We start from the raw sequence: 57671 nt of genomic DNA, 5'->3' as shown, positions 1-57671 counted from the left end.
TTTCTACATCCACTAATAATTTTGGTCTTTTCCATTCATTAGAGTATTTACTCATTCTTTCTTCATCTATAATATCTGCATGATTTAAAAACAAATCTTCAAACACAGCTTTATAGTGATTGAAATCATCAATATTATCCTCTTTAGAAATTCTGTAATTCCACTCTATTCCACTGGTTAGTGCAGACCTAGAAATATTAGATGATCCTACAAATAACTCTCCATCATCTTCATATTCAAACATATATGCCTTTGGGTGAAAGGATCTACTCTCAATATTATAAAATCTCAAATCCACTTTATCTCCAAATATGCTCTTTAACAAATATAGAGCCTGAGGTTGCGTTATGTTGAGATATTTACCAGTAAGTATTCTTATAGGTACATTTCTATCTGCCAAAGCTTTTAAATCTTTCTCCAAAAGCCTTACCCCTGACTCCATAAGAAATGCCACTATTATATCTACTCTTTTTGCTTTATTTAAAGCTGCCTTTAAACTGTTTAACAGATAATCTTTATCTCCCGTTATGCAATTAGTTTTGTTGTTTTCTATTTCTTTGATAGCTAGATTGTCCACAGCTATTTCATTTAATTGCTCATTTTTACTTTTCACATTTTCTCACCTGCCAATACATTATAATTACTAGAATTATTTTAACAGATAGATTTAATTACTTATTTATAACCAGATTATTACATATTCCTAACATTCTATAAATTTATCTATATTATAATAAATGCTTAGGAGTATCAGAAATTGAATTTGATACTTTTAATTTTTCAGTTTTTCTTATTCGATCAGCAAATTCTTCGATTTTATTTGTTAGCCATAAGAATGCTGTAGTACCTTCTGAGTAATCTGCTTCTGCATACATATTAATTCTTCCATCCATTCTCATTTTCTCTACTTGACGTAGAGCTTTTCTATCTGCCTTTGGGTAAACCGCAAAAGTAGCTCCTCCATTCTTATTTACTACTGAAAAAGCCGGAATATCACTAGGACCGTCTGCAATATAAATCATATTTTTAAAATGTACTCTTCTTAATTCTTCAGAAATTTTTGTATTAACTTCTACTCCATTTCGTTGACGAACTCCTTTGTTAATTTCAAAAAGAGCTCTAGTCTTTGATGTATTATCAATTGTATAACCTATTTCACTAATAACATGTTTACCGTCAGAATCAATATCCTCAATAAATTCACATCCCCAAATAGCTTCAACAAATGGATTCACCGAAGATCCCTTTATAACTTCTGTCATTCCAGTGCTGATTATGTAATGTTCTACTTTGATATCATAATCCTTATATCTTGCATTTTCTGAGATTAATTTTTGTGTCTTTTGGAATATATCTGGTATCCCATCATAAAAACAAAGTTCTTTCCCATATTCACGCAAAGCGGCATTATTTAACTCTTTAAATTTACCTTCACGTGTATAACGAATAAATTGATTTAAATAAATAGTATCTGGATTGACTTGAACTCCTTGTTCATCCATATACTTTTGGGGAAGTGCATTTACCTCTTTCCAAAATCCCCCTGAATCAACGCCATATTTCCTGAAAATTGGATCTTGCATATACCCATTAACCAATGTTTTATCAAAATCCCAAATCACAGCAATAATATTAGCCATTATATTCTTCCCTCCCTATATATATTTTTTTGCATAATCTCAAATATATAAATTGAAAACTTATTTATAGAATTTATCACTTTTTTGTTATCATATCTTAACAACTCTACAGCTACTCACATTATATTTACATCTCCACTCTCTATAAAAATAGGTTAATATTTTTCATCTGCCTTATACTTAAATAAAAAATCATTAATTACCTACATCCCAAACATTCTCTTTATCTTCCCCATAAATCCACCTTCACTTTTCTCTCCCTGAAATTCCTCTTTTGCTGCAGCCACCATATCTTCTACCTTATAATCATTTTTATATTCTCTATTGCTGTTTATTTTTGCTTTTAGTAAATCTTCTATAATTACATTATTATTTTCACTATAAGTAACCTTAAGAATATCTCTAGCTCTAGTCATTCCCACATAGAGAAGCTTCTTGGATTCATCAATACTATCTAACAATCTATTATTGATGCCGCAGATATACACATATTTAAAATCTAAACCTTTCACGCTGTGAATAGTTGAAATATTCACTTTTCCCATATCCATTCTAAACTTTGATTTGGTATTCCCACTTTTACTCATAATAAAATAAGGTATACCTTTATTAGAAAAAGTACTTTCCAATATATCTATGTAATTTGTACCTTTATGACTTTTATGTACATAAGCTACGCAAATATCAGAATAATCAACTCCTGATTGTTTCAGTCTTAAAATTTCATCTGTTATTTTAGAGATCTCATCCTGAAAATTATTACAATTTATAAGTTCTGGATAATCTCCCCGCCTTAGACTTGTATCCGGCTTAATAGTAAAATTATTGTCCTCTTCATCCACCTTTTCCTGAACCATTCCCTCAGTTAGAAAAGTATAGGCGAAATCCAATATTTCCTTTGTATTTCTATAGTTTTCACGCATTATGGTGGTTCTTCCTGCTGCTTTTATCCCTACAGATTTGAGAGTATATTTTCTATTATAAAGATTCTGTGCTCCATCTGAAGCAAGCATTAAGTGACTGTGTTCAGGATTTCTAAGTGTTTTTACTATAAATTTCAGCCATTCTTTTTCTAGATCTTGTCCCTCATCTATAAAAATAGCATCATATTTATTTATATTAGCAAGCATAGCCTCTGATATTTTGGCTATATTTTCATTTATATCTTTATCCTTATATACTCCACTCTTTAGTCCTAAAGATTTAAATACTTCATTTATCCATCCATGAAAATGACTAATTTCAATATTTTCTATCTTGTTTTCTATAATGGAATTTCTTAAAAAACTTGCAAGAGTTTTATTATAGCAAAGTACTAATATGTTCCAGTCTTTATGAATATCCGCTAAATACCTTGCCCTGCATATTAATATAACTGTCTTTCCACTGCCGGCTACCCCTCTAATCACCCTATGACCATAGCCTAAACTTTTAGCATAGGTTTCTTGATTCAGATTCATTACTTTGAAAATAGCCTCATTGTCCATAGACAACTTTACTTCCTTAAATAAATTTCCTCTTATTCTATCCATTATGTCTTCGGGTATTCTATTAAAATTAAATTTAGCCGGTATCATATCCTGAAGTTTCTGCTTAAGCTTTTCTCCATAAAAGTTTTCTTCAAATTCTTTTAAATCTTCTTGGTATATTACAGCCTTTTCATCTATAGTGTTAGCAAATGGGCTGGCTAAAAAACTTTTTCTGCTTATCTTTGTAAAAACTACTCCGTATCCAAAAGTGAATGATAAATTATTTTTATAAGCTCCAGTCTGCAATAGAGCTTTATCTTTTTTTAATTCATTTACTATATTTAATATGTATTCTCTTGCTTGTCTTAATGGATTTGCTTTCGTACCTAATGTACTTAATGTATATGTATTGGAATTTGCACTTTCAATGGAATTTAATGACCAATCCTTTACTTCCAGCACCACAATTCCTAAATCCGGACCTAAAACTATAAAATCAGGGTATCTTTCATTAACTCTTATGTCATACCACACTATATAATCTTCTGGAAGATTATTTTGTAATATCTTAAATACTCTCTTTTCTCCTGCAGTAGCAGTTTCCAAGCTGCTTATACTTTCTGGAATAATTTTTGCCATAGTATCACTTCCTCATCCCGTATAATGAATATTCTTTTGTTTTATATATTCCACTACATAAAACTTAGTTTATTTCTCCTTATTAATATTATTACGTAAACTCAATACCAATAGCATACTTTACCTTTATTTAATAATATAAATTATATACTATGATAAAAAAAATAATACTAAAGGTAAGCAATCCCCAATCAATTATAAGTGCCCAAATTGATAAAGCTTTTTTTCTATCATTTTTAGTTAGATCAATAATTGCTAAAACTGTTGAAGTTATTAAGCAGGTAATAATTGTAACTCCAATAACTGAAGAAAATTCTGTATTATTCATATTACCTATTCCAGATAATATTGCAAATACTAAAAAAAATATAGATAAAACGAAAGATGCAACACTAATTGAAGAGTACTTTAATGTTTTTTTATAATTAATTTCTTGTTTCATATTAGATTCTCCTCGTCTTTTTAATATAATTATTTAGCATTTAATGAATAGTCTAAAATAAGCTTAGTTTCAAAATTATTTTTTTCTGCCTTATCATAAGTTAACATTACTGATTTTTTACTAGATTCCCATCTTATAACATAAGTTATATCTTTATCTTTGGATTCATTAAATTTATCTTTTGGTGTTAAAAATACATTTTGAAAAGTAGGTTGCCCATGATATTGTATTAACTTATCCCTTATAGTTTTAAATTCATCAGTTAAATTATCCTCATAGTCAAATTCAGATAAAGTTCCTATTAATTGATTATTATTATCAAAGTTATATATCGTTTTAGCCTTAAAGTTAAAAATACTATCAGGATATTTATAAATACCATTAGCTTTTTTATCTTCAAAAATATTATCTTTATTTTTTATAATACTTTTATTAGTTCCATATCCCACAAATAAAGGACCCATAATCTTTATTTCATCTTTTAACATGCCAAATTGTGGATAGGAATTAGCATGTTCTTTTTTTAATTTTTCTAACAATGCACTACTGTAATTATAGAATCCATATGCAAGTACTTTTTCTTCTTCCGTTTTAGGTTCAGTTAATGTTTCAATACTAACTTCGGTTATATCTTTTGTATTAGATTTATTATTATCTAAATCTGTGTTTTTCACTAAAGATACTACAGTCTCATTGCTATTTACACTTAAATTAGATATTCCAATTTTAACACCAATACCAAGTAAAAAAAATGATACTAATAATATAATCATATTTACAATATTAAAAGCTTTCTTTAATTTCATCACTCTGATTAATGCTATAATTAGAGTGATTACAATACCAATAAATCCTGCAAAATAAAATATCATAGTAATATACTCACTTCCTTTCACTAAATATAAAATTTATAAATTATTTTTAAGATTATCAAAAACACCAAAATTTAATTTATACTGCATATGTGGATACCAGGCATAAGTTATCATTCTAGCTATGATTCTTTTAAATTCAATTTCAGTATGTCCTGAGCTAACTTCATCTAAAATCCCCATAAGCCAGTACATTTTATAGCTTGCAACAACTTTATTTTCATCCAGTAATCTTGAAAAAATTCTTGAATCTATTTCTTTATTACTAGGAATAACTGTTTCTATATCTTTATTCAATATTAAATCTTTTACGTCTATCATGATTTAACTAAGTTCACTTCCTTAGTAAGATTTTGTTAACTGCATAACCCACCTCACCACATATTTCTCTATATCCCTATTATAATGTAAAATTCACATTATTTTAACATTTTTTTTGATATTTATAATTAAAATTTTCTATAACTATACAATAATATTTATATTTCTATAATTTATAAGTTAATTAGTTAAATTTAAATACATTTTTTATTTGTACTTAAATATTTTTATAAATATTTCAATATAAAATTAGATAAATAAATAATTAGTCTAAAACACAATAATAAAGTCATATTAACAGTTATAGTAAATATTTTGATATAAAGCAAAATATGATAAAATATGATAGAAAAGCACATATGCAATGTATAAAAAACGGGGGACAGGTTAATGAGATATATGTTGAAAAAGGCTGCTGAAAAACCATTTCTGTATAGTATAAATAATATAGTCACATTAGTTAACAAGGATTTTCTAAATCTTACTGGCTTTTCTGAACATGAGTTCATAGGAAAATCACTTATGGAAGTAAGTTATATGTTGAAAATTGATTCTCAAGTTTATCTTGAAAATATTGAAAGTGAATACAGCTGTTATATGTTCACTAAGGAAAATGAGGCAAGAGAGGTTACTATATCTTGCAAAAGATTAAAATCACAAAATGAAAAAAAATATTTTATTAAAGAAAAGCCAAACATTAGTGTTAAAGAAAGGTTTGATTTTATTGAACAGCTTTATACAGACAGAAAAACTGGTGTTGCAATCAGAAGTGTTCCTGATTTAATTCTTCTGAAAGTAAATCAGAATTATATGGATTTTCTTGAGGAACCTTTTAATAAAATAGAAAACATAATTGGGAAAAAGCAAGAAAAAATAATAAACGAATATAAAAGCAGCACTGCAGAAGGATTATATAATACTGTTATTAGTACTGGCAAGCCATATTATGTGAAGGAATTTCAATACAATTCTTGTAAAAGAGAAACAACATATTGGGATTTATCAATAGTGCCTATATATGTGCAAGGAAAAATTAAATATCTAATTGAAACTATCTTAAATGTAACAGAAAAAGTTTTAAGTAGAAAGTCTATTGAAAAACAAGCGGATGTTATTAAGCAGCAAGAGGAAAAATTGAAAGTAATCACTGAAAACATGTCTGATGCTTTAGTAGTTTTCGATAAAGATAGCAAATTTACTGAGTTTAACAAGTTTATAAGAAACACTTTTTTCTTTAAAATTTCCGCATTGAAAAATATAGAGGACGGATTTGAAAAATTTAAATGTTATGATGAAGATGGAAACCTGATTTTAAAAGAAAATTCAATTACTGAAAGGGTATTCCAAGGGGAAAAGATTTCAGAATATAAAATGACTGTAAAAGTTAATAATACTTTAATGTACATTGTGGTAAGCGGTGCTCCAATTTATAACAGCAAAGGTGATTTTATTGAAGGAATATTAATTGCACGAGATGTTACTAACGAAGTAAAATCTGAAGAAACTTTGTTGATAAAAACCAAATTGGATTTATTGGACAATATAATAAGAAATATTGATATTGGTGTTGCACAGTATTCATATCCAGAATTTAAAATTATCGATATGAACAATAAGGCTTATAATGATTTAAAGCAGATTAACCCGGAAGCAGGATCATTATCATCCCTTAAAGGGAAAAATTACTGTGACATGTATAAAATTAACGAAAAAGTTAAGGCCACTGAAATTATTGAAAATTTAATAGAGAAGAAAAATGGCTCCTATTTTAGTTATAGAAAATTTATTATGGCAGGAAAAGAAAAATTTGTGAAGTTAATTCACCAACCTCTGTTTGGATTAAATAATCAAATTGTAGAAATGACTGTTATCGCAATAGATATTACGGATGAAGTAAAGGCTAAAAATAAAATGAAAGAAGCCCTTAAAATGCAGGAAGAAATATTTACTAATGTATCACACGAACTTAAGACTCCTTTGAATGTAATTTTTAGTACAAACCAATTAATGGAATTTTACTTAAAGAATAATCTATTTGAGGCTAATATAGAAAAGGTAGCTAGAAGTATTAATAGCATTAAACAAAATTGTTACAGGTTTACAAAACTAATTAATAATATAGTAGATCTATCCAAAATAGAAACTGGATTTTTCAAATTAGATTTATCTAATGAAAATATAGTAGAGATTACTGAAGATATCGTACAATCAGTAGCAGAATATGTTAAGAGTAAGGGACTATACATTGTTTTTGATACAGATATAGAAGAAAAAATTATTGCCTGTGACCCAGAAAAGATTGAGAGAATTATTCTTAACCTTATATCTAATGCAATTAAGTTTTCAAATCCAGAGGGTAAAATATTTGTAAACATACTTGATAAAGCTGATACTGTTGAAATATCAGTAAAAGATACTGGTATCGGAATTGACAAGAAATACTTGAATAATATTTTTGGAAGATTTCAACAGGTTGACAAGTCCCTTACTCGCAATGCTGAAGGATGCGGCATTGGATTATCTCTAGTAAAATCAATTGTTGAAATGCATGGCGGTAAAATAACTGTTGATAGCAAGGTTGGTGTAGGCAGTGTATTTAAGATCGAACTTCCTGCAAGAACTGCAGAAAATGTGAAAGTTATTAAGCAAACCAAGATTATGAACAATAAAATTGATATGATAAACGTTGAATTTTCTGATATCTATTCAATATAGACAGATCTCTAAGCATCAGGTGGAGTTTTTGTTTATGGCCTCTGATGCTTACTAACAGATTTCTAAGTATCGGTTTGTGACACTTAGAAATCGTTGTCCTTTAGGGTAAATCTTTTTTTATATTTGCAAAATATATAGCTCATAGTTTTCCTCCAATAATTTCTAGTTTTTAAAAATATTATTAAATTTTTCATTGACCAATCCTTAAAAATTGGTAATATTTTTTATGATATTTTAACAATGTATAATTAATTGTTAATTTTTAATTTTTTAGTTTGACACACCTATCTATGTATTCTATAATTTAATTACCTACCGGAAAAATAGTAAAAATAAGGAAGCGAAGTTTAGCATGGTAAATATCATTAAAACTGCAATTATAACTATAGTAATATCATTTATTTCTGGGTTATTGTTAGATTATTATAAAAATGTAGCTCCTAGAATAATCTGCAATGTTGGAAAGGGTACATCCCTAGAAGTGAATGGGAAAAAAATCTTTGCATACATTATTAATGTTATTAATGTATCAAATAAAACAATTCATGATTTAACTCTGAACATACAAAGTCCGCATAGTAATTTAAAGGTTACAGATGCAAAAATAACAAAGGGTTTAAAATTTGATTCTTCAATAGAGGATAACATTTTGGATATTTCTATACCCTTTTTAAGTAAGAATGATAAATTTTCGGTTACAGTATATGTAGAAAATCAATATACAGTTAACAATAACAATAAGCCTGTTGTTGTAATAAGATCCCCTGAAAATTTTAAAAGGATAGATTCTGCTAGACAAAATGGAATCCTTGCAATATTATTTAATATACCAAAAAGTATAAAGCAGGGAATCTCAAAAACAATTGAAAACCCTGAAGAAAAAACTCCTAATAAAAAAGATGACTTTACAACAGTGATAGATAAATCATCTTGTTCTGATAGATCAGATAGAGGAAATAAAGAAATACTTTATAGAAATAATAAGCTTAGTAACAGCAAAAAGACAATGATAGTTATATTACCAGTTATTTTAGTTGTACTGATTGGTTTTTTTGGAATATCTTATTTTAAAGGAATGACTAACAATACACCAGCTTCCACTGTAAACACTGCAATTCCTGGCCAGTCCACGGATGCAGCAGGATCATCGGCAAAGACAACTGTAAATAAAAGTGCAGCAGAATCAGATGGATATAAAGGTACAAATGCAGCAGCTGCAAACTCAACCAGAAGTACAGGTACAAATGCAGCAATAAGAGGAACAACTGGAAATAAATCTGCAAATGCAGCAACTAGATCATCCGCTGAAAATCAGGGTGCAAATGCAGCATATGGAGCATCATCTGAAAATAAAGGCACAAATACATCAACTGAAACATCATCTGGGAATACAAATACAAATACATCAACTAGATCCTCAGCTGAAAATACAGTTACAAATACAGCAACTGGAACATCATCTGAAAGTAAAGGTTCAAATACATCATCTGGAGCGTCATCTGGAGCATCATCTGAAAATAAAAATGCTAATTCAGCAGCTAAAACATCAACTGGAAATACAGCTAACTAAGGTATTAATATATTTTCAAACATATTTTCTAATAAATCTAGGTATATAGCTATATATAAAAATATAATTATTTAATTAGATCTTATTCACTATACATTAGCTAATCTGAAAAGTACTTCTAAAGAATAAGAGCTTAAAATTCTCTATCTATAAGAATTTTAAGCTCTTATTTGCTAAGTAATAATTATTAATTATTCAAAAAAATCTCCTTTGCAACTGAAACAGCATTTAGTACTCTTGGAAAACCAACATAGGGAATACACTGTATAAACACTTCTATAATTTCTTTCTCTGATATTCCTACATTTAGTGCTCCTCTAATGTGAACCTTCAGCTGATTTTCACAGCCACCCAAAGTAATTAATGAAGACAAAGTAACAAGTTCTCTTTGCTTTAAGTCAAAGGTTGGTCTAGTATAAATATCTCCAAAAGCAAATTCAATGATATATTTTCCAAGGTCTGGAGCGATATCTTTAAGAGACTCTATTACTTCCGTTCCTCCTTTTCCATCAACCTCTTTGAGCTTATTTACTCCTTTTTCATATCTATTTTCCATAATTGAATTCCTCCTATTTTTTTGATAATATTATCATATATGCTGGAGTTAACTCCATGTCAAGAGGTGATTATATTGAATTATTACATTGGGTAGTTTTCTAAAAAAGTTGGTCTAAGTATTGATACATTGAGGTATTATGAAAAGCTTGGACTCATCTATCCTGAAAGAGATAGTATCAACAAGAGAATATATTCTGAAAAGGATATAACCTGGATCAGTTTTATAATTCGTTTAAAAGAAACAAATATGCCCATTAAACAAATACAGTATTATTCTAAGCTGCGTTATCAAGGAGACAGCACAGTGAAAAAACGTTTGGAGCTTTTAGAAGAGCAAATGGATAGATTAAATATTGAGAAAAGAAAAATAGAAGAAAATATAATACATTTAGGCAAAAAAATTAATACTTATAAGAAAATGATTGATAAACAAAATGATTAGTATCTCTCCATATTAGATTTTATGATTTTTTATGAAATCTAATATGGAGAAATAATTGGCTTAAAATAAATAGATCCTATATACTTTTTACATAATCCAAATCTTCAATCATTGCTGCTGAATTCTTATTCCTCTAACATCACCGTTATCATCTTTATCCAGTGAAAATTTAAATTTTGCATTATTGTCTATGTAATTTGGATCGTTTTTATCTGTTACCTTGTATGTATTAGTTTTGGTATATTCTATAAAATTATTTGACTTTAAGGTCTTAACTAATATAGGTATGTTATTTCCATTTGCAACTCCTGCAGCAGCCCATATAGAAGCTCCATTTAGCACTACGTTATCATACACTGAAAATTGCATTTTTTTAGTAATAAATGAACTGTTTTTTACTCCTTCACTTATGTACCAATTAGAGAAAGACCTTGCAATATGTGGGCTTAATAAAGCTGCTCCTATAATACATATAATACAAATTATTTTAAATTTTTTTATGATAATACATCTCCCTATTTTAATAGCTTCTATATTACTTTCTTTCATTTAAGGAGGAAACCCTATAAAAGCTCTGATTTTATAAGGTTTCCTCACAATTAAATGAATTAAATTTTTTACTATTTTTCTTCAACTATTACTGTAGCATTATATAAAATAACTCTCTTACCATTCAAGTCAAACTTAACTTTGTTTCCTGCTTCAGTATCTTCAATATCCATTTTTCCCTCATAGGTTTTTAAAACTGTGCCATCCTTTGCATATACTGTTACCTTTCTGTTTAGTCCACCTGTCCATTCTGATTGAGTATCCTTAATTGACCTTTTTGTTGATTCAGTACATCCTGTTAAAATAAACGCAAATACCAGCATTGTTGAAAATGTTAATATAATAAGTTTCTTTTTCATTTATAGATTTCTCCTTAGATATATTTATAATATTAGCTTAATAGTACTTAAAAATATCTAAGAATACAATATATAATTCGAATTATTTAATTGATGCTTCATATATTTCTTTAATTGACTTTGATAACATTCCATTAAATTCTTCCTCAGTTTGCTGAGCAGTTAATCCCTGGGATAAAGCCCTTGAGAAACTGGCGATTAATCCATGATTAGCTGCCAATTTTTTATTTGCTTCAGCCTGACCGTAACCACCAGACAAAGCTACAACTCTCACAACATGGGAATCCTCCATGAGATCACTATAGAAATTATCCTCTGTTGGTATTGAAAGTTTAAGCATAACCTTTATCTCCTTATCAAGGCTTGTTAACTGTTCCAAAATTTCAAGTTTTAAAAGTCTCTCTGATTCTTTCTTATCAGTACTGTAAATATCAACCTCTGGTTCAATAATTGGAACTAAACCAAACTTAGCAATTTGTTTAGCAATTTCGAATTGCTGCTCTACCACTTTTTTAATTCCATTAGGATTGGCTTCTTTAATAACTGAGCGCATTTTTGTTCCAAAAATGTTTTTTTCTACAGCCTGCTTTAAAAGTTGGTTCAAATCAGTTATTGGTTTCATGAGCTGAACACCATCTTCAATTTCAGTAAGTCCTTTATCCACCTTTAAAAAGGGTACAATATTCTTTTGCTCCCAAAGATAGTCAGCAGTATATTGACCATCAATGGTGCGATACATTGTATTTTCAAATAAGATAGCACCCAAAATATACTGTGAAGTAAATGCAGGACTCTTTATAATTCGTGTTCTCATTTCGTGTACTAAATCAAACATTTCTTCATCATTAGAATAACTGCTTTCTGCAATACCATACTGTAGTAATGCCTTTGGAGTACTGCCGCCGCTTTGATCCAGTGCGGCAATAAATCCCTTACCTGTGTGCATTTGATTCAATTGATTTTCATTCATTTTATTCCCTCCCTTTTTCGTTTCAGATTGGATAATTACATTCTATACTATTTTATTATATTACAAATTAGATATTTAATATTTTTTTCACTTCACTTACATCTTTTATAATACCATCCACATCTTTTCTGCAATTTTTACTGTATTCAAGGACTAAATGAGCACTTGGAGTGTACTTTTTATAAATTTCAAAAAAATTATCTATACTTAGCTTTCCGTCTCTGATTCGATTATGATTATCTTCTACACCATCATTATTATGGAGATGATATGCCACAATCTTATCTTTTAATTCACTTATAACGTGATTTAAATTCCAGTTGTTTGCAAAGGCATGACCAATATCAATTAATATTTTATTATCAATAGCTTTTGCCATTTCAATAAATTGTTCTTCATCAAAGAGCATATTATTATGTGAAAGCACACCAGCATTTTCTACAACAATATCTATTCCATAGGCTTTAGATAATTCATTTAATTCCAGTAAGTTTTCTGCTGAATTGCTTATCATTTCTGTTCTGTTTTCAGGCTTTACTCTACAGTTATTGTGATGGTAAACAATATATTTACTTTTTAACTGCTTTGAAATTTCAAGAGTATTTATGAAATATTCCTTTGAGGTTTCATATTCCATAGAGCCTTTTTCCTTGGAGTGTTCTGTGTGATAATAGGGTCCATGTAATGAGCTATTATAATTTTTAAACTTATCCAAGTTTTTGTCAATTGTATCTATAAATTGTCTGTCCTGCCACTCTGGGAAAAGTTCTATACCTATATTCTTATCATTGATTCTATCAAGCAATGGGAAAATATCTTCTAGTTCACTAGGCGTATATAAATTTGTACTAATATAAATATTCATAATCACAACTCCTTTGGATATCCAATTGACATAGTAGTATTTCTATCAAATAAATGTATTTTCGTAAAATCTGGTGCAAAATACACTATATTATTAGCCTTCAAATCATTTTCATCAGACATGGCAATAATTTCATTACCTTCCACCTCAAAATATATGCCAAATCTATTACCATAGTCCTCAATATATTTTACAAATCCCTTAAAGGCATTTTCCATTGGTACTTTACTTAATTTAATATGTTCAGGTCTTATTCCAAAAGATAATTTTGTACATCCACTATCAGCTAATTTATTTACCCACATTTCTGGTAAAATTAAGTTTTGCCTGCCTACAGTCATTGTACCCTTTGAATAATCTGCATCAAAAATATTAGTTGATGGGGAACCTATAAATTTTGCTGTAAACACGTTAGCTGGTTTATTATATACATTATGTGGAGTATCAATCATTTGTATAGTGCCTTCATTCATTAACGCTACTCTGTCACCTATGGTCATCGCTTCTACCTGATCATGGGTTACATAAACAAAAGTTTGATGATACATTTCATGAATCTTAACTAATTCTTTTCTAGCATGACCTCTAAGCTGTGCATCAAGATTGGAAAGTGGTTCATCTAACAGGAAAAAATCACTTCGCTTTACTATTGCACGGGCAAGAGCAACTCTTTGACGCTGACCACCTGATAAATCCTTAGGTTTTCGATTTTCTAAACCATTTAGTTGAAGCATATCTAATGCTGATTTTAATCTTTTTTCAATTTCTTCCTTTGGTACTTTATGTACCTTCAATCCATAGGTTATATTATCTGCCACTGTCATATGGGGAAAAAGAGCGTAGTTTTGGAATACCATGGCTATATTTCTATCGCCGCTTTGTACATCATTAACGCAGCTTCCATTCATGTACAATTTTCCAGAAGTTATATCTTCCAAACCTGCAATAATTCTAAGTGTTGTAGATTTACCACATCCTGATGGACCTAGTAGTATTAATCTTTCCCCTTCTTTTATTGTCAAGTTTAAATTATTTACTACTTTAGTTTTACCATAGGACTTACATATATTTTCAAAAATGATTTCTTTCATAACTGTCCTCCTATCCCTTTATTCCTGATGATGCAAAAGTATTAATAATGTACTTCTGGAATATAATATATAGTACCAAGGGTATTATCATAGTTACTACAGACACAGCCATGGCAATAGTAAAGTCTGTTCCCCCTTCTGAGCTAATAAATAATTGAAGTGCTAAGGGAAGTGTGAAATTTTCCTTTGACTTTAAAATTAGCACTGGCCAAACATATTCATTCCATGAGTTAATAAAAAACATAATTCCTGTAGAAATAATAGCTGGTTTTACAAGTGGCACTACAATATCCTTCATAATTTTTAAGTGATTAACCTTCTCTAATTTAGCTACCTCAATTAAGGAACGAGGAATAGTTCTCATAGACTGTCTGATTAGGAAAATACCTGTGGCATCACTTAGTTGTGGTAAAATAACACCTAATAGATTATCGTTAAAACCTAATTTCGAAATGGTTAGATAGTTTGGTATCATTGTTACCGTAAATGGTATAAATATAGTACTGATTAGAATAAAATATATAATATTTTTGTACTTGAAATCAAAATACACAAAGGCATAAGCTGCAAATACAGCTGTTATAGTTTTAAATAATGTAACGCAGCCAGCAATAAAAAAGGTATTACCTGTAATCTGTAAAAAAGGCAATCTGGTGAATACTTCTATATAATTATTTATAGTTGGCTTAACTGGTATAATTGCAAGTACATTGCTGTATGCTTCATTGAATGATTTAAAGGAACTTGAAATTGCAAATACTATTGGGAAAAGAGATACAAATACAAATAGTATTAAGATAATGTGCCACTTAAATTCTGACGTAAATTTAATTTTCATAGTATACTCTCCTCTCTACATACTTAAATTCCAAAATAAGCAGTGCCACAAATAGCACCATTGTTACAATAGCAAAAGCAGACGCATTACCTGTTCTATATAAAACAAAAGCCTCTTGATATGCATTGTAAATTGCATTGGAACTTGCATTATTGGGTCCACCTTGTGTGACAACTTTAATTGGTGTAAATACATATTGCAATCCTTGTACAATTGTCATAACAAACACATAAACTCCTGTTGCACTACTCATAGGAAGTACAATATCTAGAAATATCTTATGCATTGGTACCTTATCCAGCTTTGCAGCTTCAATCACCTCACTGGATATTCCTGAAACTCCTGCAAGTACAACAATGAAGTTATAACCAAATATCTTCCAGGTAGTTATTAAACTTAGCACTACAATAACAAGGCCATCTGTTTTACTCCATATAGGAAGTGTTAAGCCAAACAGCTTTGCAATAACTGCTGCCGGACCAGAAATAGGATTTAGAATCCACAAATATAAAATTGAGCCTACTACTAAGGAAATAACACTAGGTAAAAAAATTACACTTTTGTAAAAGCCCTTACCCCTTTTTATTACATCGGAAAGAATAAAGGATAGTATATAGGGTGCTGCACAATTCAATATTAATAAAATAATTATGTAAAATACCGTATTACTCATTACTTTATAGGTAAGCGGGTCTTTAAACAAATCTATATAATTACCAAAGCCTACAAATGTCTTTGTTGGCTTAATCATATTCCAAGAAAAAAAGCTTAAATAAATTGTTCTAATAAGTGGCCAAAACATAAATACTGCAAAGGCTAATAATGATGGTAAAATAAATATATAAGCAATCATTTTTTCACGGCTGCTATAATTTATTCTCATTCCTTTATTCTTCATTTTAATCCTCCTTAAAATATGTAAAAGACAGAGGAAACCTCTGACTTTTATCAATTTATTGCTAACTATTTTTTAATTTGTAACTATTTCTTTAATAGTGCATTGATTTTATCTTGTGCAGATTTCAAACCATCTCTAGCAGATACACTACCACCTAAGATTTTATCTCTTGTATCCAATAATATTTGTTCTGCTTGAAGTCCAGCATCACCAGGAAATGATGTCCATGGTACAACTCCATCCATTTGTGTAGTTGCTGCCTCCATCATTTTGTTTTGCTCCAAGAAACTCTTTAAACCATTTTCTGCTGTTGCTACATCTTTTCTTGGTGGAACATATCCAGTACCCTTTGTCCACTCAGCCATAGATTCTACACTGTATAAGTACTTTTCAAACTCCCAAGCAGCCTTTTGTTCTTTATCTGTTTTTGCAGTTATAGCTAGGAAACAACCACCTGCTGGCAACCTCTTTTGTTTACCTGCCCATGCAGGAGAGTTAATTGCTGCTACATTAAAGGTTGCACCTTTTTGCACATTTGCTCTTTGAGCAATTGTTGTATACAGCATACCTACGTTACCATCAATAAAAGATTTAACACCTTCGTTCCAAGATATATGAAGTGCTGATTTTGTTTTTACAACCATATCGGCATAAGCTTCATAAGCCTTAATACCTTCTTCAGAAGCAAAGCTTGCTTTACCATCTGTAATCATTCTGGCACCATTACTCTCTAATAATGCTTGAGTTGCCCAGTTATCCGCAGGTTCCTGCATGTAGAAACCGTATTTACCTGTTTTTTCTTTAATTGTGTTTGAAAAAGCTACTACATCTTCCCAGGTCTTTGGTCCATTTTCATCTAAGCCTGCTTGTTTTAAAATATCTTTATTTATGTAAAGAACTGGTGTACTAAGGGAATATGGAATACCTACTTGACTGTTTTTACTGTTCTTCGCAAGATTTAATACGTTTGGAAGAAAATTATCCTTTAAAAAATTCTTATCCTCTGGGTAATATTTATCTATAACTTTTTGTGGCTCTGTATAACTAAAATTATTTGAGAAATAGTCCAGAAATGCCCAGCCAACTTGCACTAATGCTGGAGATTTTCCAGTAGCAGCTTCTGCTTGAAAATTTTGCAATAAACCTTTATACATATCTGGGTTATATTTAGCAACTACTTCAACATCCTTACTTTGTGCATTAAAATCTTTTACTAGTTTATCTACACTTTGCCCTCCTTGGGTTTCAGCATTAACATGCCAGTATTCAATCTTTACTTTTTCACCTGGTTTTGTGCTAGATGCTGCATTTCCACACCCACTAAGTGTTACTGCAATAAGCGTTACTAGCGAAACAACTTTTAAAATACCTTTTTTCATTTTGCATTCCCCCTATTAAATCTCATTATTTTTTTAATATATTATAAAAACTCCTTGCTGCTAATAATAAAACAACAAAAATTGGAGATTCAAAAAACTACAGATCACCCTCTTTCTTTTAACTCTGTTTGTAATTAATACACTTTACAATCATGTTTTGTTTTAGAGGATGATTAACGGTTTTCTCAAATCTCCACCACTAATCATTCAAACTTATTAAATTAATCCTATGTTAAATTTCACTTTTTATATCAATATCCCACAAGTCACTTTTACTGCATGATATGCCATCTGCATCAGATTTTAACATATCTAACATTTGCTTTTTATTACTTATCAGACCACCTAAAACTATAGGTTTATCTATTTCATTTTTTATAATTTTAACAATAGGATATACAAAAGCTGGCATTACTTCCACTACATCAGGATCATTTTCTCTTATACTTTCTATAGAATTCTTTAATGAGCTGGAATCAATAAGAAATATTCTCTGAATTGTAGTCAAGCCTTTCTTTTTAGCAGCTCTTAGCATAGTACTTTTAGTTGAAACAATTCCAGCAGGATTTATGTATTCTTTAATAAAATTTATGGCTTCTTTGTCATTAGATAGCCCCTTTATTAAATCTGTATGCAATAATATAGGTTTTTTCTTATTATACATCTTAAAATCCTGTCCCATTAACTCATTTAATTTCCCATTCATTAATATTATAGCTGAAACTTTAGAATCTACAGCAAGTTGTAAAGTTTCATGATGAGCTGCAGCAATTAAGGGATTAACTCTTAATTTCTCTTTTATATTCAAATTTACTCCACCTTTGGACTGAGACTTTATATTTTAATTATAATGTGACTATGTTAATTCTACATTACACTCATCTTAAATTTAAGTTAATTGTATAACACCTCAGAAATTATTCCAATTTATGGAGCAATTTCTGAGGTGTTAGTATAACTATTTATATAATACATTATTCAACTTTTTATTCATTTTTCTATATTTATATATTCCTAAAACTATAGGTATAATACTTAACACACCACAAATTATCCCAAGAATATATGTAAAAGCATCATCAAATAACTTTATCAGTGAAATAGCTATAATTATTAGACTGATGCCCGTTCTTATATATGCCAGTAAAGTTCTTTCATTTGCTAATGCTGTCCTGTCGGCGGCTAAGAAATCCCTCAATATCATTTCATTTTTATCGAAATTATAAACTGTACCTTCATTTTTATCATCTATTTTACTCATAATTTCCCCAATTTCTAAAATCAGATACGATTACTAATACTAATAATCTTTTTCTTTATAAAAATCAGGATTTTTCACCTCAGCTTTTTTTATTATATTTTTATTTTATCACAGAAAAAAACTTCATTACAATCTATATATTTTTTCAAAATATAATGTGAAAACTATGATATAATTAAGTACATATACTTTTGCTGTGTAAATTTTCTAATTCATATCAATTGCTGGAAAGTAGGTTTTTTTATGAAGATACTTTTGGTTTCAGATATTGAGTCTAAATATATTTGGGATTTTTTCTGTAAAGATACCTTTAAAGATATAGAGCTTATTATATCCTGTGGTGATTTAAAAGCAGATTATCTAAGCTATTTGGCTACTATGATTCATGTACCTGTGCTTTATGTTCACGGTAATCATGACCATTATTATATTGAAAAGCCACCGGAAGGCTGCACCTGTATAGATGACAAGCTTATTGTATATAAAGGTATAAGAATTTTAGGCCTTGGCGGCAGCATGAAGTATAAGAGCGGTCCATTTCTATACACAGAAAGCCAGATGAGTAAACGGATACAAAAGCTTAAGCTTAAACTCTTTCTAAAAAAAGGCTTTGATATCCTTGTATCCCATGCTCCTGCAAGCGGTATCAACGATGATAACGATTTATGTCATGAAGGCTATGTTAATTTTAATAATCTTTTAGACAAGTATTCTCCAAAATACTTCTTCCATGGTCATGTGCATATGAATTATGGTAAAAAGCCTAGAACAACAATATACAATAATACCACAATTATTAATGCTTATGATTATTACATTTTAGAATATAAATAAGGCATCTTGAAAGAAATATCAAATTCACTGATTATTTCTTTCAAGACGCCTGAATATTTGAATTCTTAAATCTCTCATTAAAAAGAAAAACAATCGAGATAATCATCCATTATTATCAACATTAACACAATTTATTTATCCACATATTCCTCTGCTTCAACATTATCCACAAACCAATTCATATTGAGAATTTCATAAGGAGTAGCCTGCTGATCTTCATCAATTCTCAGTTTCCCACTGTTATCACAAATTGGTCCTGTAAATGGATTAAATTCATTTGATACAATCATTTTTTTCATGGCTTCAATAAGCTTTTGCACTGATATTGGAACATATTTCTTAGAATAATATATATCCACAACCCCTTCTGACATACCATACCAAAAATTAATTAGTTTAGAATTGGCATTAAACATATCCACAATGGTCTTAAAGCTGTCATTCAATATATTATTTAAAATTTTTTCATAGTATACTCCCCAATTCCAAATAGGTGCCGCAAGATATTTATCCGGTTCTTTACTTCCCTTGTCAAAACTGCAGAGCATGGAGTATACCCCAAATCTTTCAGTTTCAGCTCTTGCCACCTTAAGATTTCTATTAGAAATAACATCGCAGTTCTTATTGAGAAGCGTTGTTTCAACGTTGGTAAACTTATCATGACTATTCCATTCTCTAGTCCATGCAACCTTTACTTCAGCATAGGGGTTTACCAGCTTAGCTCCTAGTGCAAAGGAATTAATTGCAGAAATCACCTCTGAAGTAGGACTTGTTGCAGAATATCCTATTATATTTGTCTTTGTCATAGCCCCTGCTATCATGCCAGTTAAAAATCTTGCTTCATAAACTCTCCCAAAATAACAACTCATATGCTTATAAGGTGTATCATCCGAGCAGTTAAAAAACTTAATATCCGGATATTCCATAGCACATTTCAAAGTGGCATTCCTAAATATAGGACTAGTAGTAAAAATAACATTATTCCCCTCTTCCGCAAGGGATTTTATATATTCATAATCAAAGGCATTCTCAGGTACTTCTTGAATATACTTTGTGGTAATCTGATCAGAAAGTATATTTTCTACATATTTCCTGCCAAGCTCATGCCCGTAAGTCCAGCCTGAGGTTTTAATGCTTCTGGCATAGACAAAAGCCACCTTTAATTTTTTAGGTAAACTTATAAAGCTGGATATGCCCGATAGTCTTTTAGCTGAATCCTTTTGAGAATTTGTCTGAATTTCTATACTCTTATCTTTAAAATGAGTCAATTCCTTCATAAGCTGCTTTAGCCTATTAGAAACTTTTCCATCACTTAGAGAATCATTTATGCCATATAGGGAAATATACTCCAAGAAAGCATCCCCTGTAGTTATGGGAAGCTTATCCCCGCCCATCTTAAGATATATATCCCTAAAGGTGTCATATTTAAATTTTTTAAAATGTTCGTATTTATCCTCTTCCAGGTAAAGCTTTGGATTATATGCATCCAGCATATTTGAAAGCTTATTAAAACTATGTTTTTTCGTAAACCATATGGAATTGATCCTTGTTTTATTATAAAAATCCAGGAATTCATAATATATAGTATTGGTTAAATCATCTTTATTTTTCTTTGGTACAAGCCTTATTACCTCTGCCCTGATAGAAAATGCCTTTAAAAATTTTAGTACGCTTACCCTTTTATTTCCCTCAATTACATAGAAATAATTAAGGTATTCGTATACCTTTATTGGCTGATTTATGCCTTCCTCCAAGTGACTTTCATATAAAGCTATCCACTTATTCCTAAATTCCGATTCATTTTCAATTATTGGCATGAAGCCTTTTGAGAAAGCAGTACTTCTAGAACGGGAGTAGGTTCCAACTATTTTTTTTAAAGGAATTTCAAGAATGCCTAAATTCACATTGGCAACGATTTCTTCACTTTTTAATATTTCATCAAGGCATGGCATTGGGCTTTGTAATTCTTTTTTGCCTCTCTTTACTGCCTCTCTATATTCTTCCTGCGCATTTAATTCCATATTCTCACACCTCCCATATAATCCATGGCAAAAATATATATTAATTATTTTATTGTATGATTAAATCAAAAGCTGTAAACTAATTTCCACTATACTATTTATGGTATCTAAAATGTGAAATTTTCATAGTGTATAATGTATTTTTTGTGAAATACTCATTACATAAAATTATAATCTAAAGGCAAGAAATTATATATAGATTTATAAATTTTTCTGAGAATATTTAGCTGCTTCTTCTATGCCGATAAGGAATTTAAATTCATAATAGTTTATATATTTTCTTACCTAAAATTCACCATTATTCTTCATTTCCTTTATAATTCCGTCTACATGTATATCTACTGTATTTAAAAATGGAATATTTAAATCCCCATCTTTTAATATTATTGGTATTTCAGTACAGCCTAAAATCACTCCATCAATGAACTCCTCTTTTATCATTCTGGTGATTATATTTAGAAAGCCTTCTCTGGTCCTTTTATTGATGATTCCATTTTCCAACTCAGTGAATATTCTTTGCTGAATATATTCCCTTTCAGCCTTTCTTGGCACTGTAATATCTATTGCACTTTTCAGGAAACTATCCTTGTAAAAAGGTTCTTCCATAGTAGTAATTGTTCCTAAAAGTCCTAAATTCTTAAGTTTTAATGCTTTAGCTCTTTCACGGGTTTCTTCCACAATACTCAATACAGGCATTGGTGCAAATTTCTTTACCTTCTGAAAAACTATATGAGGTGTATTTGAAGATATTACTCCAATATTAGCCCCTGCTATATATAAATTGTTAAGTGACTCTACCAACATATCTACAAGCTTATACCATTGCCTTGCAGCTATAAAATTCAAAACTTCCTGCATATCTATACTGTCTATAATTATTTTAGGATAACTTCCATCTGATTTTAACTTTTTATATTTATATATTAAACTTTTATAATAATCAACTGTGGATTCCGGTCCAATTCCACCAACAATTCCAATTTTCATCTTTTTCACCGTCCTAATTCTCACTATAACCTAGACATCCTGAAAAATATTATTTTATATATTTATATTTTATGTGAGAACTGAACACTAAGTACTTAAATTATGGCTTCAATTTAAAAGTAATTCATGAAAATTTTTATAACAAAATGTACTTGTATCCGTATTACAATAATTGATTACTAGAATAAATCATCTAATTTTTGAACGCTAAAAAACCCCTTAAAGAAATAATCTTTAAGGGGTAAAATATCTACTAATTAAAGAACAGTGATATTTTCAGCTTGAGGTCCTTTTGGTCCTTCAACTACATCATAAGCAACTTTTTGACCTTCTTCAAGTGACTTATAACCTTCTGCTTTTATTTGTGAAAAGTGTGCAAAAACATCTTTTCCGTCTTCTCCTGTAATAAAACCAAATCCTTTTTGTGCATTAAACCATTTTACTGTACCATTCATTCGATGTGTACCTCCGAAATTTTATTTTCTTAAACTCTTTGTAATAATACACCAACAAAATTTCGATATCAACATACTATAATTCTATAATACTAATTGAAACTATTTGTGTTACATTAATTACGATTCATTTAAGCTTTACTTCATTATAACATCATATATTTTACATGTCAAGTAAAAATATAAACTTTTTTACATAAATAAATTTACCAGCTCTTCTTCAGATAAAGCTGCAATTCCATCACTACTAGAAAGTTCATCTCCAAGCAAACTGTCTATAAGTTTCTTTTTTTCCTGCTGTAATGTTATAATCTTTTCCTCTATAGTTCCTTTAGCCACAAGCTTTATTACTTCCACCACATTTTTCTGTCCAATTCTATGGGCTCTATCTGTAGCCTGCTCTTCCACTGCTGGATTCCACCATGGATCAAAATGGATTACCACATCTGCGGAAGTAAGATTTAGCCCTGTGCCTCCTGCTTTTAAACTTATAAGAAAAACAGAATTTTTACCTTTATTAAATTCCTCTACAATCTTCATTCTGTTTTGTGAGGATATGGAGCCATCTAAGTAGCTATAATCTATTCCCTCCATATTTATTCTTTTACCTATATTCTTAAGCACAGAAGTAAACTGGGAAAACACCAGTATTCTATGTCCTTCTTCTAAGCTTTGAGTTAAAAGCTCTATTAGTGCTTCTATTTTAGCACTGCCTCCTATATAATCTTCCATTGCTATAGAGGGATCAAGACATAACTGTCTCAGTTTTGTAATATATGCAAGAATCTCTATTTTACTGTTTTTGAATTCATCTTCCTCTACCTTCTTTTTAATAAGCTCCACTGCATGCTTTGCATAGGTTCCATATACCTTTTTCTGTTTATCCTCAAAATTAACCATCATAGTTTTTTCTATTTTATCTGGCAATTCTTTTATCACATCTTTTTTTCTTCTCCTTAGAATAAAAGGATTTATAAGTCTGTTAAGATCTTCAATAACCTCTGGTTCTTCCTTAAGTTTTTTATAATACCTTACACTAAATCTCTTTTCATCATATAGATATCCAGGCATTACAAAATCAAATATAGACCATAATTCCATAACAGAATTTTCTATAGGTGTTCCTGATAAAGCAAATCTTGTTTTTGCATTTATCTTTTTTACAGTTAAAGCATTTTGAGAATGAGGATTTTTTATATATTGAGCTTCATCCAAAAAGCAGTAATCAAATTCCACCTTTTTATAATTTTCCAGGTCCCTTTTCAAAAGGTTATATGTAGTTATAACAGCATCATATTTATCTATATTTTTGATTAACTCCTCTCTCTCCTTTTTATTACCGTTAACTGCTGCTGCCTTCATATTGGGAGCAAATTTTTCAAATTCATTGGTCCAGTTGTATACCAGGGAAGTAGGCACTACAATTAAAGATTTACTTCCTTTATTCGACAATAAAAAAGCAATGGCCTGAAAGGTTTTTCCAAGTCCCATTTCATCTCCCAGTATGCCTCCAAAGCCCAGATAATCTAAGGTTTTAAACCAATTATATCCTACACGTTGATATTCTCTTAAGCTTCCCATTAAATTCTTTGGTTCTTTAAAAGCAAGACTTTCAATTTTCTTTAGCTTATTTCTCACCTTTTTAAGTTCTGGCTTACCCTTAATATATCTAATTTTATTTTCTTCCATATATTTATCTAAATAAATACTCTTATTTTTAGGTATTTCAATATGATTATCCTTTATATTTTTATTTGAAACTACATCTAAAAGCTTTAAAAATTTTTTAAGCTCTAATTCCTCTAAATCAAGATATTCTCCACTCTTAAGCTTATAATATTTAAGATTATCTCTAAAAGCTCTCAGTATTGAAGCAGTTTCTGATGCTGGTATATCACTTAATTTAAAATCCATTTCAAAATAATCATATTTTCCAGTTCTAATATCTCCACTGATGTTTTTAGTGTTAATAGATTTAATACCCTTAAAATTTTCAGAATAGAATACCTCTCCTATTTTCTGGAGCCTTTCTACTTCACTTTTGAAAAATTTAAATATGTAGTCCTCTCCCCATATAAGATAGAATTTATTATTTACTTCCTCAAAGCCCATACTCCTAAGTAGTCCCATAATTTCCGCTTCTTTTTTTGAATCTCTATATATGACTTTTTCTGTACAATCCTCAAATATATTAAATTCAAAGGCCCCATATTTAACTTTCAAAGTAAGTGAAATATCCTTACCATCTTTATCAAAATAAAATTTAGGTTCACATTTTTCCTTTACTATTTTATCTCTTATGGACTGGGATAAACTAATTTCCTCTGACAAAAAATTCAAATTTGGAATCAAATTTCTAAGTATTGCATTTTCTTTTGAACCAGAAAGTCTCACCGCCTTAGCCTCATTAAACACAGTAAGATAAGAACTTATTTTACTGCAGTATTCAAAGCTTGGCAGATATATAGATGTTCCATAAAAAAACACATTATCTCTACTTCCCAGTACAACGGGCATGCCCCCTGGCAATTTAAGTACATAATCTTCCTTTACCATCTTCAAATCAAAGCTTATAGGCGGAGGACTTTCTAATATTTCAGTTTCAAAGCATCTATACAGAAAGCCTTCATTTAGATATACTCTATGTTTTTTTACTGCCTGAAAGAATTCCCTTACTAAATAATCTGGTATATGTATGTATTTACCATCTATATTTGATTTTCTCATTTTACTGGAACGTCCAATTGCTCCATTTATACTTATAAGCATCTGGATGAAGTCAATTAACCCTTTATCCTTTGTGCTGAATTTATTTTCTGACATACTGAGGGTAAAGTTTTTCCCATAGTTTATGGGTATATTATTATAAATAGCTAATAAAAATTGACTTATATCCTTTAACACATAAAGATTATTTGAACTCATAGAAGTAATCCCTATTTTAAATTCTGCAGAAATGCTATGATTCCATTGATCTCTATTGATATAAATTTCTATTTTTATTTCTTTTTTGCCCTTTTCATTGCCTAAAAGTATATCTAAAGTATCCACACTGCTATTAGCTTTAAATAATTTTTCAGTTTTTGGTTCATTTAAAAGAGGATGCTTTATCAGTTCATCCACCGCTTTATAAAAAGTAGCTACTAAGTGTTTACAGCAATAATTGTTCCTGTGTTCATTATTTTCATAATCTTTGCAGCTGCAATAAGTTGATATAATATTTTTATTTACAGCATCCATCTCAATATGCGTTTTATATTCACTAAAAAGATTTTCTGAAATTACATTACCTTTTATATGAATGTATTCTTCTTCGCTATTAATCTCTATGGAGGAAATCAAATCATTATCTATGATTCTTAACCCCTTAGAGTGATTTTTTCCACTAATCTGTTCATTAAATGTTTGTAGTAATAAATTTCTATCCATTGTATCACCTTAGTAATTTATTTGCTGATTCTATCGGCTATGCAAGAAGCTGCGTAGGAATAAGGCTTAATCTGATATTTATATCCCGTTCCTGTAATCCACCCAGTAATCTCGCTGATCAATTCAAATGTTTTACCATTTTTATTAGTTCCAATATCCACATGAATTTCTATATCTTCCTTTATATTAGCTTTCTCAAAGCTTTTAGACAGTTTTGAGGCAAGCTCTAAGCTAAGTGCAGTTTCATAATATATCTTTTGTCTAACATTAGTTATTTTAGGAACATACTTTATTTCATAAAAGAAAATACCGCCTCGGCCAATCCTATGAACTGCCACAACTACCACTACTTTAGTCAAACTTCTATTCTGAGAATCTGTTCCAACAGTGATTTTGTATTTATAATTCTTGTCGCTTAATATGAAACCTTTTATGCAATTTACCATTTCATTAACAGAAACATTACCAAAGGTCTTGCTATACATTACTGTATACCCCCTAAAACATATTTTTTAGAAATTTCTCCATATTAATTTTTGCAACAAATTATTAAATAATCTTTTAATAAATATACTATGAATTATTGGTATATTTGTTTCATTCACTTATAACTAGATACTCTAAGCATATTCTAATAGATAACTATCAGTATCTTTCACTTACTATTTGTTTTCATACGCCTTATTTCTATTTTTTATCTATAATATTTATTATACTTTTTTAAATATTTACTGCCTATAGTCTAAATTATACCATTAATTTAATGGATACTAATAAAAATTAACTGAAAAATCAGCTATCTCAAAAGGAATAAATATTTATTAAATTTGAGAACTGCCTCACTTAATTATTAAAAATCAGGCTTTTTACATATTCTTAATAATATAATATGTAAAAAGCTGTGTCACAATGCATATATACATTGTGACACAGCCCCTATAATACTATTTTACAGCCTTTCTGTACTCCATAGGTGCACAGCCCTTTAAATCTTTAAATACCCGATTAAAGCTTTTAACACTATTAAAACCTGACTTGTATGCCACTTCTATAATAGAGTCCTCTCTATCCATTAAATACCATTCAGCTTTGGTTATTCTAAAATTATTGAGATAATCTAAAAAAGTCATACCAGCATTCTCTTTAAAAAATCTTGTGAAGTAATATTTACTGAAGCCTGATACTTTTGCAATTTGATCTAGATCAATATGATTTTCATAATTTTTCTCCACATACTGAAATACTCTGTCAAGTTTTTGCAATTTCTCTCTTTGTCGGCTTTCCTCTTCTAATGAATACTCAATTTTAGGCATATATCTAAGTAATATACCTGCCAAATCATATAATCGTGCCTTTAAGATAAGCTTATAACCTTCTTTAGCTTCACTGTTTTCATCAATAAGTTCCCTTATTTGTTTTTCCATTAAAGCATGAATTTCACTTTCCTTTGTAAAGTACTGAGATTTAATAAACATTAATTTTATAGCCCTTGTGTCCTTTGTCCCAGAAAGAAAATTGTCATATATAGACATTCTAAATTGTATAACCGCTCTTTTACTAAATTCCATTTGCTTGAAGAAATAATGTACTTCTCCTGAACCTATAATAAGTATATCTCCAACTTTAAGTTTATATATATGGCTGCCTACCCCAACTTTAATGCTGCCTTCTACAATATATATAATTTCAATATCTTCATGCCAATGATGGGGCGTACTCATATACCCATCATTGAAAAACAATCTAAAAGGAAAATCCGGTTCTAATACAGTCTTTTCAAGGCTTCCCTGCATATGTCTCTGTCCCCCTAAAAAATTCATTAATTTAACAAAAACATTACAGTTTTATTCTAATTCTTTTTTTGGCAGATTCATAGATGCTGCATATCATTTTTTGAGTTTTTATTGCAATTAAGCTACACTAATTTCTTAAGATACTCTATTCCCAAGGATAACCCTTCTTTTACCTTTTCTTCACTGCCCTCATAAAGTGGATCTTCGTGTTCAATACTTATAACATCATCGTAACCTATTTCTCTTAATTCATTTATAAAACTTTTCCAATCAATCTGTCCAAGACCTGGCATTCTATATCTCCAGTAGCCAGAATCCTCAAAGCTGAGATTTAGCTGCTTATTATACATCCCATATGCTTTTAATCTGTCTTCAAACACTTCAGCATCCTTTGCATGAGTATGGAATATTCTATCTTTGAATTCTTTAATGGGACTTATATAATCCATAAGCATTGAATGCAGATGAGACGGATCATAATTTAAACCGAAGTTCTCATTTGGAACTCTCTTGAAAATTTCTCTCCAAAGTTCAGGTGAATAAGATATGGTTCCTGGTATTCCTTTAATTTGCCAGCCAGGCATTGCGCAGTTTTCAATTATTACCTTTATTCCCCTATCCTCAGCGTACTTAACTAAATCACTAAACACTACCTGAAACTCATCAAGGTTCTCCTCTATAGTCTTATCTATATTCCTTCCAATAAAAGTTCCCACTGCTGGAACTTCAAGCAGCACTGCAGCATCAACACATTTTTTGAAATGATTATTTATCTTAGTTCTTTTATTTATGTCATGATCTAAATTGTTATCATAGTAAGCTAGTGAAGAGATTGTCAGCGCATATTCTTTAAAATATTCCTTGATTTCCTCAGCTTCCTTTTCAGTAAAATTATCTACGTCTATGTCGCAGCTTGAATAGTCTCTACTGTTAGATGCCGGCCAGCTGGCAACTTCCAGTGACTTAAATCCCTGTTCACTTGCCCATTTTGCTTTCTCCTTAAGTGGTATACTTCCAAGACTTACCGTTAATAAACCTATATACATATTAAAACACTTCCCCTATTAATTTTTTTAAATTTTCATAACCTATCTTTAAACTTTCAAGAGAATCTCTAGTAAAATACTCCTGCTCAACTACAAGTCATTTTATCCTTTGTTTATCTGATTCCTTTATTTATTTTTAATTATTCAGGTAAATTGGTTCTCCCCTTTTAGCTGATTCGTATATTGCTTCCAGTATTTGAGTAACTACCAATGCCTGTTCTGGTTTTACTACAGGCTCTTTATTTTCTAAAATACATTGAACCCACTGCCTTGCCTCCAGTTCCGCAGGATCTTCTGAATCACCATCATAGAATGCAACTCCCCCTGCATTTAGATCAACCTTTGTTTCATACAATCTGCTGAACTTCTCTCCATTTATTCTAAGACCATCTGCCATATCTGCTCCGCCTTCTGTTCCACAAAGAGATGTTTGAGCCTCTCCAACATCCAGGCTGTTTATTGCCCAACTGGATTCTAGAACTATAGTTGCTCCATTTTCCATAGTTATGAATCCAAAGGCTGAATCCTCTACGGTAAATTTATCAGGATCCCAGGGACCCCATGCATTTGCTGCATTCTCTTTATTTCCAAGCTTATGATATATATTACCCACTACATATTTAGGTTTATAGTTATCCATCATCCATAAGGTTAAATCAAGGGCATGAGTTCCTATATCTATCAATGGGCCTCCACCCTGTTCAAATTCATTGAGAAACACCCCCCAAGTTGGAACTGCCCTCCTTCTTATGGCATGTGCCTTTGCATAATATATTTCTCCTAATTCCCCATTTTCACAAACCCCATGAAGGTATTTTGAATCTCCTCTAAAACGATTTTGATAGCCTATAGTAAGCTTCTTACCTGTATACTTTGCAGCCTCAAGCATCTTTTTTGCCTCTTCTGTAGTTTTTGCCATTGGCTTCTCGCACATTACATGCTTTCCAGCCTCCAGTGCATCCACAGTTATAAAACTATGAGATCTGTTAGGTGTACATACATGAATAACATCAATACTTTTATCCTTTAACAGTTCCTTATAATCTTCATAAACTTTAGCACCTTCTGTACCAAACTCTTTTGCTGCTTTTTCCGCTTTTTCTTTTTTAATATCACAAAACGCCACCATTTCAGCCTGTGATATCTTTGCTAGACTTGGCATATGCTTACCATTTGCAATGCCTCCACAGCCTATAATTCCAATTTTTAGTTTTTGTTCCTTACTTATATTCCCCATAGTATTTCCTGACTTTTAATTCCACTAAGTTTAAAACTAAAAATCAGTTTTTCACTTCCTTTCCCTATTTGATGTATCTAAAAAATAAATAACTAGTCAATCGTATACTATCTTTAACTTGCCATTTATTTTCATATGCTAATACATGAATAAATCCTATAAAAATCAAAAGCTTTAAAACTTTAATTTATCATTAACGTTTACATATATAATTATATAATAGAAATTTTTTAATTACTCCTCATGAATTGCTCACTTATTCTCAAATATTGTTATTTTCAACTATCTAAAAACGAATAAAAGCGGCATTGCAAAAACTTCAATGCCGCTTAAAATTATTAATTTTCAGCTTTTCACTGTAATTACTGCTGTATATGGCTTGTAAATGAAATTAGAAGAAATTTTTATTCTGCCTTTTTAATATAAATTTCTGTTTCACTTCCCACTACAAACTCCGCTGTTCCTTCAACTATTTTAAATTCAATCGCCTTACCATTTGCCAAGATCTCTATAGGTTTAATATTATTTATTTTAAACTTAAATCTATGATAATTATCTCTATAGGCTCTATAAGCTTTATTTATTCTAATTGTCATGCCGTTTAAGTCATCACTGCGTTTTATTAAAAACTCATATAGATTGTAAACTCCCTTTCTATATTCAAAGCTTTCTCCATCATCCTGGTAATGTACATACTTAATTTCCGTATCATTAGCTGCTGGATATATATCTAAAGTAAGTTCTTCTATTTTCTTTTCTCCTATATAATTCTGTACAGGATAATTAGGTATAATTGTTCCCTGTTTTATATATATAGGGCATAAATCTAAAGGAGCTTCCTTAACAATATATTTCCCACCTTGAAAAACTTCCTTTGTCCAGTAATCCACCCAATTATTTCCCTTTGGTAAATATACCATTCTGGCTGTCTTTCCCTGCTCTACAACTGGAGCTACAAGAATATTTTCACCACACAGGAATTCATCATTTATTTCATAAGTATTTTCATCTTCCTGGTAATGAAGCATTAAGGGCCTAATTACAGGAAGTCCGCTGCTTTTTTGCTTCCATAGGGTATCATAAATATAAGGAATCAATTTATATCTAAGTTTAATATATTTTCTATTAATATCCTCTGTTTGCTTATCAAAAGCCCAAGGTTCCTGATCTCTTGTCATAATAGAGGAATGATTTCTAAATAATGGAGTAAAGCATCCCACCTGTACCCATCTTGATAGAAGCTCTGCAGTACAATCAAATCCAAATCCGCCTACATCTGTACCACAAAAAGTTATTCCACTTAGTCCTAGATTCATAAGCATTGGAAGAGACATACGCAAATGCTCCCAAAGGCTTTGATTATCTCCAGTCCACACTGTAGAATATTTTTGTGTGCCTGCATAGCATGCCCTGGTTATTACAAAAGGTCTTTTATTAGTATATTTCTTGATTCCCTCATAGGTTGCCTTTGACATATAATGTCCAAAAACATTGTGCATTTCTCTATGATCTGTAATAATTCCATCATTATTAAACACTACATCATCCGGAAGTGGTCCATTAAAGCTTGCGGGTTCATTCATATCATTCCATATACCAGAAACTCCACAATCCATCATGATCTTTTGATTTTCCGCCCACCAATTTCTCACTTTTTCATTTGGAAAATCAGGATAAAGAGCATCTCCTGGCCATACTTTATTTACATAGGGAATACTATCCTTATCTGTAGCAAAATACTCATTTTTAATGCCTTCATCATAAATTTCATAGCCTTTATCTTTTTTAACACCAGGATCTATAATTGTTACAACTTTAAATCCATTCTGCTTTAATTCAGATAAGGTTTCCTTAGGATTTGGAAATTTATTCTTATCCCAGGTAAATACTCTATATCCATCCATATAATCAATATCTAAATATAGTGCATCACAGGGAATATCTCTGTTTCTAAACTCTTTTGCAATTTCCATAAGCCTTTGCTCTGGTACATAAGCCCATCTGCACTGCTGATATCCAAGTGTCCACAGCTGAGGCAGTGGTGTTCTTCCCGTCAAATCAGTATATCTATTTAATACTTCTTTCGTTGAGGGACCATATATAAAATAATAATCTAAATTTCCATCTACAGCTCCAAAATAGTAATAGTTGCTATTTTCTTTTCCAATATCAAAATGAGACTCAAAAGTATTGTCAAAGAAAATACCAAAAGCTTGTTTTTCTTTTAAGCCAATAAAAAATGGAATTGATTTATATAATGCTTCAAAGCTTTCCACATGTGGCTTAGGATCATCTGTATTCCACATCTTATAGTGATATCCTTTTTTATTCAAATGCCCTGTTTTTTCCCCAAAGCCGTAAAAATACATATCATCTTCCATCTTTTTAAGTACTTGTACCTTTAATTTATTATCACCATCTTTAAGTTCATGGCCTTCTTCTGCTGCTACAGCCCATCCGCCATCAACACCTCTTCTTACAAAAGGTTTTCTCTCTCCTCTATAATCCTCACAAAGTATATTCCAGTTATGATCATAAATATCCACCTTGAAATCATCAAATATGTTTACGTTTAACTTATCTGTAGCAATAGTTATTTTGTCTTTTTTACTATCTACTGAGAAATTGCATTGCTGAACTTTTAGATCTTCTACTGCTTTAGATAATCTCTGTTCTCTCTTTAGTGGAGAAAAGAAATTTATTACAGAAGCTGAAATTATCTCCACAATAACATTTTGGTTTTCAAACTCAATATGAATCTTATTGTCTACTTTTTCAAATCCTATTATTTTACCAAACATTTTCTCACCCCAATTTAGCAGCTATAGACTATTAATCAATGAATTTTACTTAGTTATAGCTTATACTCATATGAAACTTACATATATAATTTTATACTATTAATATTTTAATTACTACCTAGGAATTGCTCACTTATTCTCAAATATTGCTGTTTTAATTTTTTATTTTGTATACAATACTATTTTGTATTTAACCCTTTAACACGTTTTATACTCTATACCTGCTTTTAATGATAAAATTATACATCTTAGTCCAAAGAAAAAAAGCACACAATTTCATGCATTTTTACTTTGCAATAATTGTGTACTTTCATTATATAATTTATAGAGGGTTAACTATATAATTTACAGGCGTTTCAGTTTCTATGACCAAATTCTTATATATATTCCTTATTGTTGGATTACTACTTTGTGATTCTCATTTACCGGTACTTTCACATAAAGAATTTTGGCATTGTTATCAAAATAGTAGCCACTTTCTTTATTATTCAGTTCATCTAAGCTTCCCACTTTTTCATATTTATTGTTAGCTGCCTGTACTTTTTTTGGCTCCACTGACTTATTAAGTTTCAGCGTATATGACTGAATGTCAGATTTATAGTTTTGAGTTTTTTTGTTCTGCTCAAACTCAATATGATTACCTTTCTTCTCAATATTGAAATCAGTCACATTAAATTGACCTCTCGTATAATTTTCAGAACTTCCATCATCTTGATAGTAGCTGTAAGATGCTTTATTATCAAGGTACGTGTCCAGTGTCAAATTCGTCAGCGGTTTTTCGCCAGCATACTGTTGAACTTCTCTACGTGGAATAATGGAGCCTTTTTTCACGTAAATTGGAAGAGTTCCAAGATCAGCTTGCTTTGTAATAGTTTGTCCACCTTCATACTCTTCACCAGTCCAGTAATCTACCCATTTTACTCCAGCTGGTAAGTACACGCTACGGGAAGTTGCTCCCTGAGTCACCACCGGTGCAATCATAAGAGAATCACCAAACATAAATTGGTCTTCATTATTATATGTGTTAGGATCATTCTGGAATTGGAACACAAGGGGCTGCTGAATCAGATTTCCGGTATCATGTGCTTGCTTGAAGGCATTTTGTAGATAAGGCATCAGCTCATATCTCATATTAATATAGTTACGACTAATATCCTCCACTTGCTTACCAAATTGCCAAGGTTCTTGTCTATTAATGTTTTCCTTCACCGAAGGGCTATCACCATCATTATTGTAATGATCGCGAGCGAACGGTAGGAACGCACCAGCCTCAATCCAGCGTGCAAACAATTCTGGAGTACATATTTCACCCAATTGTTTATTTTTCGTAAAGCCGCCGATGTCATTTCCTACAAACGGTGCGCCAGATAGTCCAATATTAGAGTTCATCGCTATTGACATTTTGAGATGCGCCCAAGTGCTGTGATTATCGCCGGTCCAAGTTGCGGCATAACGCTGTGTTCCTGTAAACCCTGAACGTGATAATACAAAAGGACGGACATTAGGTTTCAGAAGTTTAAATGCATTGTAAGACGCTTGCTCCTCAAGATGCGGATAGATGTTGTGAATCTCTTCATGGGTATGTTTTACGCCGTTGTCATCTACAAAGACAGCATCCAATGGCAGTGTCCAGTGGTCTTCTGGTATAAAATTAACTGGTTCGTTAACATCGTTCCAAATACCATCTACACCGGTATCAAACATAGGTTTATACTGCATTGACCACCAATCACGAGTTGATGTTTTCAAGAAGTTAGGGTAAACGGATGATGGCGGAGCAGCCGGATCCCAAGGCCAAAGTTTACCAAGAAAAGTACTGCCGTCGGGATTTTTAACCCACAGATCTTCCTTGGTGCCAGAATCATAAACATTGTAACCTGGTAAGGCCCTAATAGCCGGATCAAATATATTAACTTGTTTGAAATTCAAACTTTTTAACGTTTCACTCAACTTTTTAGGGTCAGGAACGTTAGATCCCCATGTAAAAGCTTTAGATTGGTCCATATATCCGATATCAAAAACTATCGCATCTGCTGGAATTTTCTTTTCGCGGTATGTTTTAGCTACTTCTTCCTCGTCATTCTGATTATATGACCAACTTGATTGTTGTAATCCCAAAGCCCATTCTGGGGGAAGATTGATCTTTCCTGTTAAATCTGTATAGCGATTAACCACGTCTTTAACCTGTGGCCCATTAAAGAAATAGTAGGTTAGTTTTCCACCATCGGCATAGAAATAATAATAATCATCACTGTCTTTCGCCATGTTATAATAAGAACGATAAGTATTATCAAATAAAATACCATAGGCTTTATTGTTTTTCAAGCCAATAAAGAATGGAACATCTTGGTACATATATTCCGACTCATATGGAAATGGATCCTGATGCCACAATGCTTCCATCTTCCCACGTTTATTTAATCCGTCTGATTTCTCACCTAAACCATAAAAGTTTTCGTTTTTATCAGTTTTCTTGAATACATAAGGCTTGCCATTTTCATATCCTACCCCTTGATCTCCATCCTCATTTATTATGTTACCGTCTTTATCCAAATATTTGATTCCAAATGGACTTTTCTTAATATCTACTGTTAAACTATAAGTTTTAATAGTGATATTATTATCGTCTTCTTTTACTTTGAATTTCGGAGCAGGCCAATCCGTTTTAGCAATTCCCACAGAGGTATATTCTTTATCGCCTTTGTTTAAAATAGATACCTTGGACATATCAGATGTAAGCATACGTATATAAGCTTCCTGTTGTCCCAAATTAAGCTTTACACCATTATCTAACTTCTCAACACTTTGCACCGACATAGGTTTTTGTAGATTGTTTTTGTCAAGAGGTCTATCAGGTGTCGGATGAAATGCATCCACCGGAAAAACATCATCTGCAAAAGTCGGCTGAGCAAAATAAGCAGGTGAAAAGACTATTGAAAGTGCAAATACAATCATAAGTAATCTTTTTGATAAATATTTTCCTTTAATCTTCATAGTTTCACTCCTATTAATTATAATAATTTTTGTCTTATATCATATCTAGTTATATACTTAAATAAAAATAGAGCTAGCAAACTTATAAATAGCATACAGGGGTACAGCCAATAAAACCCACACTAAGGCATTTAATCCCAAAAATAAATATTTTAAGAACGTAAATAGAAGTCTTATAAATATCTGATCTACAAGTAATTTGCAATTCTAAAAATATTACTAAAAATAAAGTACCAAAACAATTCTAATATAAAATTTACGATACTTATTTTTTTATATTATGGCTTAATATTATATGAAACATGTTTCATAACATGCAACATGTTTCATCATATACAATATGTTGCATATGAATAATATAATATACTTACTTTTACATTATTAGCTTAACGTGGGTTTTTTAGAAAATGTGACAACATTGGCGACACCCTATAAAGAAAACCCCTTAAAATATTTTTTCCTTTTATTGACACACGAACATAAATTTTTCATGGTGATTTTTTGCATTTGTTCTATCCTCCTTTCATTCTACATTCCCTTATATTTATGCTATCATCCATTTTTATTACATCACATATATACGTATATTTTTTTATTTTTTTAAGGTAATAGAATTAATTTATTATTTGTTGTCTATATAATTTAATTTGCTTTGCTAGTTAAATCATTAGAAATTTTTACAAATAAAAAACCTCTAGCATAATATGTTAAACTATCATTGAAAATCACCATTCAATCAATTCAATGGAAGAAAAAACATATACACTAGAGATTTATAATATTGATTTTATCCTAATAACAGATAATGTAGACTGTAATTAAAATCACTACTCTTTTCTAACCTTTTTCTGCTCCATCTATAGCTCCAGCAATAATATATTTTTGTAAGAACAAAAACAGAATAACTATTGGTATAATAACAACTAACACTGATGGGAAAACTAATTCCCATGGGTTACCATATTGTCCTGCCAGATTTTTAGCATAATATAAAGATAAAGTCAATGTTTTCTTTTCTGAGTTTCCAAGTACTAAAAATGGAAGAAGATAATCATTCCATATCCACACCGCATTTAATATAATTACAGTTATAGTGGTAGGTCTTACTAAAGGAAATATAATTTTAAAAAATATCTGAAATATATTAGCTCCATCAATTATTGCAGCTTCTTCTAAAGATACAGGTACACTTTTTAAAAAGCCGTGATAGAGAAATACAGAAAGACTTAATCCAAAACCGCCATACATTATGATTAAACCACCCATATTTTTTAAATGCAAGGCATCCATGAAGCTAATTAAGGGATACATTAATGACTGAAAAGGTATTAGCATTGCTGCTGTAAAAACTAAAAATAAAATATTGCTTAATTTGGATTTACTTCTAACCATTATCCATGCAGTAAATGATGATACAATTACCAATAGAGCTACTGATACTACTGTAATTAGTATTGTGTAACCCAAGCTACTCAACAAATGAATTTGTTCAAATGCGTTTGTTATATAAGTAAAACTCCAGCTTTTAGGTAAGGACAGAGGTGAATTTACAATTTGAGACTGACCTTTAAATGAATTAACGAATAAAAACATCAATGGGAAAAGTGTGTATATAGCTGCTAAAACTAGAACTATATAGATTATATAATTCTTAATTTTTCTTTTTCCTTCCATTGTTTTTATAAATTTCATTAAGCTTCAACCTCCTTCTTTTTCATTACAGATACTTGTATTAGACCAACTACAGCAACTAATATAAAGAATACAACAGCTTGTGCCTGGGCAAACCCGTAATTTGGTGGATTAGTATCCTTAGTGGTCTGTAAAATCTGAAGTGCCAGCATTCTTGTACCAAAATCACCATTTGTTAAGGCCAAATTTTGATCTAATAATCTAAAACAATTTGAAAGTGTTAGGAAAAATACGATTGTAAAAGACGGCATAAGCATTGGTATTGTAATGTTTCTGAATCTTTGAGATGGACTCGCTCCATCAATACTTGCAGCTTCATATAAATCTTTAGGTATATTATTTAGTCCATTTACGTAAATCATCATCATATATCCAGCCATTTGCCATGTAACCATTATTACTAATGCAAACATTGCCTTTGTAGGATTTTGTGTCATATTGGTTAGAAATGGTATATGAATAATACTATTTTCACCAAAGAAAATTTTTGAGTAAACAATTTGGAAAATAAACTGCCATATAAATCCTAATGCTAAACCGCCTAATAAGTTTGGCATATAAAAAATTGCTCTGAATATACCTGCACCCTTTCGTATTTTAACTAACAATGTGGAAAGGATTAACGAAAATATATTTATAACAATTACTGCAATAACAGTAAACTGGATTGTATATAAAAATGCCCCTCTAAATTTATCAGATTGAAATATCTTCACATAATTGTCAAATCCAACTAAAGCTTGCCACCAGTGTTCACCGCCAACAAAATATGTTCCACGCCAACTGGTAAAGGAATATATGACACCTACAGCAAAAGGTATTAGAATAACAATTGCAAATAGTGCAATAGCCGGCAATAAAAATATCTTAGACCACTTCTTATAGAATTGTTCCATTTTATACTCCCCTTTCAAAATAATTTTTTAATATTACAATATCTTAATTAGACTTCAATTCCTTCCACTTCTGTATAGAATAATCTGCTACTTTTGCATAATCTGCTTCAGTCCAGTTTTGCTTTGTGAAATATTGTTCCTGTAGTATTTTCCCATAAGCCTCCTGCCCCCATGAATTTGGTGCTCCATTAAATGGATTAGACAATATATTTCCTGCTCGTTTATAAGTAATTAAATCGTTACTCAATGGATTTTCTAATTTAGTATCACTTGTAGCATTAAAGGGTACAAAGGCAAATTCATCTGTAATAAATTTCTTACCCGTTTCAGAAGTATTAAGCCATACTAAAAAATCCTCTGCCTTTTTCTGCTCATCCTTGCTTACTTTATTATTAATCACATAGTAATTTGGAACAAATTCTGGTATTGATTCATTAAATTTTTCAGCAGTTAATCCTTTTACTTTAATATCGTCGTCTGTGAATGGCAGCTTCATTGGAAGCATAGTTAAAGAAGATGTAATATCTGTATTTACTTTTTTAATGTTGTTATATACCCAGTTGCCTTGTTTAATAAATAACGCCTTACCATCAGCAAAAGTCTGTACTGCCTGATCATATCCTGTAGTTGTTGAATTAATGAAATCTGCACCTCTTGTTAATGCACCTTTTGGTCCTGCCAGATAACTTGTTTCAAAATTTAGTACCTGAACAGATTTTTCTAATGGGATTTTTAATTGCTGAACCTGGCTATCTGTGGCATTTTGTGCTGCGGATAAGCTATTAAATACTGTATTTAATGGATAATTACCAAAGTGATCTCCATAAGTCCATTTTTCTGCTCCTGCTACTGAAAATACACCGTTTAATTTTGAAGTAAGTTCTGTTTTATTTTTTGTCAATTGATACGTATGTCCACTTAGTACTACAGAACCTGTTTTATTTTCTTTAATATAATCGTTTACAGCAATGACCATATTTTTAAATTCTTCATAAGTAGCTGTTTTAAAATCTGCAATAAATTGTGTTGTATCAGTCAATCCAAACAAATCTGCTATCATTTTTTTGTTAACAATTAATCCATAGCCTTCAACATCATAGGGAATACCATAGTTTTCACCCTCTTTAGTTTGTAATCTCATTGCTTCTGGTATGCTATCAGCTAATTTCTTTAATTCTGGAGTTGCTGCATCCTTAAGATCCATGGCATAACCACTGTCTTTCCATTCCTGTACACTTCCTGCACCTACAGAGAAAATTGATGGCTTTTCACCTGAATTCATTGCAGATCTTAAAGTGTCTGTTGCCTCTGTAGTACCCAATGAAAAGACTTTAACCTTAACACCTTTTTCTTTTTCATATATTTGAGCAAGTTTTTGGAATGCATCGGCATTTTCACTTTTACCATTAAAAATGTAGATATCATAACTATGATTTGACGATTTTGTTGAACTACTACAACCTATTAAGCCACCTATTAGTACTAATACAATTATAAATATTACTCCCAGCTTTACCTTTTTTAACATTTTAAACATCCCCTTAAAAAATATTATATGAAACATGTTTCATATCTAGTAAAATATATTTGCTATTTAGCAAAATAGCAATTTTTAAGATTTCATAATTAGATTTATTTAACTTAAGGATTCAAATTTATGTATAGGTTTACATAGTGTATTCACATTGCCTATAGAATATAATTTATATTTGTATTTATAAATAAATTTTATTTATTCTTATTAAAATTTATTTATTGAATAAATCTAAGTACAAGTAATTTTTAACCTGCACGCGCTTTACTGTATATGTTTACATTTCATTGTAAAATAAAACTTATGGAACATGTTTCATATAATTATACTAATATATTTTATACATATTGTCAATATAAAAAATTAAAATATTAGCTAAATTTTAAAACATATACCATAATACAAATTATTGCTACAACTTTTACAGATTAAAAACTTGTTTCTCCCTCCCTTAAATACACATCAATTTCAGTGTAGGGTTCAATTATATTGTCTTTTTCTATTAATGATATTATATTCTCTACTGACTTATTAGCTATTAATTGTACTTGCTGCACTACAGTAGTTATATTCAAAATATTGCTGTTAGTAGTGTATGTGCCATCATAAGCTACCACACAAAGATCCTTTGGAATTTGTTTACCAAGCTTTATAGCTGCTTTTAAAAATGCTGCCGCTGGCATATCTGCCGCAAAAATTCCATCTGTGTCTGGTCTTTCTATTAATACTTTTTTTGCCAGATTTAAATAGCCTTCAAAATCAAAGTCGTTCCACTTTATTTCAATGGCCTTTGATTTTATATTATGAACTTTTAACATGTTTTCTAATGCAATGTGACATTGATATGATAATACCTTTGTGGTTTTATCGTCACATATATGAATTACATTCTTGCAGCCACTATCAATAAACTTTTTTGCAGCTAACTTACCTCCTAATTTATGGTTAGATGTAACCACTGGAATTTTTGAGTTAACAACATAATCCAGCATAACAAGTGGCTTATTAAAATTCTTATATTCTTTTAATTGAAGATTACTGACACCAGATATTACTCCATCTACTATATTAGATTTCAATGTTTCCATATAATCTCTTTCCTTATTAATATCAGCGTCTGTGGTACACAACATAAGTTTATACCCTCTATTATATAGTTCTTTTTCTATATAGCTAGCCAATGTAGAAAAAAAAGGATGTACAATATTGGGAATCAACATGGCAATACTTCCAGCTTTTTGACGAAACATACCACGGGCTAATTCATTAGGTATATAATTTAACTCTTCAATAGCCTTTTCAATTTTATTTCTTGTTTCTGGTGCCACATACCCACTATTATTAATTACCCTAGACACAGTACAAGCTGCTACCTTTGCCTTTTTTGCTACATCTCTTATACCTGCCATAATTATCCTCCATCTCATGTAAGAAATACTTTCCTTTAAGTTATTATATATCAATCATTTGAATAAATCACTTATAAATTTTGTAAATTCTTGTTTCATAGGGTCTTAATACAAAACTTGTACTTTTATTTGATAAGCAGCCGCTTCTTTCCACCAAACTCTTTTCATTTTTATATTCCTCACTCTTCATCCTTTATTAGATTTAATTTTTACTATCAATAAAAACAGTTTTTGCAAATAACTATTATATAAGTAAAAAAATAAGCATTAATCTTATTTAAACAATGTAGTATGCAATAAGATCTATACTTATTTTAATATTTATGCATATGAAAATAAACAGACTTAATATACTGACTATTTATTTATTTGAATGTACCTTAAATGCTTATAAATATTATATGTTTTATAAAATCTGAAGAACCAATACTTCATAAGGTCTCAATGACACCTCATTATTTGACATATGAAATGAATCATAATTTGATATTAATACTTTATTTACACTATAGTTTAAATTAACTTTAATATTTTCACCATAAAAATTAGCTAATACTAAAAGTTTCCTATTTTCATATTCTCTTATATAGGCAAAAATATTTTTATCATTTTCCATGAATTCTATATATTTTCCATATACAATTATATCTGAGTAATCACTATTTCTACGTAAATCAATTAAATTCTTATAATAATTTAAAATTGAATCTTCAGATTCCAGATTATTTTTTACATTTATTTCTTCATAATTATTATTAACCTTAAGCCAAGGCTCTACTTCAGTAAATCCAGAATCTTTACTGTCATCCCACTGCATAGGAGATCTTCCATTATCTCTGCTTCTTCTGTGTACAGCCTCTAAAGCTTCTTCTTTAGATAGGCCATCATTTATAGCACTATTATATTGGTCAATAGATGAAATATCATTATAATCTTCAATGGATTCATATTTAACATTAGTCATTCCTATTTCTTCACCCTGATAGATAAATGGTATACCTTTTAATAAAAAATAAATTGTAGCCAGCATCTTTGCACTAGCTTGGCCTATATCTGATTCCTTAATAAATTTATTTAAAGACCTAGGTTGATCATGATTTTCCAAAAACAGTGCGCCAAATCCCAAATCATTATATACTTCCTGACTTCTAAAAAGGGCATCTTTAAATTCTTGTAGAGTCCATTTTTTAGGTGTGTACCACTTTCCATCTTCAGCTACATCTAAATCAGAATGTCCAAATTCAAATAATAAATCAAAAAAACCATTAGCCCCGCTGTAGTCTTTTAATTTTTCTCTCGGTATACCAGGCGCTTCTGCCACTGTCACAATATCATATTTAGAAAATGTATTTTTCTTTAATTCAGATAAAAAATCCTCTATTCCCTTTTGATTTAGAGATCCTCCATTAATATTAATTAATTCTTCATTACTTGTAGATTCTAAATCCTTAAAGGTATTGTCCTTTTTTATATAAGTTATAGCATCTACTCTAAAGCCACCTAAGCCTTTATCCAACCAATAGTTTACCATATCATATAATTTTTTTCTTACTTCTTCATTTTCCCAATTTAAATCTGGTTGTTTTTTTGAAAATACATGTAAATAATACTGTTTAGTATTATCGTCATATTCCCAGGCAGATCCACCAAATATAGACTTCCAATTGTTTGGCGCACTACCATCTGGTTTTGGATCTTTCCATATATAAAAATCTCTTTTAGGATTATCTTTGCTACTCTTTGACTCTATAAACCAATCATGTTCATCAGAAGTGTGATTTATAACTAAGTCCATCATTATTTTAATGCCTCGTTTATTACCTTCCTCTATCAAACTATCCATATCTTCCATGGAACCAAATTGTTTGTCTATATCATAGTAATCACTGATATCATAGCCATTGTCATCCATAGGGCTCTTATATACAGGACTTAACCATATTATATTTATACCTAAATCTTTTAAATAATCAAGTTTCTCAATAATACCTCTTATGTCACCTATTCCATCATTATTGGAATCATAAAAACTTTTAGGGTATACTTGATAAATTACACTTTTATCCCACCATCTCTTTTTTAACATGTTTACCTCCTAAATATTATAAAGATTAATTTGCGCGTCCTAATTCTTGTTCTATCATAATTCTTTTCTCACCCTCATCCACTGCAATTCCATCTTTTTTTTTATTTAATAAAGTAAAAGCTGCAAAAATAGTGAATATAAGAACTAAACATCCCATAAATATATAAGTTTCTCTAAATCCAACTTTATCGTACATTTTCCCAACAACTGGTGATAAAATTGTTGTACCAATTTGAGTAGCAAATTGAAAACCAACCAAATAGAGTACAGAAGATAAACGAGTATCGAAATTATCTGCTAAATATTTAAATATTGATACTAATAATGCAGCATATTCAAAGGAATGAACTAATTTAATAAATGAAATACTATAGGGATCACTGACAATTCCTGAACCAACCATACGACAGGTCATTATTATTCCCGCTAAAATTAGTCCTCTCTTAGCTCCTATTTTATTTACAACAAATGGAGCTAAAAACATCATGCCAGCTTCTAAGAAAACCTGAAGTGAATTCAAATCTCCAAATACTTGGTTTCCCAAAGCTTTTGTTGGAAACAATGAAGCATAATATATTGGGAATTGTTGATCATATACCATATATACGCACACAGCTCCTATCATGTAAATCATAAAAAGCCAAAAGTCTTTTAATTTCAAAAGCTGTTTAACATCATTAAAGCTTACTGATTCAGCACGTTTAGCTTCTACACTACTTACATCAACTTTCATAAAAACAACAAGAATAAGTAATATTATAGCAGAAACCGTTGCCATCCAGAAGTTTATATTAGGACTAATATTGAATACTCTACCGGATACAAATGCAGCACTTGCTGATCCAATTGAACCCCACATACGTGCACGTCCAAATTCAAAATCATATTTTCTGCCAGCCTTTTCAATATAGGACTCAACACTGGCACAACCAGCTATAAAAGTTAATCCTAAATAAAAGCCTCCAACTATAGCACCAAGTATGAAGTTCATTTTTAAAAGCGGCCCATATACGTAAATGTAGAATGGTCCAGCTAATGCAAGTAATATAGTAATAAAATATAAAACATATTTTTTTAGACCAATACGATCAGAAATGTATCCGTATACAGGTTGAAAGATCATAGCAAAGATAGCGTTTACAGAAAATATAATACCTGTTTGTGCTCCACTTAAATTCATTTTTTCCCCAAGCCAAATAGCAAAGAATGAAAAACAGGATGCATAGGCAAAGAAAAATAAGAGAAAATATAAGCTGAGATTCCAATATATCATTCTTTTTTTCATAAAGATTCCTCTTTTCAAATTATATTATAACTAAAAATTTTTATTGCCCATCCATTATCTTTAAATTTGAGTTAGTACTATATTTCATCAAGTAATCCATAAATTTATTACTATCTATTATATATTAAGAATTCATTAATGAATACTTGCTCGGTGAAAATTAACTATATTCGCTGTAATATAGATGCTTTTAAGATAGGCCTAATGTATTAAACTTCTGCCAATTCTTTAAACTCTTTAGTTTCCACATCAAAATAACCTATTGTAAATTTATGAGTTTTAAGATTAGCTTTTAAAGTAGTCTTAAATTCATCTTTTTCCCAAGTTATTTCTATAACTTCTTCCTCATTTATATCAGATATGAAGTAATCACCATTAAAAGCTGGATAAGAATTTCTGAATTCCATAAGCTTTAGTAACCTCTTCATAACAGGTCTTTTCATGTTTTCTTCAACTTCTTCTTTGCTGTAGTAATGACGATTTATATTTCTTCCAACCTTTGTTTCTTCAAGTAATTTTATATCATTTTCTCCGGCCATAAGTCCTACATAGTACACCTGAGGTATTCCTGGAGCAAAGAACTGAATAGCTCTTGCTAAAGTATAAGCATCATCATTGTTTCCAAGTGCTGAATAATAGGTACAGTTAATTTGATATATATCAAGGTTGTTATAAGCAGTTGTATTATAGATTTTCTTCACATTTGCTCCCTTAGTAAATAGTGCTTCTCTTGTCATTTCAACTTCCTCATCAGTCAATAAATCCTTTACATCCACTACCCCAATACCATCATGAGTATCTAATGTAGTAAACTGCTTTTTAGGAGACATTTTAAGCCATTTTATAAGATTTTTATTTACACCACTGTATAGAGCATGCAGCATAATCATAGGAAGTGCAAAATCATATATCCAGTGGCCCTTCTCTGCTATTTTCATTTGAATTGAATAGTGCTCATGTATTTCTGGCAATATATCTACATTTAATGGTTCTAATATTGATTTTACTTCATCAAGCAGCTCCCAAGTATCAGGTTCTATAAAGAAACAGTTGGTTCCAACTTTTTTAGTAGCATAGGCAAAAGCATCCAGTCTGATTAATGAAGCATTTCTCTTTGCCATATTTGTAAGAGTATCCTTTATAAATTTCTTTGTAACCTCTGATTTTATATTTAAATCCACTTGTTCACTATCAAAGGTACACCATATTTTTTCAGTAGTTCCGTCTTCAAAATGAACATCAATGTATGGTGCTCTAGGTTTTCTCTTATATATAAGGTCTACATCTTCCTCGGAAGGTTCACCCTTAGGCCAAAAATCCTTATATCTAATGAAGAAATCTGCATAAGGTGAGCTGTCTTTATTTTTTTGAAAATCCTTAAAATATTCAGAACTTCTAGATATGTGATTTATCATGAAATCATACATCAAATAAAAATTTTCACTTAATTTTTCAATATCATTCCAATCTCCAAAGGCTGAGTCAACTTTTTCGTAGTTCATTGGTGCAAACCCTCTGTCTGCTGAGGATGGAAAAAACGGTAATATGTGAACTCCCCCCACTGCATTTTTAAAATAAGTTGTCAAAACGTTTTCTAATTCCTTTAAATTTTTACCTAGGCTATCTGCATAAGTAATAAGCATAATTTTATTTTTAATTGTCATTATTATTTTCCCCTTTCATATATAAAACTAAATTAATTTTTTATCCGATGACTACCATCCGTAATACTCCCATCTTCTATGAAAGTGGGAGATAACGGCTGCTACGTCCCTGGATAACGATTTACCCTAAAGGACAACGATTTCTAAGTATCGAAAATACCGATACTAAGAACTCTGTTAGTAAGTTTCAGGTGAAGAAAAAAACTCCACCTGAAACAAAGAACTCTGTTTATAATAATATCCTTTTTCTTTATAAAAATAATTTCTAAAAATTTATATACTATGTTTTTAATACACATTTACTATTTTAGGTTTGATTTTACTACTTATGAAACATGTTTCATAAGTAGTAAAAATATATTGCTATTTACAAAATAGCATTTATTAGTTTTGTATATGTTTACATATCTATAATATAATACACTCTATATAAGTTGTCAATAAAAATCCTATAATTTATGAATCTATAAATACTTCTTGCACATATTAATAGATAAATAAAAGCTTTAGTAAAAATATAAATATATAATTTATAACATTATATTTGCATTAGACTATGATTTTGCTATCTCAAGCAATTATCCTTTACCTTAACTCTTAGATTAGTGCATATTGGTAATTTTTTAAACAGACTAGATGTATTTTCATCATTGGTTAAGTTGTAGGAACTATACCCCTTATGCACAAAAAATAAGACAAGAAACATATTATACATATACTGTGTAACTCATCTTATTTTTTCAAATTTTTTTCTAATTAGGCCTTTATAAGATCCATTCTAATCTACATCTGATAGGGCTCCACTGATTTTAGTTCCCCCTAAATCAATTCCTATAACATATTCTTTTGACATTGATTATTCACTCCATCTGATGCTTACTGAAAATTTATTTTAATAAATAAACTCTAGCCTCATAAGGCTTTAATTTAATATCAGCATCAATGCCATTATTATTTTCATAATTACCAATTAATAATTCATAAGAATTATATTTAATATTTTCAGGTAATCTAAAAATAGTTTCCCTATTAGTAAAATTACAAATTGTCAATAAAGTTTCATTTTCTCCTTTTCTAAGATATGCAAAAATATCGGAATCATCTTTTAGTATTAATTCATATCTTCCATTTGTTATAATATCGTAATCTTTCCTTAATTGAATTAGTTTACGATAATAATTGAAAACAGAATTTTCATCATCAATTTGTTTTTGAGCATTGATATCAACATAATTGGGATTAACTTTTATCCATGGTTCTGAATGAGAAAATCCTGCATTTTCTGAATTATCCCACTGCATTGGAGTTCTGGCATTATCTCTACCTTTTGCATGAATTACACTTAAAGCATAAGATGGATCTTTCCCCTTAAGGTCAACAAGTTCGTGATAACGGTTAAGTATTTCAATATCCTTGTAATCCTCTATAGAATCAAAATGAACATTAGTCATTGCCAGTTCTTCACCTTGATAGACATATGGAGTACCTTTCATCATATGAAGTAAAGTTCCAAGCATTTTTGCTGATTCTATGCGGTATTTACCATCATCACCAAAACGTGAAACGGCCCTAGCCTGATCGTGGTTATTCCAGTACAAACTATTCCAGCCTTCATCCGCTAATCTTTCCTGCCATTTTGAAAGGACCTTTTTCAAATCAGACAATTTAGGTCTCATTGTATTCCATTTTCTATTTTCATCATAATCTACATGCATATGTTCAAATTGAAAAACCATATTAAGTTCATTTCTATTTGCCGAAGAATATTTGATGGCGTCCTCAGTAGTAGTATTTGGAGTTTCTCCTACAGTAATCAAATCATATTTGGATAAAACTTTTTCATTCATTTCATGTAAAAATTCATGAACTCTTGGACCATTTGCAGCACCTTCGTAGTAAGAGGCAAAGGAATTATCTCTAATTTCAGTACCATCCTTAAATTCCTGTCTTTTAGATATCAGGTTGATTACATCCATTCTAAATCCATCAATACCCTTGTCAAGCCAAAAACGCATGACATCATAGACTTCATTTCTAACCTCCTCATTTTCCCAATTTAAATCTGGTTGTGCTTTGGCAAATAAATGCAGATAGTATTTTCCTACACTGTCCTTATATTCCCAGGTAGATCCTCCAAAAGATGATCCCCAATTGTTAGGCTCATGGCCATCTTTGCCTTCTTTCCAGATATAGTAGTCACGATACTTGTTTTTTTCTTCCTTACAGCTCTCTTTAAACCACTTGTGCTGGTCTGAAGTATGGTTAACAACCAGATCCATTATAATACGTACGCCAAGTTCATGTGCCTTACCTAATAATTCTTCAAAATCTTCTATAGTGCCATAACGTTTTTGAATTGCTCTGTAATCAGAAATGTCATATCCGTTATCAACATTTGGAGATTCATATATTGGATTTAACCAGATAACATCAGCCCCTAATCTTTTTATATAAGGCAGCTTTTCAATAATACCTCTTATGTCTCCTACACCATCATTATTACTGTCTTTAAAACTCTGTGGGTAAACTTGATAAACAACACTTTTTTTCCACCAAGGTTCGCTCAAAATAAACGCCTCCTAATATTTTTTATAATAAAAACTATTCATCATCTTCACTTACTTCAACTGAATAATCATTGACATATATAACTTGATCTTTTCCCTCTTTAATTAAATACTTTATCTGGTCAGCAGTCAGTAAATCTTCTTCTGGCTGAAGCACAATGGATAAAGCCAGTGGTAAATTCATTCCAGATATAATATGTGTGTTTGGTCTTTCTTTAAAACTAAAGAATTTCTGATTTACACTTCCGCCTACCATATCAGTGAGAATAACTAATTCATCCTCTTCACTAACATTCTCCATTATCTCCTTTATCTGATCATCAATTGGCTTATTGTCACCATAAGCAGATAGAGGGAATAAATTATCTCTCTCTCCACCTATGAATTTCAGTGTTTTAACCATTCCATCTGCCAGTTTATCATGGGATGCTACAATAATTTTTCTCATAATCTTTCCTCCTGAATCCTCTTATTGCTTAAATAAGAAATAAAATAGCTTTTTAGGAAAATCTATTGATATTTCTTTAAATATTTTATTAAATATACCCAAATCAAAAACAACTAAGTCAGTATAAGATTTTTGTCCATATCCATAGCCAATGATTTGTCCATATTTTCCTTCATTCATTTTATTTATTAATACATTCTGTAAATCTTCTTGTATTTGTTTGATTTCTTCTGCTGAGGAGTCTCCATTTTCATAGAAAATATAAATATAATCAGCGCCAACGGACTTCATAAAATCATAATTATCCTTTTTATTGCTAAAGTACTCATTACATAAATTTATATGTGAAGTGGCCCCTCTTACAATATCTCCCCTGTTTTTCTTTTGTTTATTTATCTTAATCTCATTATAGGGTGTAAATATTTCACCACTGTAATCAGGCATTCCCCATTTCTTTCTTGTTATAGTCTCTGATATACGACTATACAAATCATGTAAGGTAATAAATTTTCTAGTATTAAAAAAGTCACTATTTTTATCTTTTTCAATAATAATATTACCCACATAACAATTCATATATAATTCCCCAAGTGATCTGTAAATCATCATCATGGCAATTGCTTCAGTTTCACCTCTGGACATTTTTAAAAATCTTTCACAAAATACATGTATATTGAATTGGTGCTTTTTTTTATCTATATCTAAAGAAGTTATTATTTCATAATCATTTATATTGACATCTTGTAACGCCAATGAATTATCTTCTTGATATGGAAAATCAACTGGTACTTCCCATTTGTCCTGGAGCTTTATTGGCATATTTTCTTTAAAACATTTCTTTAAATAGTTTCTGTTTATATCCCCTAATCCATCAAGTATTAATTGATTTTTTCCTTTATTTGTTTTAACTGTAATATAAATATTACCAAATAATTTATTTAATTTTTTACTGATAAATCGAACATTTTTTTTGTAAATTTCCTTATCAGAACTACTTAGATTCTGACAATGCTTTTCAAACCATTGCCAGAATTCTATGGTTTCATTTAAAAAGCTTTCCATAATAAACTCTCATTTCTAAAGTTATTTTCTAAAATTATGCTGATAATATGTGTAGTAAAGAACACAGCATTGAGAAAACAATTACAATTATAATTATTCTAGTGGTAGTCATCTTCTTCCAATCAAGCATTTTATATACAATAATTGTCAATACTGCTGGAAGTAGTGCAGGCATAATTTTGTCTAAAACATCTTTTTGTATAGATAAACTTACCTGACCAACTTTATAAACATAAGCAACATTCATTTTAATAACACTTGGGATAAGTGAACCTACAACAGCCAAACCAAGAATAGATGCCGCTTCTGTAAGAATATTCAGTTTATCACCAAAGGAGGTAATAAGCTTAAGACCAGATTTATAACCAACATCAAATAATTTTAAACGTACAAACAAAAATGCAATGTTAAGTATTAACCACATAATGGCACCTGTTGGATTTCCCTGAAGAGCCATATATCCTGAAATTGATCCCATAATAGTTGGAAGCAATACCCAAATCAATGTATCCCCAATACCTGCAAGAGGTCCCATTAAACTGGTTTTAAAGGATTGAATTGTATCAACACCTTCTATACCATCTTTTTCTTCCATAGCCACAACAGCACCTAAAATAATGTTTGCCATCCAAGTTGTAGTATTAAAATATTTAAAGTGATTATTTAAAGCAGCAACATAGTCATCATCATCCTTGTATATCTTTCTTAATACTGGAAATAATGCATATACAAAAGCTGGTCCCTGCTGGGTTTCATAGTTAAAGTTATTACAAGCCATACCCATATATCTTATTGCTGTACTGCGTAAATCTTTTGGTGTTACTACATATTTTTCATTTATTTCTTCACTCATCGTAATCATCTCCTTGTACTGCAGTATTATTTACTGGAGCTGTAGCAGCTTTAGTAAACATGTTATAAGCAAATCCAAATCCTATAATTGCCACTCCAAGTATAGGCATCTTAAGGAATGCTGATAATGCAAAACCAATCAATATATACATCAAATATTTTTTTACTGGCATATAATGTAAAAGAATTGCAATACCCACAACAGGTAATATTCCTCCGGCAATGGATAAACCATTAGTTACCCAGCTAGGTACACTGTTAAGTATAAAGCTTACTGCCTGAGATCCAAAGATAACACAGATAGCAGTTGGAATAGCTGTAGACAATCCAAATAGAACAGGTCCTAAATAAAGTATATTTTTCATTTTCCCAAATTGTCTGTTGTTAGCATAAGCTTGAGCCTTGTGAACAATAAAATTGTTAACAAGCTTAACAATTATATCCAATTGTATACCTAACATTCCAACAGGTAATCCTATTGCCAAACCTGCTTTAATACCTTGTCCTGTTTTTATTGCTATATATGCCCCCACAATTGTTGCCAATCCATAGTTAGGTACAGAAGACCCACCCAAGGAAGCAACTCCCAAGGCCATCAACTGGAAAGTTCCTGCAACAATCATAGCCGTTTTCATATCACCCATAATTAAACCTACTATAAATCCTACTATAACCGGAAAGTAGGTAATAACAACAAATCCGTTCTGATCTATAGTCATAAAAAATGCAAGCAAAATTATGAGAATCATTTGAATAATTGCAATAGTCATCTTTATCTCCTCATTTCATCATTTATTTTTAGCACTTAGTACATCAACAAAATTTTGTTCTGTATCTGTTGGAACATATTGAAGATTAACCGGAACACCTTTGTCAATTATATATTGTAAATCCTCTTTTTCCTTTTCTGTAATAGCCACGAATTTAGATATTTTTTCTTTCTCCTCTAAGAAAAACATGATGCCAACGTTTACTTTAGGCAGTTCAACTCCTGCATCTATTAACTTTCTTAGTGTTTCTGGTTCCTTTACTACGATAAATACTCTCTGAGTATCATAGTTATGATTATTGAAATTATTAATAGCCTTGTTAGTATCAATAATAGACATACTTACTCCCGCTGGTTTTGAAAGTCTCATGCTGGCTTTCATTCCCTCATCTTTACTTACATCATCATCAATAACCATAAGTCTTGTTGCCTTAGTTGCACTTGCCCACTGTGTAACTACCAAACCATGTATAAGCCTTTGATCGATTCTTGCTAATTGAATACTCATAATAATTACCTCCAAAATTTTATTTAAGAAAAAGATAAAAAGTGAACCATAATATTATTAAAACTTGTTAATAATATTATAATTTTATTTTTTTTGTATTAGGCATATCCTGTATATAGATGTCAATTCCTTTTGATTTTATATATTCAATATCCTCTAAATCGTTATCATCCACATAAACATTAGATGCTAGTAGTTTTTTCCCATTGGTGTTATACATATTTCCAACACTAATTTCTACAATAGGGATTTCACTATCTACAAGCTGTCTTGCAATTTTGGGAGTTCTGCAAACAATAAAAACCTTTTCATTATTTATATTATCTAATGTTTTCTTTATATCTTTTACATAACAGAAGATAACACTTGCTCCTGATGATCGTGTTGTCATTTTCATTAACTCCATCATCATTTTATTTTTCATAACCTCATCATCTGGAACTATAATAATGTTGGCACGTAAATAAGCTCTCCAAATAATTGCAATCTGTCCATGAACTAATCGATTATCAATTCTAGTTAACTGAATTTTATTTTTCACCTTTATCATTTCCTCTCACTTTATATATAAGCAAAGATCATGCCAAGTAGTGTAAACGTTCTTAGCACAATTTTTATATATACTTTTTAACGGCATTCTAGCTATTACCTATTTCGATTCTATTCTTCATAATATCATAAATAAATCCTATTTCAGAAAAAGGAATTTCAATGTTATAGTACTGTTCTATGACACTAAAAGCATTTTTAACTGTTTTTATAAAGTGTACATGATACTGTACAAAATTATCAAGCTCCGGATAATTCAAATTAGGATTTTTAATGATTACTCTTTCCATCATACAACTAATATGAATATATAGACTGATTTTTAAAAAGGAATCCATTTTTACTCCAAAACTGCGTTCAATTTTTACAACTGCATCTTCTACCTGATTAATTGTTTGACGAGGATTTAATATGGTGAGATAATCTACAATATTTTCCAAAGTAAACATCTTAACCATATCTTTATTTATATTATCTAAAATTCTATCATTAAAAATATCAGGAAATGCTTTCTTTAATAAAGAATCGCTTGCCTTTCTATTGATAAAAGTTTCAAAGGAAAGAAATGGTACATCTTTAACACCTGGATCTTCTGTTCCAATTATCATTTCTACACTGTAATCCTGCAGCAGACTTTGATTAACTCCTTTATTTTTTAGATCATAATAGTCTATAGTAAAAATAGGAATTTTATTTTCTGTATTTTCATCAATTAATTTTTTAATCATCTTTGCAGCACCTAACCTAGTTGTACATGTTGTCACAATAGCTTTTTTCTTTGATTTTTTCTGAATAACGCGGGAGTTTATATGTATTTTTTTAACTGAATGATCAGCAATAGATTCTATACTTTCATCATTCAATATTCGTTGACCTACATCTAAAGCTATAGCAGTTGATACATTATTAATTATAGCTATATTTCCTGAATAATGACCACTTAATTTTGTGTATATCTTTTCTAAGGAACCCATATCCACAAGAATAACCAAATCATTTTCTATATCTATTGTTTGACAATATTTTATAATTTCATCGTTTATATCATCAATAGTGGCTGTAAGCGGCATATCAAAGGACTCATACACATAACTTCCAAGCAAACGATTACTTGTACTAGCAATACTTGCCGCTGTTGAATAACCATGAGCAATTATAATGGCATTAATGTTTCTTTTCTTCAATGTTCTCTGCTGAGAATAGACAAACATAAACAGATATAATATAAAGATTTTTTTATTGGGAATACTAACTTCTCGCTCCAACTCATCTAAAATAACTTTTGCTATTTTAAATTCTTTGTGATAACGACTGCCAAGTTCATCAATTGCTTCGGTTAATTCTTTATTTAATACTAAGGATTCCATATTCTCATAAATATAAAGCACCAGATTTGTTAATATACCTACATGACTATTGTATTCATTCAATCCAAAATTCAAATAAGCATAAGATAAAATATTACGGATTGTTTTTTGCATAGATTCAAAAAATATATTCTGCTTATGCATATTTAAATCAAACATAACATGATTTATACAGCTATTAAATATACGACATATTTTAACATAAAATGTATCCTCATCTATTTCATTTTTCTTAAGAGCCATAATTCTACTGACAATAATCTGATTATAACGTTGAAGTCTTAATTTCTCACCTGTTCTTTGATTTACTTCTTTAGAATTAATATGAGAGATTTCTAAATCATTTACATTAAATGTATTTTCTTCATTAATCTCAGAAGATTTAAAAAGATTTTCAGGTAAGTGATTTATTTGAATAAAAATAGTTTCCCCCATATTTATCTTTTCTTCTGTAAGAGCTTTTGCACAGCTTAATTTAATTATATTTGATAGCTTTCCCACATTTCCTTTTTCAATATTATTTAGTAAAAGATTAATCACATTATTTTTTATAATCATGTTTTTCTTAATTAAGCTTGCTTCTTTTTTATAAAAGTTATATATAAGATCAAGTCTTTCATTTTGTGGTCTTTCTTTATAACTTGGTATCTTGATAATAAGGGGTATTCTTCTTAAAAAAGTATCTAGAAAATGTGATTCAGGATTTTCTGTAGTTGCAAACATCAATCTGACGTTTGATTTCCTATATTTGTCTGTTTCACCCATTCTTCTAAAATAACCTTTATCCATGAACAAAAATAGTTTTTCCTGGCCTTCAGAAGGTAATCTGTGAATTTCATCTAGGAAAAGATAGCCATTATCAGCAAGCTCAATCAAACCTTTTTTTTCTTGATCTGCACCTGTATAGGCTCCTTTTGCATGTCCAAATAAGATTGATGATAATAGTTCCGGATTATTGGCATATTCTGCACAGTTAAGTTCTACAAAATCTCCAGTACAATATTCACTTTTTAAAGCATATTCATAAGTCAATCTTGCAAATAAACTTTTTCCAACACCTGATTCTCCTACAAATAATGAGTTAAGACCTTTGGGTGGATAAATAACTGATGATTTACATTGGTCAATAATTGTTTTCAGGCTTCCCTCACTTCCAACCAATTGGCTAAATGGATTAATGTTTTTGTTTTCAGTATTTTTATTTTCAATACCCTGCTTTAAATATTGGTTAATCATTAAATAGGAATCTTTATCCTTTTCATAAACACTTCTGGAGAGAAAATATACCGGGCGAGTATTAACCTTAATTGCATTTCCTTCATTAACAAATTCATTGAGAAAATGACTTGCCAAATTTCTTTGTATATTTAATTCCTCAGCTATATCCTTAGCACTGACTCCTAAATCCTTATTGGGATCAATTTTCAATGACAGTTCTTTAAATTTTATATTTATTTTTTCTCTGTTTGTTGCCATCTTCATTACCCCTTTAAAATATAATATATTTCCATATTTAATATGTTCTTTAGTAAATACCCATTAAAATCTTAAGTAGCTTAGCTTAATTATTACAGTAAACGTATAAGTTAGATATAATAATCATATGAATGGAAAAGAAAAATGTCAAGTAAAGGTATAGGTAAATTAGATTGGATCTCAAAGTATATTATTAATTGTAATAATTTATAATAAGATTTTTCTATATACAAAACATGCACTAGAACCTCTTTAAAAAGTTCTAGTGCATATTAATATGTTTTAATAGATAAAATTTAATATTTTACAAGCTTATTTTTATAACACCTTTTTCTTTAGCTTTTACATAGCCAGTTTTAAAAGTAAAAGCTTTATTATCTGCTTCTAAAAAAATTATTGGAACAACTATAGACGGAATTTTTTTCTTTACCTCTTCAATATCTACTTTTAGAATTAAATCTCCTGCCTTAACAACTGCCCCTTCTTTGGTATAAAGGTTAAAACCTTCCCCCTTTAATGCAACAGTATTTAATCCAAAATGAATTAAGATTTCAAGCCCTGAATTACTCTTTATGGATATGCCATGTTTTGTTGGAAATATAGAAGTGACCATACCATCTACTGGTGAAAATACATTTCCATCTTCAGGTTCTATGGCAAATCCTTCTCCCATCTTCCTTTTAGAAAAAACATCATCATTTACATCATCTAAATTTATAATCTTTCCTGAAATTGGTACTAGAAATTCATTATTAACCACAGTTTTAGTAATATTCACATTCTTGTCCTTTTTTTCAATTCCTGATTTTTCATTAAACGAATTAAACATATTTATTCCTCCTTAAAAGATAAAATTAATATTGTAAACCTTTACATAAAAGATAAATAATTTACTTTTCATTATCTTTTTTCTATTATAACAAATCTTCTAATTCTTTTAAACTAATTTGATAATATTACAAAACTTTAGTACCTAAATTCCAGTAAAAATTTTGTTTTTACTGGAATTATATTTAATCCATTTATCCAATG

At 30.2% G+C, this 57671-nt stretch carries 46 protein-coding genes and 1 pseudogene (1 of these 47 only partly in view); 4 read left to right on the top strand and 43 right to left on the bottom strand.

Going from position 1 to position 57671, the window contains the following annotated elements; genetic code table 11:
- The 6 genes from ABF633_RS00465 to ABF633_RS00440 all read right to left on the bottom strand — a co-directional run.
- A protein-coding gene (locus ABF633_RS00465; RefSeq protein WP_415520941.1) for a DEAD/DEAH box helicase family protein crosses the window boundary here: on the bottom strand, nucleotides 1–613 show its beginning. 1892 nt of this gene lie to the left of the window's left edge; the window shows 613 of its 2505 coding nt (coding positions 1–613); the start codon lies at nucleotides 611–613; the stop codon falls past the left edge of the window.
- Between the two features lie 115 nt (nucleotides 614–728).
- On the bottom strand, nucleotides 729–1640 hold the full coding sequence (locus ABF633_RS00460) for a haloacid dehalogenase-like hydrolase (protein WP_415520939.1): 912 nt from the start codon (nucleotides 1638–1640) through the stop codon (nucleotides 729–731).
- Nucleotides 1641–1843: 203 nt separating this feature from the next.
- Nucleotides 1844–3748 (bottom strand): 3'-5' exonuclease, encoded by a 1905-nt coding sequence (locus ABF633_RS00455; protein ID WP_415520937.1) that lies wholly within the window; start codon nucleotides 3746–3748, stop codon nucleotides 1844–1846.
- A gap of 130 nt (nucleotides 3749–3878) precedes the next feature.
- Nucleotides 3879–4190 carry a hypothetical protein gene (locus tag ABF633_RS00450; RefSeq protein WP_415520935.1) on the bottom strand — a complete coding sequence of 104 codons (312 nt, stop codon included), beginning with the start codon at nucleotides 4188–4190 and terminating at the stop codon, nucleotides 3879–3881.
- 29 nt (nucleotides 4191–4219) lie between these two features.
- Nucleotides 4220–4996 carry a hypothetical protein gene (locus tag ABF633_RS00445; RefSeq protein ID WP_415520933.1) on the bottom strand — a complete coding sequence of 259 codons (777 nt, stop codon included), beginning with the start codon at nucleotides 4994–4996 and terminating at the stop codon, nucleotides 4220–4222.
- Nucleotides 4997–5098: 102 nt separating this feature from the next.
- Nucleotides 5099–5383: a hypothetical protein gene (locus ABF633_RS00440; protein WP_415520931.1), complete on the bottom strand. Its 285-nt coding sequence runs from the start codon at nucleotides 5381–5383 to the stop codon at nucleotides 5099–5101.
- A 390-nt stretch (nucleotides 5384–5773) separates the two neighbouring features.
- Here ABF633_RS00440 and ABF633_RS00435 point away from each other — a divergent pair, with 390 nt between their 5' ends.
- Nucleotides 5774–8098: an ATP-binding protein gene (locus tag ABF633_RS00435; protein ID WP_415520929.1), complete on the top strand. Its 2325-nt coding sequence runs from the start codon at nucleotides 5774–5776 to the stop codon at nucleotides 8096–8098.
- Nucleotides 8099–8450: 352 nt separating this feature from the next.
- Nucleotides 8451–9668 (top strand): hypothetical protein, encoded by a 1218-nt coding sequence (locus tag ABF633_RS00430; protein ID WP_415520928.1) that lies wholly within the window; start codon nucleotides 8451–8453, stop codon nucleotides 9666–9668.
- Between the two features lie 187 nt (nucleotides 9669–9855).
- Here ABF633_RS00430 and ABF633_RS00425 read toward each other — a convergent pair whose 3' ends face one another.
- Entirely contained in the window at nucleotides 9856–10224 is a 369-nt protein-coding gene (locus ABF633_RS00425; protein WP_415520926.1) for a carboxymuconolactone decarboxylase family protein, read from the bottom strand.
- Between the two features lie 75 nt (nucleotides 10225–10299).
- On the opposite strand from ABF633_RS00425, the pseudogene ABF633_RS00420 reads away from it, so the two are divergent.
- Nucleotides 10300–10668, top strand: a pseudogene (locus tag ABF633_RS00420) (MerR family transcriptional regulator).
- A 108-nt stretch (nucleotides 10669–10776) separates the two neighbouring features.
- Here ABF633_RS00420 and ABF633_RS00415 read toward each other — a convergent pair.
- The 10 genes from ABF633_RS00415 to ABF633_RS00370 form a co-directional block, all read right to left on the bottom strand.
- Nucleotides 10777–11217, bottom strand: a complete 441-nt coding sequence (locus ABF633_RS00415; RefSeq protein ID WP_415520924.1) for a hypothetical protein — start codon at nucleotides 11215–11217, stop codon at nucleotides 10777–10779.
- Between the two features lie 71 nt (nucleotides 11218–11288).
- Nucleotides 11289–11576, bottom strand: coding sequence for a hypothetical protein (locus ABF633_RS00410; protein ID WP_415520922.1), 288 nt, complete (start codon nucleotides 11574–11576; stop codon nucleotides 11289–11291).
- An 82-nt stretch (nucleotides 11577–11658) separates the two neighbouring features.
- Nucleotides 11659–12546 carry a fructose bisphosphate aldolase gene (locus ABF633_RS00405; protein ID WP_415520920.1) on the bottom strand — a complete coding sequence of 296 codons (888 nt, stop codon included), beginning with the start codon at nucleotides 12544–12546 and terminating at the stop codon, nucleotides 11659–11661.
- 67 nt (nucleotides 12547–12613) lie between these two features.
- Nucleotides 12614–13411, bottom strand: a complete 798-nt coding sequence (locus ABF633_RS00400) for a sugar phosphate isomerase/epimerase family protein (protein ID WP_415520918.1) — start codon at nucleotides 13409–13411, stop codon at nucleotides 12614–12616.
- A 2-nt stretch (nucleotides 13412–13413) separates the two neighbouring features.
- The gene (locus ABF633_RS00395) at nucleotides 13414–14502 is read right to left on the bottom strand and encodes an ABC transporter ATP-binding protein (RefSeq protein WP_415520916.1); all 1089 of its coding nucleotides are present in this window, start codon (nucleotides 14500–14502) and stop codon (nucleotides 13414–13416) included.
- Between the two features lie 10 nt (nucleotides 14503–14512).
- Complete coding sequence (locus ABF633_RS00390; protein WP_415520914.1) at nucleotides 14513–15340, bottom strand: carbohydrate ABC transporter permease; 828 nt, start codon at nucleotides 15338–15340, stop codon at nucleotides 14513–14515.
- The gene (locus tag ABF633_RS00385; protein ID WP_415520912.1) at nucleotides 15330–16238 is read right to left on the bottom strand and encodes a carbohydrate ABC transporter permease; all 909 of its coding nucleotides are present in this window, start codon (nucleotides 16236–16238) and stop codon (nucleotides 15330–15332) included. Before ABF633_RS00385 ends, ABF633_RS00390 begins: the two co-directional genes overlap by 11 nt.
- Nucleotides 16239–16321: 83 nt before the next feature.
- Complete coding sequence (locus tag ABF633_RS00380; protein ID WP_415520910.1) at nucleotides 16322–17617, bottom strand: ABC transporter substrate-binding protein; 1296 nt, start codon at nucleotides 17615–17617, stop codon at nucleotides 16322–16324.
- 232 nt (nucleotides 17618–17849) lie between these two features.
- Nucleotides 17850–18425: a glycerol-3-phosphate responsive antiterminator gene (locus tag ABF633_RS00375; protein WP_415520908.1), complete on the bottom strand. Its 576-nt coding sequence runs from the start codon at nucleotides 18423–18425 to the stop codon at nucleotides 17850–17852.
- Between the two features lie 150 nt (nucleotides 18426–18575).
- Complete coding sequence (locus ABF633_RS00370; RefSeq protein WP_415520906.1) at nucleotides 18576–18878, bottom strand: DUF202 domain-containing protein; 303 nt, start codon at nucleotides 18876–18878, stop codon at nucleotides 18576–18578.
- 243 nt (nucleotides 18879–19121) lie between these two features.
- On the opposite strand from ABF633_RS00370, the gene ABF633_RS00365 reads away from it, so the two are divergent.
- Nucleotides 19122–19712 carry a metallophosphoesterase family protein gene (locus ABF633_RS00365; RefSeq protein ID WP_415520904.1) on the top strand — a complete coding sequence of 197 codons (591 nt, stop codon included), beginning with the start codon at nucleotides 19122–19124 and terminating at the stop codon, nucleotides 19710–19712.
- 131 nt (nucleotides 19713–19843) lie between these two features.
- Here the strand turns inward: ABF633_RS00365 and ABF633_RS00360 are convergent, their stop codons facing one another.
- The 26 genes from ABF633_RS00360 to ABF633_RS00235 form a co-directional block, all read right to left on the bottom strand.
- Nucleotides 19844–21733, bottom strand: a complete 1890-nt coding sequence (locus ABF633_RS00360; protein WP_415520902.1) for a BMP family ABC transporter substrate-binding protein — start codon at nucleotides 21731–21733, stop codon at nucleotides 19844–19846.
- Nucleotides 21734–22018: 285 nt separating this feature from the next.
- The gene (locus tag ABF633_RS00355) at nucleotides 22019–22720 is read right to left on the bottom strand and encodes an aspartate/glutamate racemase family protein (RefSeq protein ID WP_415520900.1); all 702 of its coding nucleotides are present in this window, start codon (nucleotides 22718–22720) and stop codon (nucleotides 22019–22021) included.
- Between the two features lie 257 nt (nucleotides 22721–22977).
- Nucleotides 22978–23175 (bottom strand): cold-shock protein, encoded by a 198-nt coding sequence (locus ABF633_RS00350; protein ID WP_415520898.1) that lies wholly within the window; start codon nucleotides 23173–23175, stop codon nucleotides 22978–22980.
- 192 nt (nucleotides 23176–23367) lie between these two features.
- On the bottom strand, nucleotides 23368–26604 hold the full coding sequence (locus ABF633_RS00345) for a DEAD/DEAH box helicase (protein ID WP_415520896.1): 3237 nt from the start codon (nucleotides 26602–26604) through the stop codon (nucleotides 23368–23370).
- Nucleotides 26605–26621: 17 nt separating this feature from the next.
- Nucleotides 26622–27089, bottom strand: coding sequence for a ribonuclease H-like YkuK family protein (locus ABF633_RS00340; protein WP_415520894.1), 468 nt, complete (start codon nucleotides 27087–27089; stop codon nucleotides 26622–26624).
- A 459-nt stretch (nucleotides 27090–27548) separates the two neighbouring features.
- Entirely contained in the window at nucleotides 27549–28397 is an 849-nt protein-coding gene (locus ABF633_RS00335) for an AraC family transcriptional regulator (protein ID WP_415520892.1), read from the bottom strand.
- Nucleotides 28398–28519: 122 nt separating this feature from the next.
- Nucleotides 28520–29443, bottom strand: a complete 924-nt coding sequence (locus ABF633_RS00330) for a sugar phosphate isomerase/epimerase family protein (RefSeq protein ID WP_415520890.1) — start codon at nucleotides 29441–29443, stop codon at nucleotides 28520–28522.
- Between the two features lie 136 nt (nucleotides 29444–29579).
- Entirely contained in the window at nucleotides 29580–30680 is a 1101-nt protein-coding gene (locus tag ABF633_RS00325) for a Gfo/Idh/MocA family protein (RefSeq protein WP_415520888.1), read from the bottom strand.
- A 404-nt stretch (nucleotides 30681–31084) separates the two neighbouring features.
- The gene (locus tag ABF633_RS00320) at nucleotides 31085–33481 is read right to left on the bottom strand and encodes a glycoside hydrolase family 31 protein (RefSeq protein ID WP_415520886.1); all 2397 of its coding nucleotides are present in this window, start codon (nucleotides 33479–33481) and stop codon (nucleotides 31085–31087) included.
- Between the two features lie 390 nt (nucleotides 33482–33871).
- Complete coding sequence (locus ABF633_RS00315) at nucleotides 33872–36475, bottom strand: glycoside hydrolase family 31 protein (RefSeq protein ID WP_415520884.1); 2604 nt, start codon at nucleotides 36473–36475, stop codon at nucleotides 33872–33874.
- An 837-nt stretch (nucleotides 36476–37312) separates the two neighbouring features.
- A complete protein-coding gene (locus ABF633_RS00310; protein ID WP_415520882.1) occupies nucleotides 37313–38167 on the bottom strand; it encodes a carbohydrate ABC transporter permease in 855 nt (284 codons plus the stop codon).
- Nucleotides 38167–39063: a carbohydrate ABC transporter permease gene (locus ABF633_RS00305; RefSeq protein WP_415520880.1), complete on the bottom strand. Its 897-nt coding sequence runs from the start codon at nucleotides 39061–39063 to the stop codon at nucleotides 38167–38169. The genes ABF633_RS00310 and ABF633_RS00305 overlap by 1 nt, the downstream gene beginning before the upstream one ends.
- A 43-nt stretch (nucleotides 39064–39106) precedes the next feature.
- Nucleotides 39107–40591 carry an ABC transporter substrate-binding protein gene (locus ABF633_RS00300; RefSeq protein ID WP_415520878.1) on the bottom strand — a complete coding sequence of 495 codons (1485 nt, stop codon included), beginning with the start codon at nucleotides 40589–40591 and terminating at the stop codon, nucleotides 39107–39109.
- Nucleotides 40592–41025: 434 nt separating this feature from the next.
- Nucleotides 41026–42006 (bottom strand): LacI family DNA-binding transcriptional regulator, encoded by a 981-nt coding sequence (locus ABF633_RS00295; RefSeq protein WP_415520876.1) that lies wholly within the window; start codon nucleotides 42004–42006, stop codon nucleotides 41026–41028.
- Between the two features lie 406 nt (nucleotides 42007–42412).
- Nucleotides 42413–44092, bottom strand: a complete 1680-nt coding sequence (locus tag ABF633_RS00290) for a glycoside hydrolase family 13 protein (protein WP_415520874.1) — start codon at nucleotides 44090–44092, stop codon at nucleotides 42413–42415.
- A gap of 25 nt (nucleotides 44093–44117) precedes the next feature.
- A complete protein-coding gene (locus ABF633_RS00285; RefSeq protein WP_415520872.1) occupies nucleotides 44118–45377 on the bottom strand; it encodes an MFS transporter in 1260 nt (419 codons plus the stop codon).
- A gap of 209 nt (nucleotides 45378–45586) precedes the next feature.
- Nucleotides 45587–47041: a sucrose phosphorylase gene (gene gtfA / locus ABF633_RS00280; protein WP_415520870.1), complete on the bottom strand. Its 1455-nt coding sequence runs from the start codon at nucleotides 47039–47041 to the stop codon at nucleotides 45587–45589.
- Between the two features lie 887 nt (nucleotides 47042–47928).
- Nucleotides 47929–49608: a glycoside hydrolase family 13 protein gene (locus ABF633_RS00275; RefSeq protein ID WP_415520868.1), complete on the bottom strand. Its 1680-nt coding sequence runs from the start codon at nucleotides 49606–49608 to the stop codon at nucleotides 47929–47931.
- 34 nt (nucleotides 49609–49642) lie between these two features.
- Nucleotides 49643–50056 carry a PTS sugar transporter subunit IIA gene (locus ABF633_RS00270; protein WP_415520866.1) on the bottom strand — a complete coding sequence of 138 codons (414 nt, stop codon included), beginning with the start codon at nucleotides 50054–50056 and terminating at the stop codon, nucleotides 49643–49645.
- A gap of 21 nt (nucleotides 50057–50077) precedes the next feature.
- The gene (locus ABF633_RS00265; protein WP_415520864.1) at nucleotides 50078–51118 is read right to left on the bottom strand and encodes a hypothetical protein; all 1041 of its coding nucleotides are present in this window, start codon (nucleotides 51116–51118) and stop codon (nucleotides 50078–50080) included.
- 34 nt (nucleotides 51119–51152) lie between these two features.
- Entirely contained in the window at nucleotides 51153–51971 is an 819-nt protein-coding gene (locus ABF633_RS00260) for a PTS system mannose/fructose/sorbose family transporter subunit IID (RefSeq protein WP_415520862.1), read from the bottom strand.
- Nucleotides 51964–52740 carry a PTS mannose/fructose/sorbose/N-acetylgalactosamine transporter subunit IIC gene (locus ABF633_RS00255; protein WP_415520860.1) on the bottom strand — a complete coding sequence of 259 codons (777 nt, stop codon included), beginning with the start codon at nucleotides 52738–52740 and terminating at the stop codon, nucleotides 51964–51966. The genes ABF633_RS00260 and ABF633_RS00255 overlap by 8 nt, the downstream gene beginning before the upstream one ends.
- Nucleotides 52741–52758: 18 nt before the next feature.
- Nucleotides 52759–53247 carry a PTS sugar transporter subunit IIB gene (locus ABF633_RS00250; protein ID WP_415520858.1) on the bottom strand — a complete coding sequence of 163 codons (489 nt, stop codon included), beginning with the start codon at nucleotides 53245–53247 and terminating at the stop codon, nucleotides 52759–52761.
- A gap of 76 nt (nucleotides 53248–53323) precedes the next feature.
- On the bottom strand, nucleotides 53324–53797 hold the full coding sequence (locus ABF633_RS00245; RefSeq protein WP_415520856.1) for a PTS sugar transporter subunit IIB: 474 nt from the start codon (nucleotides 53795–53797) through the stop codon (nucleotides 53324–53326).
- 88 nt (nucleotides 53798–53885) lie between these two features.
- Nucleotides 53886–56639, bottom strand: a complete 2754-nt coding sequence (locus ABF633_RS00240) for a sigma 54-interacting transcriptional regulator (RefSeq protein ID WP_415520855.1) — start codon at nucleotides 56637–56639, stop codon at nucleotides 53886–53888.
- A 304-nt stretch (nucleotides 56640–56943) separates the two neighbouring features.
- Nucleotides 56944–57468, bottom strand: a complete 525-nt coding sequence (locus tag ABF633_RS00235; protein ID WP_415520853.1) for a PTS sugar transporter subunit IIA — start codon at nucleotides 57466–57468, stop codon at nucleotides 56944–56946.
- Nucleotides 57469–57671 lie beyond the last annotated feature (203 nt).

This window comes from Clostridium sp., assembly GCF_047718555.1.
GTDB lineage: Bacteria > Bacillota > Clostridia > Clostridiales > Clostridiaceae > Clostridium_I.
Note: the sequence above shows the minus strand (reverse complement) of the source record. Positions and strands in the feature narration are given on the sequence as shown.

What these genes read in the sequence shown, in the direction of transcription:
- ABF633_RS00460 (WP_415520939.1), bottom strand. Translation starts at nt 1,640, where the DNA reads ATGGCTAATATTATTGCTGTGATTTGGGATTTTGATAAAACATTGGTT.
- ABF633_RS00455 (WP_415520937.1), bottom strand. Translation starts at nt 3,748, where the DNA reads ATGGCAAAAATTATTCCAGAAAGTATAAGCAGCTTGGAAACTGCTACT.
- ABF633_RS00450 (WP_415520935.1), bottom strand. Translation starts at nt 4,190, where the DNA reads ATGAAACAAGAAATTAATTATAAAAAAACATTAAAGTACTCTTCAATT.
- ABF633_RS00445 (WP_415520933.1), bottom strand. Translation starts at nt 4,996, where the DNA reads ATGAAATTAAAGAAAGCTTTTAATATTGTAAATATGATTATATTATTA.
- ABF633_RS00440 (WP_415520931.1), bottom strand. Translation starts at nt 5,383, where the DNA reads ATGATAGACGTAAAAGATTTAATATTGAATAAAGATATAGAAACAGTT.
- ABF633_RS00435 (WP_415520929.1), top strand. Translation starts at nt 5,774, where the DNA reads ATGAGATATATGTTGAAAAAGGCTGCTGAAAAACCATTTCTGTATAGT.
- ABF633_RS00430 (WP_415520928.1), top strand. Translation starts at nt 8,451, where the DNA reads ATGGTAAATATCATTAAAACTGCAATTATAACTATAGTAATATCATTT.
- ABF633_RS00425 (WP_415520926.1), bottom strand. Translation starts at nt 10,224, where the DNA reads ATGGAAAATAGATATGAAAAAGGAGTAAATAAGCTCAAAGAGGTTGAT.
- ABF633_RS00415 (WP_415520924.1), bottom strand. Translation starts at nt 11,217, where the DNA reads ATGAAAGAAAGTAATATAGAAGCTATTAAAATAGGGAGATGTATTATC.
- ABF633_RS00410 (WP_415520922.1), bottom strand. Translation starts at nt 11,576, where the DNA reads ATGAAAAAGAAACTTATTATATTAACATTTTCAACAATGCTGGTATTT.
- ABF633_RS00405 (WP_415520920.1), bottom strand. Translation starts at nt 12,546, where the DNA reads ATGAATGAAAATCAATTGAATCAAATGCACACAGGTAAGGGATTTATT.
- ABF633_RS00400 (WP_415520918.1), bottom strand. Translation starts at nt 13,411, where the DNA reads ATGAATATTTATATTAGTACAAATTTATATACGCCTAGTGAACTAGAA.
- ABF633_RS00395 (WP_415520916.1), bottom strand. Translation starts at nt 14,502, where the DNA reads ATGAAAGAAATCATTTTTGAAAATATATGTAAGTCCTATGGTAAAACT.
- ABF633_RS00390 (WP_415520914.1), bottom strand. Translation starts at nt 15,340, where the DNA reads ATGAAAATTAAATTTACGTCAGAATTTAAGTGGCACATTATCTTAATA.
- ABF633_RS00385 (WP_415520912.1), bottom strand. Translation starts at nt 16,238, where the DNA reads ATGAAGAATAAAGGAATGAGAATAAATTATAGCAGCCGTGAAAAAATG.
- ABF633_RS00380 (WP_415520910.1), bottom strand. Translation starts at nt 17,617, where the DNA reads ATGAAAAAAGGTATTTTAAAAGTTGTTTCGCTAGTAACGCTTATTGCA.
- ABF633_RS00370 (WP_415520906.1), bottom strand. Translation starts at nt 18,878, where the DNA reads ATGAGTAAAATAGATGATAAAAATGAAGGTACAGTTTATAATTTCGAT.
- ABF633_RS00365 (WP_415520904.1), top strand. Translation starts at nt 19,122, where the DNA reads ATGAAGATACTTTTGGTTTCAGATATTGAGTCTAAATATATTTGGGAT.
- ABF633_RS00360 (WP_415520902.1), bottom strand. Translation starts at nt 21,733, where the DNA reads ATGGAATTAAATGCGCAGGAAGAATATAGAGAGGCAGTAAAGAGAGGC.
- ABF633_RS00355 (WP_415520900.1), bottom strand. Translation starts at nt 22,720, where the DNA reads ATGAAAATTGGAATTGTTGGTGGAATTGGACCGGAATCCACAGTTGAT.
- ABF633_RS00350 (WP_415520898.1), bottom strand. Translation starts at nt 23,175, where the DNA reads ATGAATGGTACAGTAAAATGGTTTAATGCACAAAAAGGATTTGGTTTT.
- ABF633_RS00345 (WP_415520896.1), bottom strand. Translation starts at nt 26,604, where the DNA reads ATGGATAGAAATTTATTACTACAAACATTTAATGAACAGATTAGTGGA.
- ABF633_RS00340 (WP_415520894.1), bottom strand. Translation starts at nt 27,089, where the DNA reads ATGTATAGCAAGACCTTTGGTAATGTTTCTGTTAATGAAATGGTAAAT.
- ABF633_RS00335 (WP_415520892.1), bottom strand. Translation starts at nt 28,397, where the DNA reads ATGCAGGGAAGCCTTGAAAAGACTGTATTAGAACCGGATTTTCCTTTT.
- ABF633_RS00330 (WP_415520890.1), bottom strand. Translation starts at nt 29,443, where the DNA reads ATGTATATAGGTTTATTAACGGTAAGTCTTGGAAGTATACCACTTAAG.
- ABF633_RS00325 (WP_415520888.1), bottom strand. Translation starts at nt 30,680, where the DNA reads ATGGGGAATATAAGTAAGGAACAAAAACTAAAAATTGGAATTATAGGC.
- ABF633_RS00320 (WP_415520886.1), bottom strand. Translation starts at nt 33,481, where the DNA reads ATGTTTGGTAAAATAATAGGATTTGAAAAAGTAGACAATAAGATTCAT.
- ABF633_RS00315 (WP_415520884.1), bottom strand. Translation starts at nt 36,475, where the DNA reads ATGAAGATTAAAGGAAAATATTTATCAAAAAGATTACTTATGATTGTA.
- ABF633_RS00310 (WP_415520882.1), bottom strand. Translation starts at nt 38,167, where the DNA reads ATGAAATTTATAAAAACAATGGAAGGAAAAAGAAAAATTAAGAATTAT.
- ABF633_RS00305 (WP_415520880.1), bottom strand. Translation starts at nt 39,063, where the DNA reads ATGGAACAATTCTATAAGAAGTGGTCTAAGATATTTTTATTGCCGGCT.
- ABF633_RS00300 (WP_415520878.1), bottom strand. Translation starts at nt 40,591, where the DNA reads ATGTTAAAAAAGGTAAAGCTGGGAGTAATATTTATAATTGTATTAGTA.
- ABF633_RS00295 (WP_415520876.1), bottom strand. Translation starts at nt 42,006, where the DNA reads ATGGCAGGTATAAGAGATGTAGCAAAAAAGGCAAAGGTAGCAGCTTGT.
- ABF633_RS00290 (WP_415520874.1), bottom strand. Translation starts at nt 44,092, where the DNA reads ATGTTAAAAAAGAGATGGTGGGATAAAAGTGTAATTTATCAAGTATAC.
- ABF633_RS00285 (WP_415520872.1), bottom strand. Translation starts at nt 45,377, where the DNA reads ATGAAAAAAAGAATGATATATTGGAATCTCAGCTTATATTTTCTCTTA.
- gtfA (WP_415520870.1), bottom strand. Translation starts at nt 47,041, where the DNA reads ATGACAATTAAAAATAAAATTATGCTTATTACTTATGCAGATAGCCTA.
- ABF633_RS00270 (WP_415520866.1), bottom strand. Translation starts at nt 50,056, where the DNA reads ATGAGAAAAATTATTGTAGCATCCCATGATAAACTGGCAGATGGAATG.
- ABF633_RS00265 (WP_415520864.1), bottom strand. Translation starts at nt 51,118, where the DNA reads ATGGAAAGCTTTTTAAATGAAACCATAGAATTCTGGCAATGGTTTGAA.
- ABF633_RS00260 (WP_415520862.1), bottom strand. Translation starts at nt 51,971, where the DNA reads ATGAGTGAAGAAATAAATGAAAAATATGTAGTAACACCAAAAGATTTA.
- ABF633_RS00255 (WP_415520860.1), bottom strand. Translation starts at nt 52,740, where the DNA reads ATGACTATTGCAATTATTCAAATGATTCTCATAATTTTGCTTGCATTT.
- ABF633_RS00250 (WP_415520858.1), bottom strand. Translation starts at nt 53,247, where the DNA reads ATGAGTATTCAATTAGCAAGAATCGATCAAAGGCTTATACATGGTTTG.
- ABF633_RS00245 (WP_415520856.1), bottom strand. Translation starts at nt 53,797, where the DNA reads ATGATAAAGGTGAAAAATAAAATTCAGTTAACTAGAATTGATAATCGA.
- ABF633_RS00240 (WP_415520855.1), bottom strand. Translation starts at nt 56,639, where the DNA reads ATGGCAACAAACAGAGAAAAAATAAATATAAAATTTAAAGAACTGTCA.
- ABF633_RS00235 (WP_415520853.1), bottom strand. Translation starts at nt 57,468, where the DNA reads ATGTTTAATTCGTTTAATGAAAAATCAGGAATTGAAAAAAAGGACAAG.